The organism is Desulfosporosinus shakirovi, assembly GCF_020595055.1.
Taxonomy (GTDB): Bacteria; Bacillota; Desulfitobacteriia; order Desulfitobacteriales; family Desulfitobacteriaceae; genus Desulfosporosinus; species Desulfosporosinus shakirovi.
Window position 1 is genome coordinate 288,358 of sequence record NZ_JAJDOO010000001.1, and the last position, 56,381, is coordinate 344,738.

A 56,381-nucleotide genomic window follows, 5' to 3' on the forward strand; every position below is an offset into this window, starting at 1 on the left:
CTTCGTATCCAATCCCCATTCGTTCACGCAAAACATCTATCTTTTCAAGTTCTGTCCAAGGTTCATTCATTTTCTTTGCCTTCCTTTCCGTCAAAACTTCTCTCCTATGAATCCTGTGTTAAACTTCCCATCCTCCACGATTTAAGAGGACGCTCAAACTTATGCTCAAGATAAAGTCGCAATGTCTCCAAAATCTCTTGCTGCATCCAAGCCCCCCAGCGCATACGGTCCAGCTTAGTAATATCAGCACGAATCAGTTGACGCATAAATGCAATACTGCCTGCCCGAATCCATCGCCCCGAATAGTTCTCCTGACACTTCCCACATAAAGTACCACCAGCTTCTAAACTAAAAAACATCCGATCCCCCTTCACGCTAACCCCACACTCGGCACATTCCCCCAGAAGCGGACGATAACCCAAAACTTCCATTAACCGCAAAGAGTATGCACTAAGCACAAGAGCCGGATCAAACTGTTCCAGTAGAAAAAAACAGGTCAAGGTAAGTGTAAAGAGTTCCGTATTAGGCTGATCAGGTATTGTCGAGATATCTAACAGCTCAGAAATCCCGGTAGCAGCAAATGACCGATCCAGATCATTCCAAAGATGTGGAAAACTCTCCTTAGGGCTGCACTGACTGACGGTATCCAGACTCTTCCCCCGATGAATCAGAAAATCCCCATATGTAAATAATTGAGCTCCCGCTCTTTGACGACTCTTGGGTTTGCGAACCCCTTTTGCCACAGCTTGAAGCTTCCCCAACTCACGGGAAAAAAGAGTGAGTACACGATCCGACTCACCAAATTGCTTGCTGCGGATCACCAACGCGTCCGCATGATAAACGGCCACGCCCACTCACCCTTTCTATTTTTTCTATTCTATGATCTTAGTATGCATTTATTGTGGATGAAAAGCTAACTTTGTGCTTTAAAGGATGTACACACAAGTCCTCACACAAGTACCGCACTCGTCCCCAACCTATCCGCTCCAGCCTCCACGAGCTCAAGGGCAAACTCCTTCGTCCTGATTCCACCTGATGCCTTAACCTTAACATTTTCTCCAACCCATTTTTTCAGATTACGCACATCCTCGATGGTGGCTCCCCCTCCTGCAAAGCCAGTTGAAGTTTTAATAAAATCTGCCCCCGAACGTTTAACAATCTCGGCCGCCGATTTTTTCTCATCTTCAGTAAGCAAGCTGGTTTCGATAATAACCTTTATGATTAACCCGCACTCATGGGCAGCTTCCACCACTCTGGTAATATCCCGCTCAACCGCTTCCCAATTTCCTGATTTTGCCATGCCGACATTTATGACCATATCCACTTCTTTACCGCCATGTGCTTTGACCATAAAAACTTCCTGAACTTTAACTTCTGTATACGTCGCTCCTAATGGAAAACCCACAACAGCGGCAATACAAATCCCCGTCCCATGCAAAATTTTAGAAGCTGTTTGCACATAACAGGGATTAACACAAACAGCCGCAAACTTATGCTGTTGAGCTTCATGACAAAGTATCACAATATCCTTTTCAGACGCTTGAGGTTTTAATAATGTGTGATCAGTTATTCCTGCAATAGTCATCTTTATTATCCCTTTTCCTTTCCATAGCCATAGTTTCGCAAGCTATCCGGCCTATTCCGCCAATCTTTTTTAACTTTAACCCAAAGCTCCAAAAACACCTTACTGCCCAACAAAGCCTCGATATCCAAACGAGCCAAGCGGCCAATTTCCTTAAGTTGTTTACCCCCTGCCCCGATGATAATCCCTTTTTGAGAATCTCGCTCAACCACAACCAAGGCTCGCACTTTAACCAAAGTCTTCTTTTCTTCAACCTCTTCAATCACGACAGCAATCGAATGCGGAACCTCATCTCGGGTCAGTTGAAGTACCTTTTCGCGCACTAACTCAGCCATAATAAAACGTTCCGGTTGATCAGTCACTTCATCTTCGGGATAATACATCGGACCCGCAGGCATTTTATCAAAAATCACTCTTAACAGTTCATCCGTATTTTCCCCGGTTTTTGCAGAAATAGGTACGATAGCTTTGAAATCTGCCAAACTTGAGAATTGCTGAATTTTATGCATCAACTGATCTTTACTCAATAAGTCAACTTTATTCAAAGCAAGCACACATGGAGTCTTTGTTTGCTTGAGCATTTCAATGATAAACTCTTCCCCAGCACCGAAATCCGCCGAAAGATCCACCATATAAAGGATCACATCAACCTCTCGCATAGATTCCTTAGCCGCACCAACCATGAACTCTCCGAGCTTATGCTTTGGCTTATGTATTCCAGGCGTATCCAAAAAAACAATCTGTCCCCGCTCCTCGGTCAAGATACACTGGATTCGATTACGGGTAGTCTGAGGCTTATCGGACATGATAAGCACTTTCTGTCCTAATAAATGATTAAGCAAGGTTGATTTCCCTGCATTCGGTCTTCCTATAACAGACACAAAACCTGAACGAAATCCATCTGATTTTAATGAACCCAACGGTGAAGTCACTTCCCTATCTTATAGCATTAATTTTTCATGTTATCTATATACTACCATAACCTTAACTGATAACGTCTATTCAGCAGACATTTGAGTAGGTATTCTTAAAGAATTTCACACACCCTCAGAACAGCTCAATAACATAAGCACCCCGTAAGAAGGAAGGTGCACATGAAATGCGCCTTCTCCCAAGCAGTCTTAACCTCATTCCCCGTTCCAAGTCCCGGGACACAGTATCACACGATCGCAACGTCTTTGCCCTTAGCAGCCTAGCAAACTTCCGTTCAAGCGCCCCCACACATACGGGGCAGTGTACAGGGTCCCCTCCCGCCATCCTGCAAGAAGAGTAATCCGTGCGAAAACGGTGTTTTCATGGGCTGAACCCCGCTCCCCAAAACCAAGAGATTGAACGGTTAGTTTGCTCTGCGTCGTAAGACCGAGCGATGTACACACAAGTCCCCTAGAGAAACTCCGGCCCAAACGCCTCCGGCAACAACACTTTCAAACTTGTCCACCGCAAATGTCCTTGACCATTCATAAGAATGACCGGACAATCCACAGCAAATTCACGAATTACCTGTCGGCATGCGCCGCATGGAGATGGAAAAACCTCACTTGGAACAGCAATAACTATTCCTTTCAATTCTCGTTCTCCACGAGCAATCGCTTGAAAAATTGCATTTCGTTCTGCGCAAACCGTTAAACCATAACTGGCATTCTCCACGTTACATCCACTATAAATCTTTCCTGATGAAAACAGCACTGCCGACCCAACTGGGTAATGGGAATAGGGCACATACGCTTGATCATATGCTGCTTTGGCCCGGTCAATAAGTTCTTGTATGAGCTTAGGATCGAGCATACCTACCAGCTCTGATTCCATTCTCTCTATCGTTTGAGATTGATCCTGCTTCACAGAGTTAAATCCCCCTCCTGCCTAAAAGATCCCTCTCGTAAATCGCATCAATGCAGGGGCAAAAACCATTATCCCGATCACAACTGCTTGGATCGCGGTAACTAAAACAGCCCCTGCCGCAACATCTTTCGCAATTCCTGCTAGAGGGTGATAGTTCGGTTGCACCATATCAACCACCGTTTCAATGGCGGAATTCATGACCTCCGCACTAATGACGCTCCCAATCGCCAAAATAAGAATCAACCATTCAAACCGTGTAACCCTGCTCCACCAAGCAAAGAGCAAAACACTAATACCTGCAACTACGTGAAACTGCATGTGCTTCTGAGTCCTCACAGTGTATATCATTCCACGCCAAGCTTGCTTTAGGCTACGCAAAAACCCCGGTTTATGATGAATCCCCATCTGTTATCCCTCCGTTTGAAGTTATAAGCTCTTAGCGTATTGCTATACTCTCTCTAACTTCAACTTAGCCATTACCTCTTCTTCTTTACTGCGCATTTCTTGTTGATCATTCTCTTCTTCATGATCAAAGCCTAATAAATGGAGAGTCCCATGGACAGCCAGGTATACAATCTCCCGCTCGAAGGAATGCCCATATTCCTGCGCTTGATCTCTTGCCCGTTCGACAGAGATCACAATATCCCCAAGCATCTCGTCCTCTTCCTCAATTTCCGGTTCTTCCTTCATCTCTTCTTGTAAGGCAAAAGAAAGAACATCCGTTGGCCGATCTACTCCTCGATACTCAAGATTTAAGGCATGGATGCGTTGATTATCCACTAGCAATAGGCTTACTTCTGCCTCTTCCGAGCCATCTGACAGTCGGACAGCCTCGTTAATAGCTTTATTTAACATAGTCGCCAGCGGTTCACGCTGTTCCTTCAAGATCGATTCTTCTTCCCAAGAGATATCTATGATCACACAATTTCGAGCAAACCCTCCTATGAGCCGGAATGTGGTCTACCCTTCCCCCTTTCAAATTTCAAATTTCAAAATCAGCTTGTTTTTATCATCTTACGATAACCTTTGTTAATCTTCTTCCTAATTTCATTGTGCCTGTTTTTTCCTAACCTTATCTATCCTTCTCGTGAAACTATATTTTCAACTGTTCCCTCAGGACTTTCCGGTTGCTTTTCCTTTTGAGAGCTTGCCTCATCCTCTTGACCCACTTCTTCCACAAGTTTCTTATGCATTGAATGATTATTACTCTCCTTAATACTTGGCATCTCCGGATATTCGACCCGAGAGTGGAAAATCCCGCTCAAAACACGTACAAAGGCCATTGCAATCCGGTCTAAGTCCTGAAACGTCAAATCGCACTGATCCAGTTGTCCGTCGTTCAGTTTGTCTTTGATAATCTTCCGAACAAATCCTTCGACCCGCCCTGGAGTTGGTTGTTTCATAGATCTTACAGCAGCTTCGACATTGTCCGCCAGAGCAACTAAGGCTGCCTCTTTGGTCTGGGGTTTGGGACCTTCATAATGGAAAGTTTCCTCTGGGACATTTTCATATTCCTCAAGAGCCTTATGGTAAAAGAAGCTTACCAGACTGTCTCCATGGTGCTGAGCAATAATATCTTGGATCTGCACCGGAAGTTTATTATCCTTCGCCAGCTCCAGCCCATCTTTGACATGAGAGGTGATAATCAACGAGCTTAGAGTGGGAGCGATCTTATCATGAGGGTTATCTTGGGTAAATTGATTTTCGATAAAAAAGTAAGGACGTTTCAACTTGCCAATGTCATGATACATCGATGCAACTCTAACCAACGTAGCATCCGCTTGAACGGCTTCCGCAGCCGCTTCGGCCAGATTGCCTACTAGAATACTGTGATGGTATGTCCCCGGAGCCTCCAACAATAAGCGTTTCAGTAACGGTCGATTAGGGTCGGATAGTTCCAATAGTCGAACGGATGACGTAATATGAAATCCTGACTCAAACCAATGTAAGGCCCCCACTGTCAAAAACGAAGACGCTAAGCCATTGACAATCCCTAAGATCACACCAACCACCCAAACAGCTAAACGCATGTCTGAGGTTAACGCAATCCCACTGATCACCAAAACGTTAACGGCAGATACAAATATCCCTGCACGCGCCAAATCAGAACGCTGACTTAAACGAGAAACACTGTAAACACCGACAATCCCGCCAAAGAGCGCCACTACGCCTGAATGCAGGCCGAAAGAGGTCGAAAGAGCAGGATCCACTAAAACAGATACAAAAACCGCTAAGACCAAGGAAACCATAATAGCTATATCCACGCCAACTAGAATCGCAACTGTCATGGTCGCCCAAGCTATTGGAATAAGAATACCTGACAAACTATTAAAGTCAGTCCCCAAATTTAAAGCGATCACTGCTCTCCCAATGGCCAAAACCAAACTAAGAGTAAGTCCGATAAGCACAAGCCGGTTAGTCATTCGGAATATATCCCTTTTATACTGAAATAAGTATAGTAAAATCGAGCCCATTCCAATAAGCACAATCATGGCAATACCTGCCACTGATTTCCCTGTATTTTGGTTGTTAATCAAACCATAGGCAACCAGTACTTCGTAAATTGTCTCATCGACAATATCACCAACCCCCACGATTTTTTGGTTAGCCTTGTAATGAAGTTCCTCCTGCTTTATTGCAGTTCGTGCTGCCGCACGCAACACATCCATAGTTGCTTCATCCACGATCAAGGTTGGTTGCGTCAGTTCTCGGTCTACGAAGGCCTTAAAAAAAACTTTAAAATCTTCATTCAATTCGGACTGGTCTAAATCTGCTTTAGTCCGATCACGAAACGCTGGCATATCTTCGCTAGTCCGAGCTCCAATCTCCAAACTGCGTGCTTTGTTTAAGATAATATCTCTGCCGGTTTTTTCGGCCTTATCTAATTCATCGGGCACAGTTTCAATCAGAGACGTTAATAAACTCTCCGGCAAACTCGCGAAAGACTCTAATTTCTTAAGTTCGCTGATGTTGTTATCATCTGAGGCCTCGCGCAGTGAGATAAACGCATTTCCGACTTCTTTGGTCAACAAGGTCAAATACTCCTCATCCGGCTTATACACGGGCGGAACAGCCTTTGCCGCAGCTTCCTTATCTCGAGTATACTTTGCTTGATCTACAATAACCCTGGTCCACGGTGCAGTAATAAGCTGAGGACTAGGCTCTCCTACTTCTAAATGCAATGTAGATACAAAAATATTGGAAGATAACAAAACTGTAAGCAACAGAAAATACATCACCCCAACAATGGCCCGCAACCAAGTGGTGTGATGTTTAAGCCAATCAAAACGGCTAGACAGCTCATCCCAGATCGTTTTGAACATTTTTATCTTCAATACCATCATCCTTACTTCCCAATGCCATACCTAGGGTTCACGCCTTCCCCATTGGCAAAATATATCGCTGCTCCTACGGATTGGCATATACAGCCAAATCTTCGTAGGTTTCTACTTCTACTCTAACTCGTTCTGAATCGGAGTTGTTAGAAAGAACCTTCACTGTTTCTAACACGATTGGAACTCCCAGCGTGATCTTTTTCCGGACTTCGGCCCGAGCTGCTTGTTCAGCTAGTTGGCGAGCTTCATCAACAGAACGTTCAATATGCAAATTACGAAGTTCTATATGATTCACTCTTATACCTTCGACAGGAAAACGCCAATTCCTCCAGAGTTTTAAAGATTGACTGATCTCTTCTTGGCGAGATTGCTCAAACGGAGAATTCTGTATTGTTAGCATTATAACGCGGGAACCAAATTTTATACCTCTTCCCGTGGCAACTCTTCCACTTTCCTCTACTTTATCCTCAATTAATGGAATTTGAGCTTCAGCACTATACCATACTCGTGCTCGGACAAACCCTCTGGCCACTGAGACAGGGGGGGTATCTTTTGAAGTGCTCTGATTATTTTCAGGGCTCTTAATTAAGACTTGCCCAGCCCGAACGGTTTCCCCCTCATGAACCAGCGGCGTCCCCTCAATCACCATAATTTCCTTAACTATCCCTGCACGACTAGCGACAAGGTTCCCTGCCTCATTGGGAATTGACGGACGTATTTTCTCCGATACTTTGATTTCTATATTCGTCCCATGACGTTCTATACCTATCCACGCGGCATCAGGCAGTTGTTCCTGAAGTGTTTTGGCAATCCCGTTTAAATTTAATTCCTTCGAATACACCCATGTTTTAAGCCCAAGATTTTCAGCCCGTTCAAGTACTTCTGGAGTCATAAGATTCTTGTTTCCCGACACGGAAATTGAAAGCACAAGTTGAGACAGAATCGTCAGTACAGAAGCAATAATTAAAATCCCCAGCAATAGTCCTTTTCTTCGCCACCAACGCGCAGCAACAAAAGGCCAGCCATATTTAGCAACAATATGTACCCTTGTACGTGTCTGGCGTGCGGCCTTGCGCAACCGCCGAAAATCTGCAAGCTTAATCTGTGCCCGCATCCCCCGCTCAGATTTTTGGGTATGATAAAGAACGATACCGTCTCTTGAGACTAGATTAACGAAACGCGCTAATTGCTCTCCCCGTGCGAGGAAAAGAATTCGCCCATGCCAGAACGTTCGCAACCATTCAAACATTACTTTATCTCCCCTCCGCCAAACGAAAAGGAAGACAATTCCCCTTCGATCTGCAGTTCTGTAGCTAAGATAACCTTAAGCATTAACCCCTTTCCTCTAAAAAAGATATCACCCTCCGCAGTTTCCAGTCGTATTTCTTCCTCTGAAAAGTTAAGAATACTGCTGTAATTCTCAATCATTATTTGCCTTCGTCCAGTTATCGTAATTTTAGGACCTTCTCCCACTACATCCGGTGGAAAATCCAAAACTTCTCCAACGCTGGTCTGTATTTTCTTGAACAAAAAAAGCCCTCCCTTCTCTGGATATTTATGAAAGGAAAAGCAATAATAGTCCAAGCCTTGATCAAATTGTTTTAAACATTTTAGAAAAATCGTATAAAAGAGGCCCAGTTACTTCCGTAACTGGGCCTCTTTTACTAAGCATAATTAAGCTTATGCCCCAAGGATTTCCCGAACGATCTGATTGACAATTTTGCCATCAGCCCGTCCTTTAGTCTTAGGAGTTAATGCCCCCATGACTTTCCCTAGGTCTTTAATGCTTTGTGCCCCTAGTGTGGTAACGGTCTCTTGAACGAGTTTGCGAATGTCCCCTTCGGAAAGCTGTTGAGGAAGGTAATCCATTAGAACGACTATTTCCTCTTCCAGAGCCTTAACCTTATCGGGGCGATCCGCTTGCCCGAAAACTTCAAGCGCATCCCGACGTAGCTTCATTTCGCGTGCTAAAACTTCGATGACTTGCTCATCGTTAAATTCAATTCTCTTGTCGATCTCAGCATTTTTTATGGCAGCCCTAGCCATTCGGATGACGGAAAGTCTAACCTTCCCCTCCTCTTTGGCCTTCATGGCAGCCTTCATATCCTCAACCAAGCGATCTTTCAGGGTCAATTCGAGACACTCCTTACTTGAACTTGCGTTTACGTGCAGCTTCAGACTTTTTCTTTCTCTTCACACTTGGTTTCTCATATGCCTCGTGCTTACGAGCTTCTGCACTAACACCTGCCTTTTGACAAGAACGCTTGAACCGGCGGAGTGCGGCATCAAGGGATTCATTTTTACCAACTTTGACTTCACTCATTGTCTATCCCTCCCTCCACTGGATCATCACAAATATACTTCATTATTATACTGGATGAAGTTGGTCGCGTCAAGCTCACTTTAGTCGGAAGACTGGTTATCTCAACCGATCTAACTCAAATCATCCCTAAACATCATCCAATTCTAGCGTTCAGGGCCTGACCACCGAGTAAATGAAAATGCAGGTGCCCCACGACCTGTCCCCCGTCTGTCCCAGTATTGGCAACCACTCTGTAGCCAGATTCTGCCACTCCAAACTCCCCTGCAAGCCGTCGGATGATCCCAAAAAGATGGCCGATTAACCGTTCATTTTCGGGGGTTACATCATTGAGACTGCGCAAATGTTTTTTAGGAATAATTACCAAATGCACAGGAGCTAACGGCTGAATATCTTTGAAAGCAATTAACTCATCATCTTCATAAGCGATTTCACTGGGAACCTTACCAAGGGCTATTTGACAAAAGATACAATCTGACATTTGTATTCATTACCTCCCATATCTTATTCACCTTAAACAACTAGATTGACAACTTCACAATCTTTCTTTCAGAGGATTTAAGAAAATTTGATATGATTTTCCTCCAACACAACAGTGACAAATTCTCCTGAGACCCACTGCTTGCCATCCGCACGCGTAGGAATTTCCACCTGAATATAATGAGGAGTATGCCCAACAGCACATCCTTTTAAATCAACTCTTTCGATCAATACATCCACAGGTTTTCCAATAAAACTGCGACTAAACTTTGCCTGACTATCCCGTGCAACCACTAAAAGCTCCTTGACCCTTTGATCCTTTAATTGCTTCAAAACCTGATCCGGATAATCCGCTGCAGGAGTCCCTTTCCGCTTAGAATATGGAAACACATGAATGCCGGAAAAATTACAAGACTTTACAAACTCCATAGTAGAGGCATGGTCTTCATCCGTCTCCCCGGGAAAACCGACAATTATGTCAGTCGTCACAGCAAGATTCGGAATCCGCTGTCGAAGTCTTGCCAATAAGGCACTGTACTCCTTTAAATCATAGGGACGATGCATACGAGCTAACACATTATCGCTTCCACTCTGAAGGGGTATATGCAAATGAGGACAGACTTTATCCGACGAAGCAATGCCTTCAATCAATTCAGACGTATATTCCATTGGCTCAATTGAACTCAGCCGCAAGCGGCAGAGACCAGGAATTTTTTCCAACTCCCCTACTAAACGAGCCAAATTCCAATCTTCATGCAAATCCTCACCATAGAATCCTGTATGAATACCCGTCAAGACAATTTCCGGATACCCCTCCTCAACCAACCGCCGAGCCTCAGCAATGGCATTCTCAGGGCACCGACTGCGTAAAGGCCCTCGGGCATAAGGAATAATACAGTACGTACAAAACTGATTGCACCCTTCCTGAATCTTCAGCATCGCCCTCGTCCGGTGCTCTTCACTAAGTTGCGGAAGCTCTTCAAACTCCTCAGCATCCCAAATCCCCCGCACAGCATTCTGAGGCACCTTCTCCGCCTTAACTTTCTCTATCCATTCCAGGATTTTCGCGCGATCCTGAGTCCCGAGAACCAGATCCACTCCTTCAATTCCTAAAACTTCCTCCGGAGCCGTTTGAGCATAACAACCCATGACTACCACAACACTCTCGAGGTGAGCCTTAATCATCCGGCGAATGACCTGACGGGATTTACTGTCACCAGTATTCGTCACAGTGCAAGTATTAACAACAACAACATCCGCTTCCTCTTGAGCACTAACCACTTGATACTGCGCCTCTCGAAAAAGTTGAGCCAACGCTTCGCTTTCAGTTTGATTCACCTTACAGCCCAGTGTGACGAAACAAACCGCTTTTTGTGGTTCGACCATTGAATTTTGACTATCATAGGGCATTAAATATTCCACCTTTTTCCGTGGTTCATGGTTTACTGTCTCCAAAGCAGACATCCGCGCTGCCTGTGAGCCAAGCCCACTTCTCGCCTCAGTCTCGAACAACTCCCCAAACTTGCATAGAAGGCCGCACATGAAATGTGCCTTTTCCCAAACAAACGTCTCCCCCGTTCCCAGCCCCGGGACGCAGTGTGATACATCAGCGACGTCTTTACGTAAGCAGAATAGCAAACTTCCGTTCAAGCGACCCCACATACGGGGCAGTGTACAGGGATGTACACTGCCGCCAGTGAGCCACGGACGGCTCATCTGGCGGGCAAAGCCAAGAGCTTGAACGATTAGTTTGCTCTGCGTCGTATGACCGAGCTATGTACACACAAGTCCCCTACCCGATATCCCCAAAATGCCCCAACACCAACGTAAGGGTTGCCACAGCTGCAGTCTCCGTCCGAAGAATCCTGGGTCCCAACGAAACACTTTGCGCACCCAGGTTTTCTTGCGCCCAAGCTACCTCAGTCTCTTCAAACCCGCCCTCAGGGCCAATGATTACAGCAGTCGGGTGTTCAGCCTTCATCGTTCCAAGCACAGAGGTCAAGCGCTGCGTCTTCTCTTCCTCATAAGGAATAAGCCACTGAGTATTCTCAGGTAAATGTTTTTTAAGCTCCTTCCAATCACACACCTCAAATATTTCGGGTTCTTGTACCCTATGAGACTGTTTTGAAGCCTCGGAGGCAATTTTTTGCCAACGAAGGACCCTGTCCTGAGCTTTTTTCCCTTCAATATGCACGATAGAACGTTTAGCGCGCAAAGGAATAAGCCCTGCCATTCCCAACTCAGTTCCTTTCTGAATTACCCATTCCATCTTTTCCCCTTTGGAAAGGCCTGCCACCACAAAAACCGAGGTATGAGCTTCTACATCCGGTTGATCGGTACTGAGAATTCGACAGGTGACACTTTTATCCTCAATATTATCAATAACACTGGTATATTCCCGCCCAGTATTATCATAACCCACCACCAAATCTCCCGGGGAAAGTCGGAGGACACGAACGAGATGTTCTCGTTCCGCATCACGCAGCCAAAAAACATCTCTGCCCAGTTCAGTAATTTTAAACCGATTCATTAAGCCCACCTCGCTCGAAATAAAATCCAGCCAGAATCTTCGACACGTTCTATAATTTTAAATCCTGCTTCCTTTAGGGCAACTTCAACTTCATCGGCCCGATTGTCAATAATTCCGGACGCCAAAAACTCACCATCCTGATGTAATAAACGCTTCAAATCCGGCAGTAACATTAAAATTACGTCAGCAATAATATTGGCAATAACAACATCTGCCTGTCCGGCAAGCACAGTCCCCAAATCTCCCCGTAACACTCGTACTCGATCATTCACATTATTCAAAGTAACATTTTCTTGAGCCACCCTGATTGCGACCGAGTCAAGATCCACCGCATCTACCTTCGCCCCGAGTTTTGCCGCTGCAATAGCAAGAATTCCAGAACCTGTTCCCAAGTCGAAAACCATGTGCCCCGGTCTTATAATGTCCTCTAACGTCCTTAAACATAAGGTTGTGGTAGGATGGGTTCCCGTACCAAAGGCCATACCCGGATCAAGCTCAAGAACCACATCCTCAGGCTTAATATTAACTTGCTCCCAAGTTGGTTTAATCAGAAAATGCTTGCCAATATGCAATGGTTTAAAATAGGCTTTCCAGGCAGTTTCCCAATCCTCTTCCTTTAACGAGAGTCCCTTACTTAAAATAAGCCAGTGAGGATAACGCTCAATGAGCTCAAGTATTCTTAAATCGATCTTATTCAGCTTATCCGTCAGTTCATCATCCTCTGGAAAGTAACCCTTAACCACACAGGTTCCGGTGAGTTCCACCTCTTCAAAAGCATGGTAATCCCACTCACCGGATTCCATGTAGCTTAATAAAAGTTCCGGATCTTCCACGCTGACACCAGGACAACCCAACTCATAAAAAAGATCGGCAACAGTTTCCTCTCCTTCAGATGAAACTGTTACCGCCACTTCACGCCAATCCATAGTTTATACTCCTTTTTTACCCCATTGCATCGCGAAGGTTTTCTTTGAACTTCTCGAACAGGGACTTTTTACCCATTTGTTGTTGTTCAGAAGTAACTTCCCCGAATTCACGCAAGAGTTTCTTTTGCTTTTCATTAAGCTTAGTTGGAGTTGTCAAAACTACTCGAACATGCTGATCCCCGCGGCCGCTTGCTCGGCGACGTGGTACACCATGCCCTTTAAGCCGAAAGATCGTAGCCGTTTGTGTCCCTTCTGGGACTTTCATCTTAACAACCCCATCTAGGGTAGGAACATCGATTTCCGCGCCCAGAGCCGCTTGAACAAAGGTAATCGGAATCTCGCAATAAACGTCATTTCCGTCACGTTCAAAGAACTTGTGTGGTTTAACCTGTAAAACGATATAAAGATCTCCAGGCGGCCCGCCTTTTGCCCCGGCTTCACCATCACCGCTCAACCTCAAGTTTAAGCCGTCTTCAGACCCTTCAGGAACACTAATCTTAATGGTTTTAACCTTGCGGACCTTCCCTTGTCCTTGACAGGTAGAACATGGGCTGCTGACAGTGCGACCTTCACCTTGACAGGTTGGACAAGTTCTTGCTGTTTGAATTTGACCAAAGGGTGTTCGTTGAGTGACCTTAACTTGCCCGCTCCCATGACATTGAGAACAAGTCGTAGGATGGGTTCCAGGTGCAGCCCCCGAACCCTGACAATCCATACAAGTTTCATCCCGCGGAATCTGGATTTCTTTTTCTACGCCAAACACCGCTTCTTCAAAACTCAAAGTCATCGCATAGCGCAAATCGGAACCCCGTTGCGGACCGCCGCGCCGTTGTCCTCCGCCGCCTCCGCCGAAAAACATATCAAAAATATCGCCGAAGCCCCCAGCGTCTCCAAATCCACCCTGACTGGGATCTGCATGACCAAATTGATCATAACGCGCTCTCTTCTCCGGATCACTTAAAACATCATACGCATCAGTAACTTCCTTAAACTTCTCTTCCGCTTCCTTATTACCCGGATTGACATCCGGATGATATTGACGGGCTAATTTTCTATAAGCCTTTTTAATCTCCTGTTCACCGGCATTCCGCTCGACCCCGAGCACTTCATAATTATCGCGTTTCATTATTTCCCTCCACACTCCTGCTTAACCCATACTTAGACAGTAAAGTTCTATAGTATTATATGATCCTTCGGCCTGAAGCACAAGGAAATATCCAATTTAATGGGAATCTATTTCAACTTTTCTACAAACAAATGCGGGCACAAAGGCCTTCCAAGCCTTTGCACCCCCAAAAATATCCTAAATAAAATATCACCAAGTCACCCTTACGAAGCGAAAACACCCAATTATCCATCATATTGACTTCAATCAATCAAGTTGAGAGCGCAGCAATTCAACTTCACCCCAGGCGTTCCCATCCCCTGTCGGTCTTAGCCCTCGTCGACCAAACTCTCGTCGATTCCTGCCCCCGTCGACCCCAGACAGGCTGGAGTGAACTTGCGGAGCGAATCCATCAGGCAGAGTCGCAATCAATCGCGCTTACATTACGAGGCGCCAGCGTGGCACAGGTTCACATGCAGTAAGCCCAGAGGTTTGCCTAAGCTCGCCTCGTAATCAAGCGTGATAGCGGCGGCGCCTTGGGTGAGCGGAGCAATTTCACTCCAGCCCTCCCTCGTCGGCCCTTACCCCCGTCGACCCCAGCCAGGACGGAGTGAACTTGCAGAGCGAATCCATTAGGCAGAGTCGCGATCAATCGCGCTTACATTACGAGGTGCCAGCGTGGCACAGGTTCACATGCAGTAAGCCCAGAGGTTTGTTTGCCTAAGCTCGCCTCGTAATCAAGCGTGATAGCGACGGCGCCTTGGATGAGCGGAGCAATTTCACTCCGTCCCCCCGGACGACCCCAAACCCCTTTATTGATCCTTCTTCACTTCAGTGAACTCAGCATCCACAACATCATCATCTTTTTTAGAAGGCTCAGCTTCAGGTTGTGCCCCAGCATTTGGATCTTGAGCCGCTTGTTGTTGATACATCTTTTCAATATAAGGGTGAAGAACTTTATTCAAAGCTTCAGTTTTAGCATTAATCTCTTCAACACTTTCACCGGCACCCGCTGTTTTCAGCTCTTCCAGCGCCTTCTTGATGCTTTCAACTTCGGCAGCATCACCCTTACCTTCAAATTCCTTCAGAGTTTTCTCTGTTTGATAGCCTAGGGAATCCGCTTGGTTCTTAGCATCGATTAACTCTCTGTGTTTCTTATCTTCTTCTGCGTGAGCTTCAGCATCTTGCTTCATTTTCTCGACATCTTCTTTGGAAAGACCAGTAGAAGAAGTAATTGTCACTTTTTGTTCATTTCCGGTAGCCACATCTTTAGCCGAAACGTGAACAATACCGTTGGCATCGATATCAAATTTGACTTCGATTTGTGGAATACCGCGTGGTGCAGGAGGAATTCCTGTCAATTGGAAACGTCCCAGAGTCTTATTGTAGCTTGCCATTTCACGTTCTCCTTGGAGCACATGAATGTCGACAGAGGTTTGATTGTCGGCAGCGGTTGAGAATGTCTGAGATTTCGTGGTCGGGATGGTCGAGTTACGATCAATGATCCGGGTAAATACTCCACCAAGGGTTTCAATCCCTAAGGAAAGCGGAGTAACATCCAACAAGATCATATCCTTAACTTCCCCACTGAGCACGCCCCCTTGAATAGCCGCACCCATGGCGACCACTTCATCCGGATTAACGCCTTTATGAGGATCTTTACCGCTTAATTTCTTAATAGCTTCCACAACTGCAGGGATACGAGTAGATCCACCCACTAAAATAATTTGATCAATTTGGTTCCAAGACAGTTTAGCATCTTCAATCGCTTGGCGTGTAGGTCCAATGGTGGATTCTACAAGGTCCGAAATGATTTCTTCAAATTTAGCTCGTGAAATATTCATATCCAAATGTTGAGGTCCTTCTTCCGTCATTGTAATAAACGGAAGGTTCACGTTAGAATTTGTAACACCGGAAAGCTCAATCTTAGCTTTTTCCGCAGCTTCTTTCAAACGTTGAAGAGCAACTCGGTCTTTGGAGAGATCTGCGCCATGACTTTTCTTGTATTCTGCTACCATATAATCAATTAAGCGTTGGTCAAAATCGTCTCCACCTAGGTTATTATTCCCGCTTGTAGCTTTCACTTCAACCATACCTTGGCTTAATTCGAGAATTGATACATCAAAGGTACCGCCTCCCAAGTCATACACCAAAACCGTTGAATCATCCTTTTTGTCAAGACCGTAGGCAAGCGCCGCTGCCGTAGGCTCGTTGATAATCCGAAGGACTTCAAGTCCCGCAATGGAACCGGCATCTTTAGTAGCTTGGCGTTGGGCATCTGTAAAATAAGCAGGTACTGTAATGACCGCTTGAGTAACCGGTTGCCCGATATAAGCTTCAGCATCTGTTTTGAGTTTTTGGAGAACCATTGCAGAAATTTCTTGAGGGCTATATGTTTTATCATCAATTTTCACTTTGAAATCTGTGCCCATATGACGTTTAATGGAACTGACAGTTTTATCAGGATTAGAAACGGATTGGCGTTTAGCTACCTGTCCGACCAGTCGCTCACCAGATTTAGAAAAACCAACGACAGATGGAGTTGTACGATTTCCTTCCGCATTAGGAATGACAACAGCTTCTCCACCTTCCATAACTGACACGCAAGAGTTAGTTGTACCTAAGTCAATACCAATAATTTTACCCATTATAATCTTCCTCCTTTAACTAGTTCGAAACTTTTACCATGCTGGGACGCAAAACTTTTTCTTTAAGGTAATACCCTTTTTGTAGTTCTTCTACGACAGTATTTTCAGGATGTTCATCAGACTCAACTCGGAGCACTGCATCATGAAGATTCGGGTCAAAAGGTTGCCCCGTAGCCTCGATTACCTTGAGTCCTTCCTTATTAAGCGCAGTTTGCAATTGACGAAAAATCATTTCCACCCCTTGAGAAAAAGCATTAAAATCGGGGTTTAATTCAGCTGAACTTGCTGCCCGTTCAAAATTGTCCAGAACAGGGAGCAACTCAACCACAAGACGTTCAGACGCATATTTAACGATATCTGTCTTTTCCTTCTGCGTCCGCTTTCGATAATTATCGAATTCGGCCTGTAATCTTAACAAATGATCGTAATGCTCATCTACTTTAGCTTTGGCTTGGGCAAGCTCCGCCTCCAGCGTCATGATTTTTTCTAAAGGACTCATATCATCGCTGCCCAGACTATCTTCTCCCGGAGGATTCTCAAGGTCACGCTCTTGCGCATCCCCCACTTGGTCCTCATCCGCACTAAGCTTTCGGCCTCTGAGAGTTTCTTCTCTCATTCGCGCCATGCATAATCACCTCTCGCAACTTAATCATCATAAGTTTTTTTATTTATATAGAATGAACCCAAAGGCTCAGTCACCGCATATCAAACAATAACCCATTTCCTGTCGTTCCCAACTCCCGCTCAGCCTTCGTGACCCTCGTCACCGCCTGTGTTTCGTTAAAACTTCCGTCAAACTTCGTGTCATAAAATCAACAATAGCAATGACTTTGGCGTAATCCATACGGGTTGGCCCCAGTACGCCCACCGCCCCGATCATTAATCCATTTACTTTGTAGGTTGCAGAGATTATGCTGCAATCACGAAATTCCTTCAATGTATTTTCTCCACCAATAGTCACATTTAGTCCTTCCTGGCGGGGGGTTAATACTTTTTTCAAGGACTCGTTCTCTTCAAAAACTTTGAACAAGGTTTTAACTTTGCTCAAATCCTTGAATTCCGGTTGATTGAGCATATTGAGGGTTCCCCCGAGATGGATACGCTCCTCGTCCTCGTTATCATCCAATATAGCTCTTAACATATCTAAAGCGTTATCTATAAGGAGTCTTTGCCTCGACAACTCACTGTAAATTTCATGAAGAATACTGCGTTTAACCTGACCTATGGAATACCCGCGCATTTTCTGGTTAAAGACTCCAGCCACTTGCTGCAGTTCTTCCGCCGTCAGATTCTCGCCGACATCAATAATATGATTTTCCACCACGCCATTTTCTTTGACAATCACCATAATAACCTGACCCGGTTGATACGGCAGAAAATGCATTTTTCCGAAAGTACTCTTCCCTTTATGCGGTCCCAGGACAAGACTCGTTAAGTTTGTCAGCTCAGATAATAATTTGCTGGTATGAGCTATAACTTCCTGGAGCTCATTGATTCTTTTCGTACTCTCACGCTCGATTATCTCCATATCCTCAGGATTAAGTACTTGAGGATCCATCAGACAATCCACAAAGTATCGGTACCCTGCATCCGAAGGTATTCGCCCTGCAGAAGTATAGGGTTGTTCAATAAACCCTAAATCTTCTAAGTCAGCCATTTCATTTCGGATAGTAGCTGAGGATACACCCATATCAAACTTACGTGCAATCGTTCGAGAACCAATCGGTTCAGCGGTAGCAATATAATCCTGAACTATCGCTCGCAATATTTTTCGTTTGCGCTCATCCATTTGCATACATGCTTCCCCGCTTTCTTAACTGATCCCCATCTAAAGTACCTAGATACTTAACAACAATCAAGCTATGTTTTTCGTTGTTAGCACTCTCCATCGATGAGTGCTAACAGTTGATGTCTTCACATTACCACGTCATTTTCGCTTTGTCAAGAATCATTTTAAAGATATTAAACTCACATAAAAGGACCTAAACAAATTCTTGTAAGATAGAGTTTGCCACAAAAGCATATTTGGGATTTAAGCATAAATAATTACCCTTGACCATGATGAAAATATCATCATTTTTATAGCGTTCCAAAACAGATCTGTAAATATCCCTAAGATCCGCTCCAAAATCATTTTCAAATGTTTGGAAATTGACTCCCTCCTCAAGACGCAAGCCCAAAATCATGCGCTCTGCCATACAGTCGCGCAAAGATAAAACCTCTTTCCCTGACTCATCCAAAGGGCTCTGCCCCTTGCGCAACAGGTTTTCATAAGCATATACTTCTTCGATGTTTTTCCAGCGCACCCTGTTCAAACAAGATACCCCTCCCGGGCCAAGGCCTATATAATCCGCCCCCCGCCAGTACCCTAAGTTATGTTGACATTCATAGCCAGGACGCACAAAATTCGAGGTTTCATATTGCCTGTATCCGGCTTGTCTTAATCGCATCACAGCCCATTCATACATCTCGGCCTGCAGATCCCCATCCGGAAGTAAATCAACCTGCATTGCGCCAGTGGAGTCGAGCACAGTCCCTCGCACCTCTCGTGAATCACCTTGTTCCCCGCTGGTTTCTCCTGCGTATCGTTCATAAAGCGGCGTTCCCTCTTCCAGCATTAACCCATAGAGGGACAGGTGTTCAGGGGAATAGGAGAGAGCTTCTTCCAAAGAAGTCTGCCATAACTCCATAGTTTGGCCGGGAAGCCCAAACATCAAATCCAGATTAAGATTCTTAAACCCTGCCTCTCTCAATCGTCTGATGGCTTCACGAGCTTGCTTAGCAGTATGAATTCGCCCCACAGCGCTTAACAATTGGTCGTTAAAAGACTGTATCCCCAGAGAAAATCGGTTAATCCCGTGATTCCTTATCAGTTTGGCCTTCTCATCCGTAATAGTCCCCGGATTCCCTTCCATCGTTTGCTCCACTCCCATGCCCATAGGAAAATACCGTTGAATCATCTTAAGCAAGCGTTCCAGATCGGTCTCCTTCAATGCAGTCGGAGTCCCGCCACCAATAAAAAGAGAAGACACCCCTTGAGGGGCATCTTTTTGCATCTTTGCCATCTCTATTTCTAAACCCTCTAAATACACGGAGATAAGATCCTTGGGAGAATCCATCAGGGAATGAGAATAAAAAGCACAGTAATCGCATTTTCGGATACAAAATGGAACGTGAACGTATAAAGACGGCATACGAACATACACTCTTTCCCTTGTTTTTTATGCTGCCCTAGCATCATGCCTTATCATAGATTCTTCGACTAACAGACCTCTTGGCTAATCAATTCCTCGACCATCAATCCTCGATCTGCAATACTGCCATAAAAGCGTCCTGGGGAATTTCCACACTGCCTACTTGCTTCATACGCTTTTTCCCTGCTTTTTGCTTCTCGAGCAGCTTTCGTTTCCGGGAAATATCTCCCCCGTAACATTTAGACAAGACATCTTTTCTCATGGCATTAACTGTCTCACGGGCAATGACTTTATTCCCGATCACAGACTGGATCGGAATTTCAAACATCTGTCTGGGGATGATGCCGCGCAGTTTCTCAACAAGCTTCCTTCCCCGATTATAAGACTTTGCTCTGTGGACGATAAATGAAAGCGCATCCACCATTTCCCCATTCAAAAGGACGTCTATCTTGACGAGATCCGTTTCTTTATAACCAGACAGTTCATAGTCTAATGAAGCATACCCTTTGGTTCGTGACTTTAATTGATCGAAGTAATCGAAAACGATCTCACTCAATGGAAGTTCATAAATCAGTTTCACACGACTCTTAGACACATAGTCCATAGCGGAATAGGTTCCGCGCTTTTCTTGATTAAGCTCCATGATCGCCCCCACATACTCAGAGGGAACCAAAATCGTGGCATTAACGATGGGCTCTTCTATACTGACAATTTGGTCCACCGTGGGGAGATTTGAGGGATTATCGATGTTTAAAACTTCCCCTTTTAATGTGGTCACCTTATAAATTACGCTGGGTGCCGTAGTGATCAAATTGAGGTCATATTCCCTCTCCAACCGTTCCTGAATAATCTCCATATGGAGTAAGCCGAGAAATCCGCACCGAAAACCAAAGCCCAAAGCAATTGAGGTTTCCGGCTCAAAAATCAGACTTGCATCGTTGAGATGAAGCTTTTCCAAGGAATCGCGAAGCCGATTATAATCGCTGGCCTCTACTGGATAGAGTCCACAAAACACCATGGGAGTGGCCTTCCTGTAACCGGGCAGGGCTTTATCAGCGGGGTTATCTGCATCCGTAATTGTATCTCCAACCTGAGTATCCTTGACATTTTTGATACTTGCACAGATAAATCCGACTTGCCCGGCTCTAAGCTCTTCGACAATACGCATCGAAGGAGCAAACACTCCTACCTCAGTTACTTCAAAGGTCTTTCCACTGGACATCATTTTCATCGTCGTACCCTTAGTAACTCGTCCCTCTACAATCCTGACATAGGAAATAGCACCTTTATAGGCATCAAATTTCGAGTCGAAGATTAAGGCCTTCAGAGGCGCCTCATCATCTCCCTTGGGGGGCGGAACCATAGCCACGATCCTCTCGAGGATCTCTTCAATTCCAACTCCTGTCTTTGCCGAAGCCAGAATAGCCTCACTGGCATCTAAACCAATGACATCTTCAATTTCCTGTTTAACCCGCTCAGGCTCCGCACTGGGGAGATCGATCTTATTAATAACCGAAATCAGCTCCAGATTATTATCTAAAGCTAAATAAACATTAGCCAAGGTCTGGGCCTCAATTCCTTGAACCGAATCAACAACCAACAGGGCACCTTCACAGGCTGCTAAACTGCGGGATACCTCGTAGGTAAAATCGACGTGACCCGGCGTATCAATCAGATTAAGCTCATAAATTTTCCCATCATGAGCCTGATAATTTAACCGCACGGCCTGCAGTTTAATCGTAATCCCACGTTCACGTTCTAAATCCATGGAATCAAGAACTTGCGCTTCCATTTCTCGTTTACTCAAGGCCCCGGTATATTCAATCAGCCGGTCAGCTAAAGTAGATTTGCCATGATCGATATGTGCAATAATTGAAAAATTGCGGATAAGTTGTGACGCCTGTGCCAAGGTCCTGTCCTCATTTCTATAATCAAGTTTTAAGCTAGCAAACTTAGATATTCTAAATACTAAGTATAACAGCTTAAGGGGGAATTTCGCAAGAATTCTTTGCTTAACATAATTCAATGCTGAATATATAGCCATAATCAATATTCAAATTAAGTCCCATCCCTTTCGCCGTGCTCAGGCACAGAAATTAATACTACGCAATTATATTATCCCCCTCCCAACGAAGTGTTCCTTTAAGATAGACAGCTCAGGCAAAACACCTCTTAGCGACAGTATCGTTGAGGGCCTAAGCTTCGACGATACTGTCTCCAAATGCTTTCATATCTGAAGTCTTGATATTCAGACACAGGGTAATCGAGTTCACTTTCGTCAACTGCTAAATCGTTTAAGCATGAAAAAAGAGCTGTCGAAACAACTCATAGTTTGGTTAGCCTAACAGCATTATTATTATTATTATTTGTAAGCGTCTAATAAAAATTTAAGGTTCAAATTTATAAGGTCAACCTCTTTTTAAAACAGGAATCCATATTTCACTTTTGAACGTTGGAGAGGTTACATCTTTATGCTCGTTCCATAAGATTTCTGGTCCTTCTATTTGTTCATAGTTTGAGGATGGGAACCATTCGGAATAAATGCGTCCCCAGATATTTTGCAACGTCTCAGGAAATGGCCCGACTGCTTCAAAAACAGCCCATGTTAAGGGAGGCACATCAAGCTGGGTTAAGTTATCCGGACACTCCTTAGTTGTCGCTGCACCAATATAGTGATCAAGCTCCCCTTTTTCCTCCATCCTGCTTTCTGGAAAGTTTGTCGATGCACTAATCAGTCCCATGGGCTCGACATTAGACAGTTCTTTAAGTTTATTGATCATTTCACCATCTAAACTTTTCCACATAGATGCAATCTCTGGATTAACCCCGTTGAACATTATAGGAACCCTTTTCGTAATACCAACTATGCTAAATGCCTCTTTTTCTTCAATCCGATAGTTCATTTCAATTCCTCCTTTAATTGATAACTGGAAGGTCATTGGTGGATAAGCTTTTAAAGATTGACCATTATTTCTGGCTTTTGACGGTGTTACACCATGCAAACTTTGAAAAGCTCTTGTGAAAGAGTCTGCTGAGCTATATCCATATTTAACGGCAACATCAATAATCCTTAAGTTACTGTTATTAAATTCAAATGCCGCAAGAGTAAGGCGTCTACGGCGGATGTATTCCGACAAAGTAACACCGGCAAGAAAAGAAAACATCCTTTTAAAATGATATTCCGAGCAATAAGCCCGTCTCGCCACTTCTTTGAAGTCAATATCATCCGTAAGGTTTTCTTCAATATAGCTTAATGCGCCATTCATTCTTTCCAGCAAATCCATTTATCTGACCCCCTCTCACCAATAGAATAGCAGAAATTAAATTATCTATCCGACACTTCGTGCACAGATATGTAGGCTCAAGCAACTTCAACGGACAACCTATTTTTAAATTATTATTACGAAAGCTTAAGACCCGCAACAAATACTATTGCGCAATAAGGAACACCCACAAGAAGTGGGCGTCTCGGAATTGATTAACAATAGCCTTCATCACTGAAAGGCTCTTCTCACAGGATCGCTTAACCAACCACTTCTTTAGCTTTAACCAAAATTAGTTGATTCAACTTATCCGCATCTTCCTGTAAGGAGACAATCTTACCTTTAATACTTTTAAGAAATGTCTCATCATTTATGGAACTTAAATTAATCTTAACGTTGAATATCGCCCCTTGAAAACCTGCATAAGCCGTGACCCCGGAAACCGCTGCGTCACAGGCCGTGTTTGGGTTGCCGATTGTTAAGACTCTGAGCGAAAGTTTCAGCACTTCAACACAAGACTCAGCTACTTTAAGGGGTAAAAGGGTTGCCTGTATTGTAGCCCCTTGTATTCGTTCTGACCTTAGAGTTTTCTCAGCATCCGTTTCCTTCGGTAATTTATAAGCCTTCATGACCTCAACAAAGGAATCCGTGTCCCCATCAATATAATCCATTAAATCATTTTTTAAGGCCAGCCCTTTTTGCTTTATTTCGGAAATTTCCTCTTGAACACTGCTAAACTTAGGCTTACCTTCTGTAAAATTGCAAACCATAATACTCAAGGCTGCCCCTAATGATCCGGCAAGCGCCGCCGCACTCCCTCCGCCGGGAGCCGGGGAATTACTCGCTAACTCTTCCACAAATCCACTCACTGTCTTGTTAATTAACATAAACTTACCCCCCTAATCGTTGTTCGATATTAGTCTTCAGCTAAATTCTCTTCGAAAACCTGTTTGCGGTCAAAGTTCTCTAATCGCAAATAGAACTCAGCCACATCCAGGAGCGCCTGCAAGGGAGTCACCCCCACTAATTCACTTCCAATAATACTCACACCATACCGAGCTGCCTCGGATTTCACTGCCTCAAAAACCCGGAACAGGGGAGTGCCTGTATAATTAACCATATTAATAGACACTTGGGCAACATCTCGATCCTCCAGCATCACTCCCATGGCTCGGACATACTTGAATCCTCCCTTAACTTCACGGATGGAATCAGCAATTCTTTTCGCAATACTGAGATCATTGGTACCCAGATTAATATTGTAAGCCACCAAGAATTGACGTGCACCAACCACGGTAGCACCAGCTGTAGGATGCAATTTAGGTTGACCGTAATCAGGATGTCGTTCAGGTTTACTTATTTCAGCCTTTAAACCCTCATACTCGCCTTTCCTAACATCAGGCAGCCTTTTTCTGTTCGGTACTTTAGCTGCTTCCTCATACAAATAAACAGGGATACCCAGCTTGCCTGCAATCTCAGAACCCAGTTCATTGGCCAGCTGAACACATTCTTCCATGCTAACCTCTTTAACAGGAATAAAGGGAATGACATCCATTGCTCCAACCCGCGGATGCCCTCCTTGTTGTTGCTCCATGTCAATCAATTCACTCGCCTTGGCACAGGCATTAAAGGCGGCAAGTTTAACACTTTGGGGTTCCCCCACAAAGGTTACGACTGTTCGATTATGGCTGGCGTCAGGCTTAACATCCAGAAGTTTTACCCCCTTGACCTTTTTAACCTCCTCTACGATGGCCTCTATTACTTCCGGACGGTGCCCCTCACTAAAATTCGGTACACATTCTACGAGTTTTCCCATTTTATTCTTGACCCCTCTCAAATTTAAAATACAAAGTTTATTGCTGTGTGCAAATTAAGATTCCATTTGTCCTAAGTATTGATACATTATGTGTCCTCTCTCGGTTAAGTAATCCAATCCGACCAATTCTACACTAAATGACAAAAACCTCCTTTTCAAGCAATTTGCTTAAAAGAAGGTTTTTGTCGTTTGTTTTTGTCACTAGCCAAGTTTTCTATATCTGTCATGAGCTTAACACAATTCCTAAGAATTCCTCTTCCTCCAGGGGCCTATTGAGTTGCTTAATTCTATCCAGGGCTTTACCTAACAGTTCATTAACCGTGTCTTGATCACAGTCCATTCCTCTTGATTTGAGCAGCCGTACAACGTTCTTAGACTTGATGTGCTTGCCAAAGGTAGTTGAGTGCTTCCTGCCTACGCTCTCCGGCGGGAAAGTCTGATAGTTAGCATAGTCCTTCTGTATCCCATCAATGTGAATAGCAGAGGTATGAGTAAATACGTCAGATCCAATAATCGGTTTTGCCCGAGGAATCTTACGGTCAGATGCTGCGCTTACTATTGAGGCAATTGAATTTAAGCGTTTAAGGTCAAGTCTCACCTCTTGCTTAAGACAGTATTTCAGAGCAACCGCAACTTCTTCGAGGGCAGCATTGCCGGTTCTCTCTCCTAAGCCTCCTACCGTAACACTTACCGCTTTAAAACCCGCCTGAACCGCTGCCAGAGAATTAGCCGTCGCCATTCCTAAGTCGTTATGAGCATGAAGTTCTAAGGGTATTCTCGATAGCTTTGCTAATTCTTGTAAGGTAAAGAAAACCTGCAGTGGCTCAAGGATACCCATGGTGTCAGAAAATCGAATTCTATCAACCCCTAATTTTTGAGCCTCCAAAATAATCTCTTTAATAAAGTTCAAATCTGCCCGACTGGCATCTTCCAGCCCGAGAACGATATAGCCTACTTCTTGCTTGGCATTGCGCACACATTGGCCCATCTGATCGAGAAGCCAGCCCCGATCCTTATTTAACTTATACTTAATTTGCTGTTCAGAAGTGGGAATGCAAATGGCAACTCCCTCGACACCAGTTCGATAACTTGCCAAGAGATCCGATAAAACCACGCGATTCCAGGTGATTAGCCGAACCGGCAACTTGAGAGCGACCAACTGAGAAATTTTCTTCTCTTCGGCACCACCCATAGCTGGTACTCCTACTTCCAACTCATCAATTCCAGCGTCCACCAAGGCCCGGGCAATCATTTCTTTCTCCGGCCAACCGAATGAAACTCCGGGAGCCTGCTCTCCATCCCTTAGGGTTGTATCGCATAATAAAACCCGTTGCGCCATCTTAACTTTAACCCCTTTCTTATAATCAGACCAAACCAATTGCATCCGCTCGGCATTGTTGACAATGCATCATTTGGGGAAGAATTGAGCTCAGAACGCTTCGGTAGTTTTTAATCAGCTCTTTGGGGGGAGCCATTGTGTGAGCGAGTTTCCCTTGAGGAATTAAAGGCAACAAATTGTGAATATGCGCTCCTCTTTTTTTAACTTCCAAGGCTAAACTATATAACAGGTGTTCATTGACCCCAGGAATAACCACAGTATTGACTTTCACCGTCATTCCGGCCTTTGACGCTTGCTCAAGCCCCAGCAATTGATTATTTATCAGAATCCTTGTCCCCTCAGGACCAATCATAGTTTTTCCTTCCCAGCGAACATGACTATATATCTTAGCACCTACTTGCGAGTCGAGTGTATTGATCGTTACTGTAACGTGGGAAACTCCTATATCCACTAATTCTGCGAGCTTTTCAGGTAAGAGAAGTCCATTGGTACTCAGGCAAAGAATCATTTCCGGAAAGTGCTCTTTAACCTTTCTCAGAGATTTAAAGGTCTCCTCATTAGCTAATGGTTCTCCGGGGCCCGCAATTCCTACAACAGTCAGTTGAGACCCTATAGCAGAGGATTTTGCCTTTAGGACTGTTTTAATCGCTTCTTCAGAGTTAATCACCTTACTGGTCACTCCCGGACGAGATTCATTGGCACAATCAAATTTGCGCACACAATAATTGCAAGATATATTACACTCGGGCGCTACCGCTAAATGGATTCGTCCGGTTTTTCCGTGCCCGGAAGTTGAGAAGCAGGGATGTCCTTGATTTAAATTTGTGCCCGTCATATTCGCATGATTACATTCTCTATGCATATTTAATCTCTCCCATCGTTCATTCTTATTTGTTGCCAATCCACTTCCAAAGCCCTACTGCAATAAATAGACCTCCAGCATCTAGCGATTTAAGACACCTCGCCATCACGACAACCTTGTTACCACGGCGGTATACTAATTCCAACCGTCCTTGGTTAAATCTTGGCGGTGCATTAAATTTAATTCCAACAGTCCTTGGTAGAGCCATGGCGGTGTTCTAATCTCTATCCCTGTTGGAGGAATGACCGTCGGGAGTTTATACTCTGTACATTAAGGCCGCAATAACGACTTACAGGGAATAACATCACTCCTTTCCAAGTCCAAAAGTACACACCTACATGTCAGTGTCCCTTTCACAAAATCAAGCTGATTTTGCCTTAAACGTATACGCCCGGCGAACGCAGATCTTACCACAAGATTGACAACCAATGCATTGATCCTTATTGGCAATCTTGGCAACATGTCGTTCTGTCCCCTCATCATCTTCGAAACTTTCCAAGCTTAAGCATTCCTGGACGCATAATTTCACACATCGTCCACATCCCAGGCACACAGCTTTATTGATTTCATCTACAAATTTGGGAGTCCAGGGTAATCCTCCATAGGTTTTATATACTAAAACGTCACTCAATTTTATCCATCCTCCTTCTAACTGATCCCTAGGTTAATTCGGTTTCTCCCTACTTCTCAAACTTCGATTCTTTAGGAGCTTAATCTCAGAATACTTTTCTAAAAAAACTTAATACTTGAAGCAGCCTCAGCCCTGGCATTTTTTCCAAGTTTCTTCATTAACCAAGGCGGCAGCTTTTTGGATTGCAGCAATTTATTCAATCTTTCAAGTTCATCAGCAATATTCGTACCTTCCGGTACTTTCAAAGGATGAATACCACTTTGTACTAACCGAGCTGCCGCGGGACCGCCGATCTGAGTGCAGTACACAATGGCACACTTTTTAAGCATCTTAATTCGCACATCAACTTTATCTTCGGATTCCTCCATATCTTCAGCTGCAAGGGATGTATGGATAATCTCTTGCGGTTCGTCCGTGAATTTATACATCTCAAATGAAGGGGATGAAGCAAAATGCGAGTCGATCGTTTTTCCGTCGCTACTAGCAAAGGCTACCAGCATACTAAAACCTCCTTTTAATCTCTAAATATCTCTTTTTCCCCCAATCATTAGCATCAGGCCAGTGATATTAACGCCCTTTGGTAATAAGCCATTATCAGATCTACTCTTCATAGAAGCAAAAGAATTTTGAAGGGTGGCTCTCTAACTCAGTGAATTTAACATGTCAAACAAAAACTGCTGAGTGCCTTCATACCCAATCCAACGTTTTTGTGGATAACCCGCACGATCAAAGACAGGCAATCCGGCTCGGAGATGAGGAACTTTGAGCATCCCTGCCGCTTGCCGTCCGTTGGAATTGGCAATGATCAAATCACAATCTGCGGCCCTTTCCTCCAGCGTCTCCAGGTCACCTACTTCTACAGGAAAAGGTAACGATAAGGTATTACCGCTTCCTTGGGATGCCGACAAGGCCACAGGAATTTCCGATCCAACCTCGACCAAGCAGGAACCCAGACTGTACAAAAGATCCATCTCCAGGGCTATGGCAATCTTTTGACCGCCAAGTTGGTCATGATAATCAGCCAGCGTATCCAATAAACGGCTTCTTTGGCGCAAAAGCCTTTCCGGTATCGTCTTACCCGATATCTTAGCCAAGGTTAAGATGAACCTATCTGTTGCCGTCAAACCGGTTAATGATGGACTATTAAAATGAGGGATCTCGTAAGTTTTCTTTAGGAATTCTCCCGCTTTTTCCATACTTAGCCCGAAGGAAAAGCAAGCCTTACATTCCGGTAAGCGCTGAAACTCTTCGATCAGCGTTCCTCCTTGTACCACCGGTGCAGCCTCCAGTTCAGCATGCCCATCTAATGAAATCGAAAGATCGGGAACCGTAATCACTCTATATCCGAAGCTCTTGACAATCTCTTTTAGTTCATCCACATCCCCAGGCGTTAAATGACAGCCAGGCAAAAGGGCTACAGAAGGAGCATCGTTAGAATTCGCAAGTCCCGGGGACTTAGTCTTGCTGGTCTTTCCGGCTAAGGTCATGAGCAGAGCCTCCACCGTTCGCTGATAACCCTCTTGCATAGAACCGATATAGTCTGGTGTACCGGCCAGCACCACTGGCAGATCCTCTAAATCCGGGCGTTCTAAACGCAAACTGGCCAGAGCACTTACCATGTCATCTCCATAGGTTTCCGTGAGACCCGAACTCATAACCCCAATAATTTGAGGCTTGTATTTATCCGCCGCCACGGCAATTCCTTTCTTAAGATGATCCCACCCCCCAAAAATAACTGACTCCTCCAATAAAGCGGTTGAATTAAGAGGAATGGGTTCCTTGTAATGCCTGGAAAGCTGTAAGCGGATAAATGACGAACATCCTTGAGAGCCATGAAGTAATGCCAGAAGTCCATTGACACCCAGAAAGGCCAGAGTAGCGCCTAAAGCAGGGCTGTTTTTCTGAGGGTTCCCATTATAATGTCTTAGCTTAGTCATCCAGTTCACCCTCTCTTGGCGGGAATTCCCGTTTTAAATGTCCCCAAACAGGACTAAGCACTGTGCGAGCTAAGGTCTCTGCGAAAGTAATCATCCCCTGATATCCTGCATAAGGAAGTTTTCTTCCATGGTTAATATCCAAAAAGGGAGTTCTTGTCTTATGGGCCAGATACTTTGTTTTCCCTCCGGCCACGATCAGGTCCGGTTTCTTCTCCGCAATAATCTTGAGAAAGCCTGCTGAACTTGTGTCTTCGATAATCTGGGCCGAAGGATCCATCAATTGTTTCATACGCTGAAAATCTTCAGGCGTCGAGTTTTGGGTTCCTCCAGCTAAAATATTGATCCCTAATTCAGCCAAAGTCGACACCATGGACCAAGTTTTAACCCCGCCCGTGAACAAGATGGCCTGTTTATTCTCAAGTAACTTTTTATACCCTGCAATGGTTTTACGTGTTTCGTCTTCTTTCTTTTGAACATAGACTAAGGTTCGTTCCACTAAATCGGGATCGCCCAGTGCTTTGGCAATCTTAATCAGAGTTTCAGAAGTGTCATGAATCCCGTAAAACGACCCCTCCATAAAAGGTATGCCATAGCGAATTTCCATTTTCCGAACTAAATTGGTCAAGCTTTTAGAGCAGATAAGCACATTAAGACTGGCTCTGTGTGCTGAACGCAAGTCATCAAATTTGGCATCCCCGGTAATAGCCGTTTGTAGGGTAATTCCTAAGTTCTTTAAATCGGGTAAAACCCCCCAAAGATCTCCTGCAATGTTATATTCTCCGATCAGGTTAATGGAAAGGGGTATTTTCTCATCCGAACCGGCAGCACTCCCTATAACCCGATCATATAAAACCTCCCCCGCAATACGATTTCCGATATTCTTATCTCCCAAAAAGCCGGGACAATTAACGGCAATCACCGGGATCGTCAGTTCAGCTTCCGCTTCCCGGCAAACCTTCTCCACGTCATCCCCTATTAATGAAGAAACACAGGTTGCATAGACAAAGATTGCTTTCGGATCATGTTTCGCCGCGATTTCCAAGACCGACTCTTTAAGCTTAATCTCTCCGCCGTAGACTACATCATTTTCCATGATGTCTGTGGTGAGTCCCCGGCGGTACAGTTGGGAACCGGAGGAGCGAGCTCCTCGGTTATCCCAAGAGTTTCCGGCACAGGCAATCGGTCCATGAACAAGGTGGGCCACGTCCGTAATTGGCATGAGCACAACTCGCGCCCCGTCATAAGCGCAACTTCTCTCTGCACCTTCGCCAGGCAGGGCCTTCATGCATAATTTAGGCGAACCGGCATCCGACATGCATTCTTTATCTTTGAGATCCAATTTTGTAAGATTGGTAAACACAAAGACCCCTCCCCTCTTTAACGCATCATTTCAAAGTATGCCTCTGGGGAATTCCTGTCGACTTCCTCCAAAAACGTATTTACGATCATGGTTATCATATTGATAACTCCGGAATACCCGATGATGGGATAACGATGGAGATTCACCCGATCCGTGATAGGGAAACCTATTCTGACCAGCGGAATATTGGCGTCGCGGGCAGCCCATTTTCCATGGGAGTCCCCAATCAACATATCGACCGGTTCCGTAACCAAAAGGGATCTGAGATGCCAAAGGTCTTTGCCTGCATAAAGAGTGGCTCCTTGACCATAAGGGCTGGCCTCCAGCATACTTTCCATGGCTTTCTTAAATAAGGGGGTGGAATTTGTGCAAACGATGTGGACCGGCTCTCCTCCCATTTCCAGCAAGAATGAAACGACGCCTATCAGAACATCCGGATCACCAAACAACGCAAATTTCTTGCCATGAATGTATTGATGGGAATCCGTCATGGCATCGATGGAACGTCCCCGTTCAATGGTAATTTCCTCCGGTACGTCTTTCCCCGTGAATTTGGCGACGGCTTCTATAAATTTGTCCGTGCCCCCAATCCCGATGGGCATAGAAATTACTTCGACCGGGACTTCCTTACCGGCCAGATATTTACGAGTTGTGGGAGTAGAGTAAGTCTGTGCGAATAGGAAACTTCCAGCGTTTAGAGCTTCGTTCATTTCTGTAATAGGTGTTCCCCCTGGGTACAATTCGTAGGTTCCCAAATTAGGAGTATCTAAAACATCACTCTGGTCAGGCAACAGGGTAAAAGGTGCCTCCATTACTTTAAGAAGTCGTTTGTATTCACGAAGATTGGCGGTATAAGTGTCAAAACCCGGGACGACATACAGTCGGTCGTTGATTTTATCCTCCTGTCTGGGCACAGCCAAACACTCAATGAGACCTTTGAGCATGGTGTCATACCCAGTTATATGCGACCCCTTAAAGCTTGGGGTGTTGGCTAATGCTACGGGAAGATCTTTGGGAATCGCTTCTTGTTCTTTGGCATTGCCTAAATAAGCATTGATATCGTCCCCGATGACTTCAGCCATACAGCTGGTGAACATAGCGACCACCTTTGGGCTGTAAAGTGCATTAGCATTCTTCAAACCTTCAATAAGATTAGACTGTCCGCCAAATACCGCAGAATCCTCAGTCATAGAATCAGATACCGCTGCGACCGGTTCCCTGTAATGGCGAGAGAGGGTACTGCGAAAATAAGCGGCGCATCCTTGTGAACCATGAACAAAGGGGAGGCTTGCTTCGATTCCTAAGGCACAAAGCAAGGCTCCCAGGGGTTGGCAAGCTTTGGCCGGATTGATGACCAGTTTTTCACGGGCAAAATTCTTTTCTCGGTATTCTTGAGTATTCAGCCATTCTTTTGTTACCTTAGTACTAGTTTCCATTGTGTGACATCCTTTCTGCCCGATTTATTTTGACCAAGGAGCTTTGATAGATTTCCAGGTTGGGCTGTTAATGGCCATATCCATATCCCGAGCAAAGATAGGAAATCCTTGGTATCCGTGATACGGACCTGAATAATCCCAAGAGTGCATTTGACGGAAGGGAAGCCCCATTTTTTCAAAGACATACTTTTCTTTGATTCCTGATCCAACTAAGTCAGGTTTGAGCTTCTTTACGAACTCTTCCAGCTCTAAAGCTGTCACATCATCATAAATCAACGTTCCTTCTTTTAAGGCAGGAATTGTTTTCTCGTAATCCTCATTATGAGCAAATTCATAGCCTGTTCCGATAACCTCCATGCCCAAATCTTCATAAGCTCCCACAATGTGTCTCGGTCGAAGCCCTCCTACATAAAGCATGACGCTTTTTCCTTCCAGGCGCGGGCGGTAGATATCGATCACTTTCTGCATCGGTACTGTATATTTCTCGATCACTTTTAAGGCTTTTTCCATAATATAGTCATCAAATTGGGCAGCAATTTTAAGAATTGATTCCTTAATTTTAGTGGGTCCGAAGAAGTTAAATTCTATCCAAGGAGTTCCGTAGGTTTCTTCCATGTGTTTTGCAATATAATTCATACTTCTGAAGCAGTGGATTAGATTAAGCTTGACAAGATGTCCATTCTGAAGCATTTCCAGGGTAGAGTCGCCGGTCCAAATATTGACAACCTTTAAACCCATTTCCTCCAAGATTTTTTTACTGGCCCAGGCATCTCCGCCGATATTGTAATCCCCGATAATTCCGATATCGTATTTTCCGATTTCTCTGGCCGGACCTTTACCTAACAGATGATCCCGAATTGCATCATTCGCAATATGATGACCCAAAGACTGGCTTATTCCCCTAAACCCTTCACAACGAACCGGGATGACCGGAAGTTCTATTTTCTCACTCATGCGGCGAGCGACACTTTCAATGTCGTCTCCAATCAGTCCGACAGGACATTCTGAGAGAACAGAAACACCTTTGGCGTTCGGGAAAAGCCCCACAACCTCGTCAATGATTTTCTCCAGTTTTTTGTCCCCACCGTAGATGATATCGCTTTCTTGGAAGTCCGAGGTGAAGAGAAAAGGCACAAAGTTGTCAACGCCGATTTCTCCTTCTGCTAAGTTCCGGCGGTTACCCCAAGAATAATAGCCGCACCCAACAGGTCCATGGGAAATATGCACCACATCCTTGACCGGACCCCAAACAACCCCTTTAGCTCCGGCGTACGCACACCCCCGTGCGGTCATGATTCCGGGAACTGTTTTCGCATTGGATTTGACTGCGCAGCCGGCACACTCACTGTCTTTGACCGCAATATGCTGCCTCCGATTTTTTTTGGCCTTTTCCGGATAAACCTCCAGTACTTCTTCCACAACTTGTTTTCTGAATTCAATTGTTTCCTTTGTGCTCACAACGCTGCCCCCCCTCAATAATCCTATAACCAGCTGATCCTACATTTCCATGATTCCGTATTCCATCAATAACTCTTCCAGCTCCTCCATTGAGATCGGAGTCGGAATGGTCATCATTTTATTGTTCTCGATTTTTTGGGCTAATTTTCGATATTCATCCGCTTGTTTATGGGTCCGGTTATATTCGATAACGGTCATTTTACGCAATTCAGCCCGTTGGACCTCGTTATCCCGGGGGATGAAGTGAATTAGCTGAGTATTAATTTTTTTGGCCAAGGCTTCCATTAATTCTAGTTCTTTGTCTGTTTGACGACTGTTACAAATCAAGCCACCAAGACGAACGGTCCCGGTTGTCGCGTATTTTAAGATTCCTCTCGAAATGTTATTGGCTGCATACATAGCCATCATTTCTCCCGAGGCAACAATGTATATTTCCTTGGCTTTATTCTCGCGGATCGGCATAGCAAATCCGCCGCAAACTACGTCCCCTAAAACATCGTAGAACACATAATCCGTATCCTCTGTATACGCCCCGTTTTCCTCCAGGAAGTTAATGGCTGTGATTACCCCCCGGCCTGCACAACCGACACCCGGTTCCGGACCGCCGGATTCTGCACATTTAACGCCTAAAAACCCTTGCATCAAAACCTCATCCAGTTCCAGATCTTCGACAGTCCCCCTTTCACGGGCTAAGTCCATAACTGTTGCTTGGGCTTTAGTGTGCATAATCAAACGTGTGGAATCTGCTTTAGGGTCACAGCCGACAATCGTAATCTTCCTGCCCATTTCAGCCAGTGCGACAACCGTGTTTTGGGTTGTGGTTGATTTTCCGATACCGCCTTTGCCGTATATCGCGATTTGTCTCATATCAATACATCTCCTTAACTTACCTAATCAAATTTCCGGGTAATTTATATATCAATCTAAACAACTGCTTCTTTTCCCACTTCCCCCGTGCGAACCCGAACAACCTCTTTCAATGGACAGACGAAGATCTTACCATCCCCCATGTGCCCCGTCTGATTAGCCTTAATAATCACGCCGACGGCATCTTCTACTTGGTCGTCCTGAACCACAAGGGTTAACAACCGTTTGGGAATCCAATGGAATCTGGGCTCATCAGTGTTTTCACCGCCCATCACCGAATTCAATTCAGGATCAATCTCAGCCGCCCATCCCCCGATGCCCCCCTGCTTCCCTCGACCCTCAACGCTTTGTATGGTCAAAGCAGGGAAGCCTGCATCCTCAAAAGCCTTTTTTGTCGCCGGTACCTGATGACGTCGAATCACCATCATTATTTCCTTCATCGTTACAACCCCTTTGTCCCTTTACTTACGGTATAAGCCTCTTCCACTTCCGTCACAAAGATTTTTCCATCTCCCATGGTTCCTGTTTTGGCACTCTCCAGAATGACACTTATAGCCTCATCCAACTTTTCATCCTCTACAACCATGAGCAGCAAAGTTTTGGGAAACTCATCATAAACCACATCCCCAATTCGAATCCCTTTAGTTCTGCCGCGACCAAAGACGTGCATCTTTGTCAACGAGGGCATTCCGACCTGCGCTAAAGCTTCAGACACAACCTCAGATTTATCGGGTCTTACAATTGCTCTAATCATTTTCATATAGTTCATCCTCCTCAAAATTAAGTCTCTTTTCATAGCCCGCAGTCATCCATGAGTCAAAATAAATGTCCACCGCATCACCTCCCTTAAGCAGCACTGAGTTCAAATCGTCAAAGTAACTCTTGTTTTAATCTCGCAACTAAGCCCTTCCTCTCTGTCTGATCTGAGAGTCAACGATGAAAAGACAAAGAGAGCCCTTAATTAATTAAACTAATTAAGGGCTCTCTAAAACACTTTTCCGCTCCAAATCCACGATTGATTTGGTGCCCGGTTATGAAGTTATACTATGGAAATAAATATTCGCTTTAGTCTTCTCAGACTTACTCTAACTCTAACTCTGTCACTAATTCGTTATTCTAGTATCTAACAATCCCGATATCTCGGTATCTTAGTATTCTTATATTTAGCTATATCGGCATCTCGGTATCTAGCTATCTTAGTATCTCTCGATCTGAAAACTTTTTGACTCTGTCCCAGCTCCTATATTCTCAAGATCCCTATTCTTTGATCTAACTCTCTGACTCTTTCATTCCTAACTCTTAACCTTTTTCTCTCTAATCAAAGATGCATTACACCTAATCCTACACGTGCGTGTTCTAAGAGAGGGTGAAGGGAAGAACGGCCATAAATCGCTACCGCAATCCATTCGGTGTCCGTCGTTAACCCGATTTTAAGAGCGAAACTAGCATTACTGTTAGTATGAATAAAAATACTGTTGCTCGCTTCTAAGGTAGCATGGATAAGGGCATGAATCTTTCGGTCTTCCTTGGGAATGACCCCAGTATTAAATGCTGTTGCCATCACCGAATTTGTAAGCTTACCCGTATGTTGGAGATTCGCAACAGTTCCCCCAAGTTCGGTCACACCACAACGCAGATTATATGACTCAAACAGAGACTTCTTAAGTTTCTCCTCTTCCTCTCTGGTCTGTGTCATAGCTAACAACAAGGCTGAGCGTTCTAAGGAAGGTTTCACTTTTTCCATGGGTACCGATGCTTTCAAGTTTCGCTCCCCCTTTGTTACAAGTTATCGCCTTCGTTGCACTTAAACTTCCTAACTAGAATTAGAAAAAGCCGCCAGATATCTTTTAAGATATCATGACGGCTCCATTGCCGAATCCTTTTCACTGAGTATATTCCATATAGTACTTGATATTGCGCTCTTTGTCATCAAGCAAAAAAAACCAAATCTGTTGAAATACTATCAAATATATCATGTTTAAGTACCATATTAAGCCGTAACGCTATTTTACTTGAATTTACATCATCCTGGCAATCAGCTATTCTCAGCATTATTTAAGTATTTATTCCGAATAATTGACTCAATTACTGCGTGAGATTAAATCGTTGACTTAACGTGTTCCCATCTTTCGGCGCACTAAACCCATGACCTGCCTAAACTCATCCATCCTGAACAACTTTGCCATAAAGGCAAATACAATCACTCCAACTGCAGTTCCAGTTATCAATATGAACAACGAACCAAAGGTACGGACACCAGTCAGCGGAGTGAGCCATTCATTCCACCCCCAGATCACACCTGCCATAATAATCGAAGCTGCCAAAGATTTTATACTTGTCCAAAACATCGCCCACCCGTCCATTTTTCCTAACCTCTTGCGCAACAGGTAAAACAGTAACAACATATTCACAAAAGCTGCAATTGTAGTGGCAAAAGCTAAACCTCCATGAGCCAAGGGCCCAATCAATAGATACATGGCTAATATGTTAACCGCCATTGCAATAATTCCTAATATAACAGGAGTCCAAGTATCCTGAAGGGCATAAAATGCCCTTGGCAGAATCTGAATGACCGCTTGTGAAGATATGCCTATCGAAAAATAAAACAGAGGAATCGCCATGGTAAATGTGTCGTCTGCCGAAAACTGACCATGCTGAAATAGAACACGGATCAGGGGAAAACGCAAAACAATCATACCTGCAGAAATGGGCAGGGTTATGAAAATGACCATGCGAATGGCATTGGACAGTGTTTGCCGGAAATCATCCCACCGCTTCAGAGCCGCTTGCTCAGTCATCGTCGGAAAGGTCGCCACAGCAATAGCTAAAGCAAAAATCCCCACAGGCAACTGAAAGAGGCGATAAGAATACCACACTGAAGTAATACTTCCCGGAAAGAGCAACGACCCAAAGTTATTATTAACAACAACCTGGATTTGGTTGAGAGAATAACTAAGAATAATAGGTACTGCTAAAGCCCCAATCAGACGAACACCCGGATGGTTCAAATCAATCATCGGATAATACCGTATCCCTACCTTGCGCAAAGCCGGAATTTGAACTGCAAAACTTACTAAAGCCCCAACAACCACCCCAAAGGCAAAACCCGAAACGCTCTCAGGTTTTTCCGGATTGGCTAAAATCGTTCCAAAAAAGATAATACATGCATTATAGAGCACAGTCCCCAAAGCTGAAGGCCAGAAAATCTTATACGAATTCAAAACCCCCATGGTCAACCCGCTTAGAGCCATGAACAAGGGCTGAATCAAGAGAATTCGAGTTAAATGAGTCGCTAAAACCATATTCTCAGGTGCAAACCCCGGCACCACCAGACGAATAAACTGGGGAGTAAAAAAGAGCCCCAAAAGCACAAACACTCCCAAAGTAAGTAAGATCAAATTAATAACGGAACTGACTACACGCCAGCCCTCATCCTCATTACCCTTAGCAATAAATTCTGAAAAGACAGGAATAAAGGCGGCACTCAAAACTCCGCCCACTAAAAGCCAATATAATAAATCCGGAAGAACAAAAGCAGTATTGTAAGCATCCGTGACACCACTTTGTCCAAAGAAACCCGCCATCAATGATTCTCGCAAAAAACCTAAAATACGCGATACCATTTGAGCGGCCATAAGAAACCCTGCTGCTTTCATAAGTGTTCGGTTGGTTGATGACATAATGAATTAACCTCTTCTCCCCATCGCTAACTCTGCCATCCGAATTATAGCATTTTTCACCATGCGAAAAAAGAGAAACCTTTCCAATCCAGAAGGCAAGCAGAAAGCAGGGGGATAGTTCTAATTATCCCAAATAACTTTTACGCAAATTTCTTCTTAATACACGCCTTAGCATCAAAGATGCAAACAGCCCCCTTAGACCTCGTTCCCTACCCGTCGACCCCAAAGCCAGAGGAAGTTTCTTAGCTTAGAGAGTACGATTAGTGGAATTTGCGTCAATGAGCGCAGTTGATCAGGCGTGAAGAACCGCAACTGTTCACATGCAGAAAGCCCAGAAGTTTTGCGGTTTAGCCTGAGCAACAAGTGAATAGCAAATGCAACGTTGTGCGAACGTGCTAAGACACTTCCTCTAACCACTCAGCCAAAACCTCCGCAAAAGCCTCCGCCGCCCTATTAGATTCATCTAGCGTATTATACTGACTCCCAAATTCAAGCAATAATCCACCATCAGAAAGGTGTTGGTTGTACCTCGCCTCGCCTGCATAAATAATATTCGAAACAAAAAGCCCCGGATATTTTTTTTCCCCTATAGCCATCAATTCCTTAGCTAAAGCCTCATTCTTCTGCCAATGAGGATTTTTCTTCCCAATCACAAATAAAATTTCACTGCTTTCCAGTCCCTTCACTTTGACCGTTGACTTAGGAAATCCCGGCGGGAGTCCATCCCGATGAACATCCAATAATACCTTAATAGAAGGATATTCCTCAATCAGTTGAGTTGCTGTCTTCACAGACTCACTGTATGCTTTCATAAAATCGACTGCGTCATGGATTTTCGAATCATGCACTGCACCGATTCCATTTTTTTCGAGGGCTTTTTTTAGTGTCTCTCCCACAGTAACAATATCTCCATTTTCCCCCTGTACCCGATCAGGCCCCCCATTTCCCGCATAGCTTTCACTATTGTGAGTGTTATAAACTCCTACGACCACTTCCCTATCACCTTGTACCGCAGGCGGAGAAGGATTAGGAGACTCGTTCCCTTTAGGGGTCTGGCCATTAATCGGTTCTAAGATTGGACCCTCAAACTCAGGATCGTCCGGGTTATATGCCCACCCTAACCATACCGGGCCTTGGGCAGTATGAGAATAATAGCCCAAAAAGAATGTGCGAGGGTCTGAAATATTTACACCTGTCAATAAAAACATGCTTACAGCCGCGCCTTGATGTCTGGTTAAGTCCATACGAGCCCGTTCCGGTTGAGAAAAGCCCGGAGCCCCTTCTAACAAAATGGCTTCAAAGGGAAAAGATTGTTGAGTCAGAAAGTGAACAAACTGGTGGGAACTTCCGCTGCGAAGGGCATAACCTAATCCTAAGATCACCAGAAGACTTACAGCTCCCAGCATAAACCCACGCATCCATTCTTTAAATGTCCAAATTCTAAAGTGCTTTTTTTGTCGATGATAAAAATCTTCCCGCAACAAAGGACTTGTCCCCCTTCCTCTTATTGAAGAAATATGAAGGACAAGTCCAAGGTAGAACCCTGTAACTATTATTTTCTAAAGAAAACTAAACTTATCATTATTATGTTCATCGAAGCGTTGTCGGAACAAAGCTGTCGACAATTCCAATGACTAGAGAAGCCAACAGGGCACCTATAATAGAAACTGAAATGGATCCAGGAACAAGATACTGACTGAAGTAAATTACAACAGCCGCGGTGAGAAACCCGATTGAACCGCGTCCCATACGGGTAATCTTATCTCCAAATACTCTTTCAATAACATAACCCAGTATAGCAATCACAGCAGCTGCGATAAGCGCTCCTGTAAATCCAGCTACACGAAGTCCCGGAACGATCCAACTCACCAAAAGCAGAACCAGAGCAGATACAATAAACCGTACGATCATTCCTATCATTTACAAATCCCTCCAATTATTTTCTTACTAACACTCATTGTGTTTTATTTGATACAAGGTATAGTTTAAACAAAATGATCAATTTTTATTTACATTGTATTAATTTCCTGAATTTCCTTGATAATTTCGGACCCTGATGTTAGAATATAGTTTGTGCAACAATGCGAATAATATCAATAACCAAAGGGGGTGACTATTAGTGCCAAACATTAAATCCGCAATCAAAAGAGTTGAGTTGGGAAAAGCTCGCACGATTAAAAATGCTGCTGCGAAATCTGCTTTACGGACAACCATTCGCCGTTTTGACGAAGCAATCAGCACGGATTCCGAAACCGCAGCACTCGCTTTGAAAAAAGCTGCTCGTGCTTTGGATAAAGCCTCCTCCAAGGGTTTGATTCATAAAAACTTAGCTGCTCGCAAGAAGTCCCGTCTTACGAGAAGATTCAGCAAACATTTCGCCCAAGTAGGCTAAACATCCTTGCAAAAAAAGAAGCGACAATTTGTCGCTTCTTTTTTTATGCCCTTCTTCTACTACGCGCATACGCATGCCACTATGACACTGTTTGCATCATTGATGCAAACATTCCCTTTACATCCTCCCAATCCTGTCGCCTTCTTCCTCCCCACAAAACCGAACAATCATCATTTCCAATAGCAATCCCGAATCCCCGCCCCCTGATTTCAAAGCCACATCTGTGTTCAAACACTCAAACAGCCCTTTGGACAGTTGTTTCGTCGATAATCTTAGTGATTGTTGCCAAACCTTTTGAGCTTCATATGGTTTAATCCCTAAAGCAGAAGGAACCTCAGATAAACCTCCCCCTCGTTTCCGAAGAGCATCACAGCCAAGGAGAAGTCGAACTTGCCTAACCATTAACGTTAGGACCTTCAAAGGATGTTCGTCACGTAACACTTCACGCAAAGTCTGAATAGCCTTTGCAGAGGAGCGAACAGCCACCGCATCCAGAAGATTAAAAATGCTGGCCTCAATCGTACGGGTAGTAATCTTCTTAACCTCTTCCATCGTTATCTTGGGGCGATCCCCTGCATAAATGACTAGTTTATCTAATTCTTGACTTAGAACACCTGTTTGATGCCCTGCCCAGTCAATAAACTGAGAGGCCACCTGAGAATCCATCGATTTTCCCCGTATTTTCAATTCAGACTGGATCCAAGCGAGCCACTCCTGCGGACGTTTCGGAGCACAAAATTCCAATATCCCCCCAGTCCGATCTAAAGTTTTATACAGTTTTCTTCCTCTATGCACACTTTCAGCGATAAATAAAAGGCAGGTAGAGGGATTCGGATTCGAAAAATATTCCAGAAACGGCTCTAAATCTGCCGTCTGCCCATCTTGAAAGTATGTTGCATCATCAACCACCACAAGTCGGTTGGCAAAGAAAGACATGGTATTCGCTCTCTCAACGATCTCTGCAGGAGATAACTCTTTAGGGTCAACCATTTCAATCCCGCTGCCCGAAGGATCCGTCGTGAAATAGAAGGACTTAAGGACTTTCAACCCTTCCTTAATTAAAAAGCGATCCTCACCATACCAAAGATAAACAAGCGGAATCTTTCCCTTCTCTATGATTTCCTTAATTCGTTCAATTTCACGCATTTAAACCACCTCTATCGCTTATTATAATTGGTATGAATTCAATAGTCCAAGGCGGTTTTCCTCTTATACAAAAAAAAGCCCTCCACGGTAGTGGAGGAGCAAAAGAAAGAGGAGGAGAAAAGAGATGTTCCCTGTTATTGTTACCCAGTATTTCCTTTTTATACATCTCAATCCCAATCAAGAATAAATAAATATTTTAATGATTAGCGACCGGGAATAATTTCAACCCCATCGTCTCCTAACAAAAGTCGTATTGTCCCGTGATTATCCGTCCGAAAAACCGGAATATGACGTTCCTCCCAATACTTCAACACTTCCTGAGAGGGATGTCCAAAGGAATTTTTTCCTACTGAAATCACTACCGCCTGGGGATACATATTATCTAACCAAGGTGTGTATAAGGAAAACCTACTTCCATGATGCGGCACCTTAAAAATATCCGTTTCCAAATCTGCGCCGGTCTCATATATGTCCTGCATTTCTTCTTGCTCCATATCAGCGGTTAGCATAACGCTTTGCCTTAGATAATTAAGCTTGAGCACCAAAGAATTATTGTTCGGATCTGAATGTGTCCCTTCGAGAATTTGATGGGGACCTAAAACCGCCAACCAGACCCCCGAGCCCAAATCAATTTGATCACCCGCTTCAAGCATACGCAGTTTCTCTGACTGTCTGGTTAACCCCGGGGGGAGCCCCTCTTGCCATTCCTCATTTTCCAGACCCTCACCAACAGCAGGAACCCCTACCCAATCTGCAGGAATATTATCAAGCACTGCCCGTACTCCACCAATATGATCCGCATGTTCATGAGTAATCAATAAAGCATCCAAGTGCCCAATTCCTCTATTTAATAAGTAAGGCAAAACAATACGTTCCCCTGCATCGAAGGTATCACTTCGTGGTCCGGCATCGATCAAAACTGCCTGTTTCTCCGGGCCTCGAATTAATATGGCATCTCCTTGCCCTACATCGATCATGACCACTTCCAGATCAGTTTGTGAATTCCAAGGACTCCAGAGCAAGAATACAATAAGTAAGATACCACCCCAACGAACCAACAATCGATTGACAGTAAAGGGGCTAAACGACAAATTAACCAGCCTTCGTTGCATACCTTGACAAAGTTCCCAGGGACATCGCTCAATCAGCTTAGAGGCAATAACGCTTAACCCTCTGCGGTGGTAAACCCATCTGACTTTCAGGGTAAAAAGAGCACGCTCTTTTCCCCACAGAACAATTCCTATTCCACCATACCAAACAATCCAAAAAATAGGTCCCGGGTTTAAAACCCAGACATCAGCATATGGTAATTCTGCCAACATCTTTAGAATAATATTCGTTCCTTTTAATAACCATAAACTCGCCTGAAACAAAGGAGCAGATAATACTCCGGAAAAAGAGAGAATTACCCCTATAAGCCCTAATTCCAATACACTGCCTAAGATAAAAAGAATAAAGACATTCACCAATAAACCGATCAATGATACACGATGAAACGCTGCAATTAGGAGTGGAAAGGTAGCGACTTGCGCTGCTATGGAACAGGCAAAAGCAAACCGAAGCAACCCAGGAATAATTGCGAAAAACTTCACCTTAAGAATTCTTGGAGTCAACACAACGATTCCCCAAGCGGCTGCAAATGACAGTTGAAACCCCAGATCTTGAATAATTAAAGGGTTATAGATAAAAAGCCCCACCGCAGCAAAAAACAACCATCTTAGGGTAGCCACTTTTCCCCGGCCCAAACGCCCAAGTAAAAGTGCGCTCCCCAAAATAGTTGCCCTGACAATCGGAGCATTTCCCCCACAAAGCGCTGCATAAAGTACCAACCCCAAAAGCGTGCCAAAAATCCTAATCCGCATGGGTAAAAAGCCTAAAAGGAACCAAGAAAACCCCAGTACAAAAGCAACATTGGAGCCTGAAGCAGCAAAAACGTGAAGCACACCAGTCACCTTATATCGTTCTTGAACCACTTCAGGTATACGACTTGAATCCCCAAAAAGAATCCCTTCTAATACCCCCGTCTCCTCCGAATCCCAAGCCAAAAGCCTGTTTCGCACCTGTTGACGAATCTTCCAAGTCAGACTCGGCTCTCCCGCAGAGAGAAGCACCACATCCCCTTGGGCATACATACTTCCGCTTAACCCTCTAACTCCATAATAAAGGCGCACATCAAACCCGCCTGGTGTACCAAGGGACTTTGGCCTCTCCAAGTGAGCCTTGAAACTGACCTGATCTCCAGGCAGAACCCGTTTCCACTCCCCAGAAAACTCCCCCAAGCTATCCGGATAAACAGTTAACCGATAGGACTGCCCCTTAACCTCCCCTTCCACAACTCTTATCAACCCGACAACCTTATCCTTAGAAACATTCCAATCTTTTATGAGACCAACAATTTCCACACGATCTAAGATAAGAGGTTCCGGCAAAGAACGCTCCCCAAGTGCCCCATAGACAAAGCCGAGCAGGAGACTCGCTGCCAGCAATGGAATCTCCGGACGAAACAATCTCCCAAAAAAATCACGAGGACGCCAAAATAATAAGCGTACCCCTAACAGAATAAGAATCCCAAAAATCCAAAAACGTCCTTGAACCGGAAGGTAAGCCCCAGATAGCCCCCCCACCAAGAGAGCCACCCCTCGAATAATCCAAGGATCCCTCATGGTCCAACCGTCACTTGAGACGCCATCTTCTCGAAAGTTTTGGGACCAATACCAGAAACATTCTGTATATCTTCAGCCTTAGCAAAAAGGCCATGTTCAGTCCGATATTGAATAATTCGCTCCGCTAACGCCGGACCAACACCAGACAGTTTGTCCAGCTCAGCCGCTCCGGCAGTATTAATATTTATTTTTCCGCCCTCCGACACCGGAATCCCAACCGGTGCAGAAGAAACAACCGGCACCGAATCGACCCCTCCAGGATCACTTGAATTCCCAGCCGGATCCGGAGAAATAACCACAGCCTTACGCGGAACAGTAATCTTTTGGCCATCCTTAAGCTTTTCAGCCGGATTCATACTCTCTAAATTCGCCTCCGGCAACAGTTGAACCTGCTTAAGAGCATCATCCAAACGAGCATCAGGCGCTAAATGAACAAGTCCCGATTTTTCAACCGCCCCCGCAACATACACAACAATCTCACGACTAGAATCCGCTTTTTGAACATAGGCATAGGTGCCATGAGGAAGAAAAAGCTTCCAAATCGCCAGAATAACCACCCCAACCAGCACAAACCACCAAGCATAGCGAAGCTTCCCTTCCATCATCCCATTCCCCCCGCCTCTATCAAATCATTATCCCACTAGTCTGCTTCAATTCCTCTTTATTCCTTCTTTTTCCTGCCGCGAAGACTCACTTATCCTGTCGCATTAGGTATATTCAGAATTATGTTAGTGGGATTTGCTTGCAGTTTACAAAGAAAATAATGCTCACCCGCCCCATAAATACCTTGATAAACAAAAAAATCCGCTATTTATTTCTAAATACGGATTTTAGTAATAATATCACCTCATTTTTTAATTCAATCCACCGACACATATGGGCAAACTCCGTGAAAGCGACCCCAAAATACGGGGCAGTGCACACGGACGTGCACTGCCGCCAATGCGCCAAGGATGGCACCTTTAGCGAGGACCCAGTTCCCCCTTTAAGAACTTGAAGGGTTAGTTTGCACTGCGTCGTAAGACTGAGCGATGTACATACAAGTCTTACAATAACTCCGCCGTCCGCGTTGCCAAATCACTCCGCTCTCCACGAACCAACCGAACCTGACCATAAAAAGATTGCCCAGCCAACCGGTAAGCCAGATGGGCCAATCCATTACTCTCTTTATCCAAATAAGGATGATCGATTTGATCCGGATCCCCACAAAGCACAATCTTCGTTCCCTCACCCGCACGAGTAATAATCGTCTTCACCTCATGTGCTGAAAGATTTTGAGCTTCATCAATAATAATAAACTGATTAGGAATACTTCGACCCCGAATATAAGTCAGTACTTCAATTTCGAGTTGCCTTTTTTTAATTAGAAGATCAATAGCACTCTCAACCACCGATTCACTGCCTCTCTCGCGCTCTTTCTCACGCCGAGCCCGCAGTAAAAACTCAAGATTATCATAAATAGGCTGCATATAGGGACGCACTTTCTGATCCTTTTCTCCGGGAAGAAACCCAATATCCTTACCGAAGGGAACAATCGGTCGTGCACAAAGCATTCTAACATAGATTTCAGCGTGAACAGTTTGCTCTAAGCCGCTCGCTAAAGCAAGTAACGTCTTCCCGGTGCCTGCCGGTCCCATCAAATTAACTAATTTAATCTCTGAATTGTTGAGCATTTCCAGGGCCCAGGATTGCTCTAAATTTTTAGGTCTGATATCCCAAGGAGCGAGACCCTTCCCCATTTGATAGACGAGCCTTTCCCCATCCACTGAAGCTACAAGCGGCAGGACATTGCCATCACTTAAAACTGCTTTTACGCAACGGTTTGGAGATAGCGGAGACTTTAATGGAATGTATTTGTTTTGGTAAAGTACCCCAACATCGTGATCATCTAACGGCAGAGTTAATATCTCCTCCGTAATAGAAGGCAAGGCCACTTTGTCATTATGATAATCATCCGTTAAAATTCCTAAAGCATCGGCTTTAACACGCATTGCGATATCTTTAGTGACTAGGATAACAGGGCGTTCCTCCTCCCGCGTTAAACTTAGGGAGACTGCTAAAATCCGATTGTCTGCCAACCCTAAATCTGAGTTTATGGGCAAAATCTCATTAGAGTAATGATTTAACTCGATCCGAATCCTACCACCGTTTGGTAAGAGCACACCTTTGGAAAGTTGCCCCTTTTCCCGTAACCGATCCAGATAACGAATGGCCTCCCGAGCGGCTAGACCAATATTTTCCAAGAGGCGCTTCTTACTTTCTATTTCCTCTAAAACCACGTAAGGGATAATGACTTCATTGTCTTGGAATTGAACTATAGCGTTTGGGTCGTGCAGTAATACACTTGAATCGAGTACATATACTTTTTGCAACTATAATACACCTCTTCTTCAACTATCTCTTTATACCATATTCCAAATTTTTCTATAATTTCCTTATTGCCACTGCGATATGAATCCGAATGTCTCTAATACTATATTCCCTGCCTGCCTCACTAACCATTCGCAAAACAAATTTCATGACGCTCAAGCTGAATTGGCATAAACCTGAAGACGACCTCAATATATCCCTCAGAGAAATATCAAATGAGCATAGTCATATAACACAAGCCGTGCCTAGTATCAAACAATCAAGATTAAAACAAGGAGGCGAGTGTATTTAAACCATGAACCGTCATCAGCTTGGCTAGTGAAATTGTAGCACATGGGTGTAAAGTATAGCCTATCAAATAGGTTAAAGAAATGTTAAGGTTGAAAGGAGGGGGATTCTAAACCTTCAATAAAAAAGGGTCCGTTCTTTGCATTTTAATACAAAGAACGGACCCACCTGTCCAATCTTTATGCCTACTCCCCGTAAAGAAGGCTTTCAGCCTGTATTATAAGGCTGTCCGGAACAACAACCGATCCACCTAACGCCCGAACCATAGGACGGGCACCTGCATCTCTGAGTTTTGTGAGGTAAGCCTCCGTTGCTGGGGGCAGAGTGCTAAGAGCAGGGTCAATCAGAAGGACTGGATCACCAGTCTTTGCCGCTAATGCACTTCCGGCAATCGCATCTCGAAAATCAAACCCATTTGCTAAATAAACAATTTTGGGATTGGTTGAAAACTCGTTAAGGACAACGCCCGCCGTATCAAAGCGATCATTTCCTGCCAGGCGTTTAATAGCAGCATTAGGGGCTAACTCTTTAATTTGTGCTTCTACGGACTGGGAAATCACAGCCGCTCCGCCAATAATATATACGGCAGAAGGCTGATTACCGGAAATATAAGCCTTCGTTCTATCCGCAAGAGAGTTCTGAGAAACCAAGAGTGTAGGGTACTGTTTTGAACCTACAAGACTGGCGGAACCAAGTGCATCCGGGAAACTTTCCCCTGAAACTATGACTACAGGCGTTCCCGGCCCTACATTAGCCTTATCCACTACAGCCATACCTGTTTCGTAAAGATCGAACCCGCTTATGCGTTCAATGTTTGCATGTCCACCCTTAATAAGTTCTGTTTCGAACGCCGTACCAATCGCTACAGTTCCGCCAATAATAAGTATTTTTGTATCAGGTTTCGAATGTTTAGCAATATAATCAAATGCTTCTGAGGATTCCTCAACCGTAGCTCCTGCCAGTAAAATTGGCGCATTGAATTTTTTGGACAAGATATTAGAAGATAACGCATCAGTATAGTTGAGACCGGATACTAAGATAATGTTATCACATTGACCGCTCTCATACTCTTCAGCAATAGTTCTGGCTGTTTTGTAGCTGTCTTGCCCTGCTAAACGCATCGAGCCTTCCGCAGTTCCTTCAGGCACCATGGATTCCATCAAATCCATATAATCAAAGGAGTTGTTTTCATTTAATACCGGAATTTCAATCTCAACCGGTCGGTTGATTCCCGAAGTTACAGTACTAAAGCTCACCTTCAGATTTAAATTGCCTTTTACCTCTTCAGACGTACTCTCTTGTGACGTCAGATTATTCATCAATTGATTAATCTCGTTTAAATTCACTTCAAGATCAATGATCCCGCTCTGTTTAACAACATACCCATTAACAATAGCATATTCTAACTTGACGCCCTCATCACCTAAAAAAGTTACATCATCAAATTGATCCATAACCTTATTAAATTCAGTTAGAAACTCTTGCTTATCAGCATCAAATTCCTCGAAGGCTTTATCAAATTCGCCTAAGGTGTTTGCATCTTCCGGAAGTTGACTAAGTTCTAGGATTGAATGCATAAACTCCTTAACAAACATCATAGCCTCTTCGTCCTGGGTGAAATTATTGACCGTATATCGGATAAGCTTCTTTAATTGTGCATCATTGAGCTTCACTTCATAGAGTTTTGCCGACTTGCGGCCATCGTTGGTTTCTACATACTGACTTCCCTTGGAAACCACATTGACATCCGGATTAAAGCGTTTAGCATAACTGGTTAAAAAGTCAACTTGTTTTGATTGCATTTTACTAATTAATTCCGTAAGCTGACTAAAGTTCATAGGTTCAGATGCACCCATATCAGAGGGATTCATCACCATATATTCCTTTCCCGCAAATTGTGGCGGAAAAGATGCTGATGCTACTTGTGGAATTTTAATAACCTCTATGATTTTTGGAGTATCACCGGTCAAATCCGAGTCTACCCAAACAGGCATATTAAAGCTCATACCCTGTAAGTCCAAGTCCATGTCAACTTGTGATTTAACAACAGTCTTTTCTTTATTAGTGCTTGTTTTAGCATTCAAACTTAGTTTAGCATTATTCATAAATGCCTTAGCCATATCTACTTGTTGTTGAACTTCAGGATCAAAACCCGAGCCACTTAATTGTAAGGTGATCGTTGTCTGCTGCTGCAGAGACGTCACATCTTGCATTTTCATAGAAGCATCAAAAAGAACCTGCTGATTCTGACTGCACCCCGTAACTGCCAGCATTAAAGTTAATAATCCCACAAGCCAAGTCATTTTCATCTTCGATCTCATTTTTTTCCTCCTTAAAACCACTATTATATATTTATAACTAGTTCTACGATAAAGCTCTAATCCCTCCTTATTTAGGAAATTTATTATAAAACAAAAATTCCACCATTAGTATATATATGCCATAACCCTTCATCACTAGTATTTAAAAAGGGCAAGCTTGCCTCTGGCAAACTCACCCTTTTAGACTATTTTTACTTAACGACAATGTTAACCAGCTTCCCCGGTACCGTAATGACTTTCACGATGGTTTTTCCGGCGGTCCATTCAGCAACTTTAGGCTGAGCAAGCACTAGTTTTTCCAATTCAGCAGCCGAAATTTTGGCAGCCACTTGAATCCGTTCCCGAACTTTCCCGTTCACCTGAAGAATTACCGTCACTTCATCTTGTACAAGAGCCGCTTCATCCACTACAGGCCATGGCTGTGAATGAATGCTCTCTGTGTGTCCAAGCTCTTGCCAAAGTTCCTCCGTAATATGCGGAGCTATCGGGGCAAGAAGTATAAGAATCCCTTCCAAAGCCTCTCGACCCACTGCAGCATCCGCTGTTGGCTGCTCCTTATAAATATATAGAGCATTAACCCATTCCATAATAGTACTAATGGCTGTATTAAAATTGTAGCGCTTTCCGATGTCGACGGTTACCCTCTGGATAGCCATATGGGTGTGGCGACGCATTTCTTTACCGACTGGGTCTAATTTCCTCCATCTGTCCGTTGGGTCAGAAGTCGATGCCTTGTCTTGATTCTCTTTTAAAAGTGGCTCATATTGAGCAACCAAGCGCCAAATTCGATTCAGAAAACGATAACACCCTTCAACCCCTTGATCACTCCATTCCAGATCTCTCTCCGGTGGAGCAGCAAACAGAATGAACAAACGGGCCGTATCTGCCCCATATTTCCCAATAATTGCTCCGGGACTAACCACATTCCCCTTCGATTTAGACATTTTTGAGCCATTCATACAAACCATACCTTGGGTTAGCAGGTTTTGGAAGGGTTCATCAGCCTCCAAGTACCCAAAATCCCTTAAGCCCTTCGTAAAAAAGCGCGCATAGAGCAGATGCAGAATCGCATGCTCTACCCCACCAACATATTGATCGACATTCATCCACTGATTAACCGCTTTTTTAGAAAAAGCTTCTTCATCATTACGAGGGTCAGTATAACGAAGGAAATACCAAGAAGAACAGGCGAAGGTATCCATCGTATCCGTTTCACGCCGAGCAGCGCCCCCGCACTTAGGGCATGTTGTTTCAATAAACGAGGGGGATGTGGCAAGGGGATTTTCCCCTGCTTTAAAGACCACATCCGGCGGCAGCATCACCGGCAACTGATCTTCCGGAACCGGTAAAGTTCCGCAGGAATCACAATAAATCATGGGAATAGGCGCTCCCCAATAACGTTGACGAGAAATCAGCCAATCACGCAAACGGAAATTAACCTTCCGCTGACCAATACTCAGGCGCTCTACTTCATCGGCAATCCGCTCCAAAGCCTCATCACTGCCTAGTCCATCGAAGGCATGGGAATTAACCATAATCCCTTCCCCTGTGAAAACCGCTTTGAGCGATTGATCCTTCGCTTCAGGTAAGCTCCCGGGAGCCACTATAACTGTTTTAATTTCCAGGTTATACTTCGTGGCAAATTCAAAGTCCCTTTCATCATGAGCCGGCACGCCCATGACCGCTCCGGTTCCGTATTCCAGCAGAACATAGTTAGCAATCCAAATAGGCACTTTTTTACCACTCAGCGGATTGAGACAATGTGCCCCGATAAACAGCCCTTCCTTTTCTGCATCCGTAGAAGTTCGGGCAATTTCATTAAGCCCTTTCATCTTTTCAATAAAAGCCAACACATCCGCCTCGTACTCTGTCCCAGTCACCAGTTCAAGGACGAGTGGGTGTTCCGGAGCCAAGACCAAATAGCTCACCCCAAAGAGAGTATCAACTCGGGTGGTATACACCGGGATCTTCTCCGAATGCTCTTCCAGCGCAAAGTTCAGTTCCACTCCTTCAGAACGGCCGATCCAGTTGCGCTGCATAGTTTTAACCTTTTCAGGCCATCCCGGCAACTTATCTAAATCCTGAAGCAAGACATCCGCATAATCCGTGATTTTGAAAAACCACTGTTCCAGACTTTTCTTCGTTACCAGCGTATCACAGCGCTCACACCCGCCGTCCACGACTTGTTCATTCGCAAGCACTGTGGCACAGGAAGGACACCAGTTAACGGCAGCCTTCTTCTTATACACCAAACCATGTTTATGAAACTCTAAAAACAACCACTGTGTCCATTTATAATAACCCGGATGACATGTCGCCACCTCTCGGTCCCAGTCATAGGAAATCCCCATCTCTTGAAGCTGGCGCCGCATATTCTCGATATTCTTCCAAGTCCAGTCTGCCGGAGGAGTCTGGTGCTTAATAGCAGCATTTTCCGCCGGCAGGCCAAATGCGTCCCATCCGATGGGGTGAAGCACATTATGGCCGGTCATTCGCTTATAGCGAGCAATAACATCCGCTATAGAATAATTGCGCACATGCCCCATATGCAAATCTCCCGAAGGATAAGGAAACATAGCTAAAGCATAATACTTCGGCTTCGAGGAATTTTCCTCCGTTTGATAAGCTTTGCTATCCACCCACTCTTTCTGCCACTTCGATTCGATCTCAGGAAACGAGTACCTCTCTTGCATAAAAACCTTCCCCCTTAGAATAAGTCACTCACTGTTTATATTCTCTAATTTGAAATAAGTATTAGTTTTATTTTATCCACTCATTAGTGTGCCCGAAACATAGGGGTCTGAATATAAAAATCTCTCGTCCCTAAAGGGACGAGAGATCTACTCCCGTGGTACCACCCATTTTCATTAGTGCTTAAGCGATCTTAACGGTTCGCACCGGTGTTCATTGCAACCTGAACACAGCTCCAGGGCGAGTTCCCGAAGTTCCCAATAACGGCTTGCACCTCCCGCCGCCTCTCTTAAAAGGGTTCCACAGTACTGCTCCCTATCATAGCATTTACGTGTTTAAATTATATGCCTATTAGAATTAATGCTCGATCGGACTCACTGACATGACTTCCGCATCTTTCCACAAACGTTCAAGCTGATAAAACTCCCGTTGATCCGGAGTCATAACATGAATCACTAAATCACCGCCACAATCCATCAAGACCCAGTTGGCCGTTGGCAATCCTTCAAGATGAACAACCGGTATTCCTATCTCCGGCAACTTCTCTTCCAAATGGTCAGTAATGGCTTTAACTTGAGTGGTGGTATTTCCAGTCACAATTAAGCAATAATCCGTAACCATGGAAATCCCCTTTAAACTCAGAAGGGTAATGTCCCCACCTTTTTTGTCTTCAACAAAATCGACAACCTTATCAAGTATTCTTTGATCCAGTTCCAATATTTAACCTCCTTTGTAAATCATCAAACGTCAATTGAGTTAATGGATGAATGGGACGTTTGCTTTCTTTTAAATATATTAAAGTGTGTTCAACACAGGCCAACGTTCCCTTTTCTAAATTATCATACAAGGATTGACGCAAAATGTCCACTTTTGGAAAATCACGATCACGTTCGGTTAGATCAGCACTGTAAATGAGCATCTCCAATGGTCCCATTCCCGGTCTTCCTAAAGTATGATTCTCGACAGCCGCTAAAACTTCTGCATCATCTAACCCATAATAATGCTCCAACCAATAAGCAGCCACCGGCCCGTGCAAAACATAGGGGCTCTGCGCATCCTCAGGATAATGCAGCAAATTCCACCGTCGCGCGTACCTAAGTTGATTATTCAAAGAAACTTCTTTTGCTAAATCATGCACTAACCCTGCACAACGAGCCCTGACAGGATCCAATCCATGATGATCAGCCAGTTGCTCTGCCCAATCTGCCACACCTAACGTATGCCTGAATCGTTCCTCTGAAAGAACTCGGGCCGCCAGATCCCTTAGCACTTCAACCTGCAATATCACGTATCCCCGCTCCTCTTTATCTCCACATTCTCTTTAACTATTTATTTTATCAAGTAAACGCTTACGATGCAAAATATAAATGGGAGCCCCCCACAAGCGGAGGTCTCCCATACAGTCGCAGGTTACATTTGTTTTGGTTTAGCTTCGTTGACCGTTAATGGTCTTCCGCCAAAATCTTTGCCATTTAGCTCTTCCGCCATACGTGCTGCATCCGTTTCCTCAACCTCGATGAACCCAAACCCCCGGGAACGGCCAGTTTCACGATCGGTAATAATCCGACTGCTTTCAACTTGACCATATTCACTAAAGAATTGACCAAGTTCTTCAGCTGTCGTATTCCACGGAAGATTTCCGACATAAAGTGTTGTTGGCATGATAACTGTCACCTCTATCTTGTATTAATCATTGATCGTTTTTAGTATGATCAAATCCAGACAGAGTATGCGAAATAAAAACAATGATTAATTACAAAATTGAACAGTTTGAAGTATTTTTGTTGCAAATCTGTATATTTCATGAATCTGCATAAAGTCTATGTTGCTCAAGATAAAGACGCACACTCTCAGGCAAAAGGTAACGAATGGGTTCTCCACGCCGGACCCTAGCTCTAATATCGGTTGAAGAAATCGCTAAGGCGGGAACTTCCAGATAATGAATTTTCCCCTGAGTCTCAGGATGTTCATGTTGAACCTTCAGAAAGAAATCACTCGCATCAAACCCAGGGCGCGCTGCGCCAATATATTGAATCAACCTAAATATTTCTTCCGCCTCGCGCCAAGAAAAGATCTCTAACAGAGCATCTGATCCTGTAATAAAATAAAGCTCATATTCCGGCCAGTCACGACGTAAAACGCGCAAGGTTTCAACCGTATAGGACGGACCTTCCTTCTCAATTTCCACCCGAGAAATATCAAAGGCCGGGTTATCTTGAATAGCTAGTTTCACCATCTCATAGCGCATTTCTGCTGCTGAGATGTCTTTTCTATCTTTATGTGGAGGCGTCCCCGTCGGTATAAATAACACTTTGCTCAACTTAAACTCAGCACGTGCCATTTCCGCAGCAACCAGATGCCCATAGTGAATCGGGTCAAAAGTCCCGCCCATGATTCCTAACCTATTCATATAATAAATTCCTCTTCCGTTTTTGGTTTTATGTCCAGTAGTTTAAAGATCAGTGAATAAAAAGCTACAAAACGATTCTTCGGAGTTCGTTCGCCTTAGCATTTTCAGTATACCACGCTCAGTCCACTATCAACCTCCAAAACTCCGTATTTTTCACCTTACTAGGTAAAACGCAGGTTAAGGCATCTTCAACCCATACCTGCGTTTTACCTTAGAGAAGATTCTTATGGTTTGCAGATAGATGCTTCCCAGTAGATGAATATATCATTTTTGATCCTTTTGAATAGACCGCTGCCTAAATGACTCGAACAGTTTTTCTTAACTAACTTATTTTTTGAATCAAGACAGATGCATCGGCATTGCTCACAGTCCCGCCTGCTAGAGTCTGCAGGGTGGCCGCCGCCGCACTGGTATGGTTTCGCAAGGTTAGAACATCACCGGCACCAGCTGTAATAATTACCATGCCTGGATTTGGTTGAGTGCCCGCCCCTGAGCCATAGGTGGCACCAGCGACAGGAACGTTATTTTGGAAGAGTGTAAACTGGTTTGGTTCAACAGCTGCAGCATTGAACCATATAGAGTAGGTGCCGGCTGTACCAATGATAATCGGAGCTGTTCCCGGGGCATGGGTTATACTGCCCACAATTACTCCGTTATCACTGAACAATATATCTGCTTCCAAAGGAACGACTTGAAGGCCTAAATTATAGATATAAGCAAACTCTTCCAGACCTGCTCCTGTTGTTCCCGTTGCACCTGTTATTCCTGCTGCTCCCGTTGCTCCAGTGGCTCCTGTGGCTCCTGCTTCTCCCGCTGCCCCTGTGGCCCCTGTGGCTCCTGCTTCTCCTGCTACTCCTGTGGCTCCCGTTGCTCCCGTTGCTCCTGTTGCTCCTGCGGCTCCTGCTTCTCCTGCTGCCCCTGTTGCTCCTGTTGCCCCTGTTGCCCCTGTTGCTCCTGTTGCTCCTGTTTCTCCTGCTGCCCCTGTTGCTCCTGTGGCTCCTGCTGCTCCTGTGGCTCCCGTTGCTCCTGCTGCCCCTGTTGCTCCTGTTGCTCCTGTTGCTCCTGTTGCTCCTGTTGCTCCTGTGGCTCCCGTTGCTCCTGCTTCTCCTGCGGCTCCTGTGGCTCCCGTTGCTCCCGTTGCTCCTGCTTCTCCTGTCGCTCCTGTTACTCCTGTTGCTCCTGTCGCCCCTGCTTCTCCCGCTGCCCCTGTGGCTCCTGTTACTCCTGTTACTCCTGTTACTCCTGTTGCCCCTGTTACCCCTGCTTCTCCTGTGGCTCCTGTCGCTCCTGTCGCTCCTGTTGCCCCTGTTGCCCCTGTTGACCCTGTTACCCCTGTTGCCCCTGTTACCCCTGCTTCTCCTGTGGCTCCTGTCGCACCTGTTGCCCCTGTTGCCCCTGTTGCCCCTGTTGCCCCTGTTGCCCCTGTTGTCCCTGTTGCCCCTGTTACCCCTGCTTCTCCTGTGGCTCCTGTCGCTCCTGTCGCTCCTGTTAC

Annotated in this window: 51 protein-coding genes, 1 pseudogene and 1 other annotated feature (1 of these 53 running past the window's edge); of the genes and pseudogenes, 1 reads left to right on the top strand and 51 read right to left on the bottom strand. The window is 44.6% G+C overall.

Annotation, left to right across the window (positions count from 1 at the left end):
• The 40 genes from LJE72_RS01460 to LJE72_RS01655 form a co-directional block, all read right to left on the bottom strand.
• A protein-coding gene (locus LJE72_RS01460; RefSeq protein WP_229245512.1) for a DUF4342 domain-containing protein crosses the window boundary here: on the bottom strand, positions 1–94 show its start. The gene continues 365 nt to the left of window position 1, outside the view; the window shows 94 of its 459 coding nt (coding positions 1–94); it begins with the start codon at positions 92–94; the stop codon falls past the left edge of the window.
• Positions 95–104: 10 nt separating this feature from the next.
• On the bottom strand, positions 105–848 hold the full coding sequence (gene recO, locus LJE72_RS01465) for a DNA repair protein RecO (RefSeq protein ID WP_229245514.1): 744 nt from the start codon (positions 846–848) through the stop codon (positions 105–107).
• A 101-nt stretch (positions 849–949) separates the two neighbouring features.
• Positions 950–1,585 (bottom strand): deoxyribose-phosphate aldolase, encoded by a 636-nt coding sequence (gene deoC / locus LJE72_RS01470; RefSeq protein ID WP_248286139.1) that lies wholly within the window; start codon positions 1,583–1,585, stop codon positions 950–952.
• A 5-nt stretch (positions 1,586–1,590) separates the two neighbouring features.
• Positions 1,591–2,502, bottom strand: coding sequence for a GTPase Era (era, locus tag LJE72_RS01475; RefSeq protein WP_229245515.1), 912 nt, complete (start codon positions 2,500–2,502; stop codon positions 1,591–1,593).
• Between the two features lie 463 nt (positions 2,503–2,965).
• Positions 2,966–3,367: a cytidine deaminase gene (cdd, locus tag LJE72_RS01480; protein WP_396390167.1), complete on the bottom strand. Its 402-nt coding sequence runs from the start codon at positions 3,365–3,367 to the stop codon at positions 2,966–2,968.
• Positions 3,368–3,442: 75 nt separating this feature from the next.
• The gene (locus LJE72_RS01485) at positions 3,443–3,826 is read right to left on the bottom strand and encodes a diacylglycerol kinase family protein (RefSeq protein WP_229245517.1); all 384 of its coding nucleotides are present in this window, start codon (positions 3,824–3,826) and stop codon (positions 3,443–3,445) included.
• Positions 3,827–3,868: 42 nt separating this feature from the next.
• A complete protein-coding gene (ybeY, locus tag LJE72_RS01490; RefSeq protein WP_229245528.1) occupies positions 3,869–4,342 on the bottom strand; it encodes an rRNA maturation RNase YbeY in 474 nt (157 codons plus the stop codon).
• 155 nt (positions 4,343–4,497) lie between these two features.
• Positions 4,498–6,765: an HD family phosphohydrolase gene (locus LJE72_RS01495; protein WP_229245530.1), complete on the bottom strand. Its 2,268-nt coding sequence runs from the start codon at positions 6,763–6,765 to the stop codon at positions 4,498–4,500.
• Positions 6,766–6,829: 64 nt separating this feature from the next.
• Positions 6,830–8,005 carry a sporulation protein YqfD gene (gene yqfD, locus LJE72_RS01500; protein ID WP_229245532.1) on the bottom strand — a complete coding sequence of 392 codons (1,176 nt, stop codon included), beginning with the start codon at positions 8,003–8,005 and terminating at the stop codon, positions 6,830–6,832.
• Positions 8,005–8,286, bottom strand: a complete 282-nt coding sequence (locus LJE72_RS01505) for a YabP/YqfC family sporulation protein (protein WP_229245534.1) — start codon at positions 8,284–8,286, stop codon at positions 8,005–8,007. The genes yqfD and LJE72_RS01505 overlap by 1 nt, the downstream gene beginning before the upstream one ends.
• A gap of 150 nt (positions 8,287–8,436) precedes the next feature.
• Entirely contained in the window at positions 8,437–8,889 is a 453-nt protein-coding gene (locus LJE72_RS01510) for a GatB/YqeY domain-containing protein (RefSeq protein ID WP_073028649.1), read from the bottom strand.
• A gap of 13 nt (positions 8,890–8,902) precedes the next feature.
• Positions 8,903–9,079, bottom strand: a complete 177-nt coding sequence (gene rpsU / locus LJE72_RS01515) for a 30S ribosomal protein S21 (RefSeq protein WP_014904736.1) — start codon at positions 9,077–9,079, stop codon at positions 8,903–8,905.
• Between the two features lie 133 nt (positions 9,080–9,212).
• On the bottom strand, positions 9,213–9,557 hold the full coding sequence (locus LJE72_RS01520; RefSeq protein WP_229245536.1) for a histidine triad nucleotide-binding protein: 345 nt from the start codon (positions 9,555–9,557) through the stop codon (positions 9,213–9,215).
• 77 nt (positions 9,558–9,634) lie between these two features.
• Entirely contained in the window at positions 9,635–10,966 is a 1,332-nt protein-coding gene (mtaB, locus tag LJE72_RS01525) for a tRNA (N(6)-L-threonylcarbamoyladenosine(37)-C(2))-methylthiotransferase MtaB (RefSeq protein ID WP_229245937.1), read from the bottom strand.
• Positions 10,967–11,348: 382 nt separating this feature from the next.
• Positions 11,349–12,086, bottom strand: coding sequence for a 16S rRNA (uracil(1498)-N(3))-methyltransferase (locus tag LJE72_RS01530; RefSeq protein ID WP_229245538.1), 738 nt, complete (start codon positions 12,084–12,086; stop codon positions 11,349–11,351).
• Positions 12,086–13,012: a 50S ribosomal protein L11 methyltransferase gene (gene prmA / locus LJE72_RS01535; protein WP_229245547.1), complete on the bottom strand. Its 927-nt coding sequence runs from the start codon at positions 13,010–13,012 to the stop codon at positions 12,086–12,088. The genes LJE72_RS01530 and prmA overlap by 1 nt, the downstream gene beginning before the upstream one ends.
• A 16-nt stretch (positions 13,013–13,028) precedes the next feature.
• Positions 13,029–14,138, bottom strand: coding sequence for a molecular chaperone DnaJ (dnaJ, locus tag LJE72_RS01540; RefSeq protein WP_229245549.1), 1,110 nt, complete (start codon positions 14,136–14,138; stop codon positions 13,029–13,031).
• Between the two features lie 791 nt (positions 14,139–14,929).
• A complete protein-coding gene (gene dnaK / locus LJE72_RS01545) occupies positions 14,930–16,765 on the bottom strand; it encodes a molecular chaperone DnaK (RefSeq protein WP_229245564.1) in 1,836 nt (611 codons plus the stop codon).
• A 19-nt stretch (positions 16,766–16,784) separates the two neighbouring features.
• Positions 16,785–17,390, bottom strand: a complete 606-nt coding sequence (gene grpE / locus LJE72_RS01550) for a nucleotide exchange factor GrpE (RefSeq protein WP_229245565.1) — start codon at positions 17,388–17,390, stop codon at positions 16,785–16,787.
• Between the two features lie 138 nt (positions 17,391–17,528).
• The gene (hrcA, locus tag LJE72_RS01555) at positions 17,529–18,560 is read right to left on the bottom strand and encodes a heat-inducible transcriptional repressor HrcA (RefSeq protein ID WP_229245566.1); all 1,032 of its coding nucleotides are present in this window, start codon (positions 18,558–18,560) and stop codon (positions 17,529–17,531) included.
• Positions 18,561–18,747: 187 nt separating this feature from the next.
• Positions 18,748–19,959 (bottom strand): radical SAM family heme chaperone HemW, encoded by a 1,212-nt coding sequence (gene hemW / locus LJE72_RS01560; protein ID WP_229245576.1) that lies wholly within the window; start codon positions 19,957–19,959, stop codon positions 18,748–18,750.
• Positions 19,960–20,062: 103 nt separating this feature from the next.
• Positions 20,063–21,868, bottom strand: coding sequence for a translation elongation factor 4 (gene lepA / locus LJE72_RS01565; protein WP_229245584.1), 1,806 nt, complete (start codon positions 21,866–21,868; stop codon positions 20,063–20,065).
• Positions 21,869–22,367: 499 nt separating this feature from the next.
• Positions 22,368–23,243 (bottom strand): AraC family transcriptional regulator, encoded by an 876-nt coding sequence (locus LJE72_RS01570; protein WP_229245586.1) that lies wholly within the window; start codon positions 23,241–23,243, stop codon positions 22,368–22,370.
• A 239-nt stretch (positions 23,244–23,482) separates the two neighbouring features.
• Entirely contained in the window at positions 23,483–24,109 is a 627-nt protein-coding gene (locus LJE72_RS01575) for a cyclodeaminase/cyclohydrolase family protein (protein ID WP_229245587.1), read from the bottom strand.
• Positions 24,110–24,138: 29 nt separating this feature from the next.
• The gene (gene ftcD, locus LJE72_RS01580) at positions 24,139–25,038 is read right to left on the bottom strand and encodes a glutamate formimidoyltransferase (protein ID WP_229245589.1); all 900 of its coding nucleotides are present in this window, start codon (positions 25,036–25,038) and stop codon (positions 24,139–24,141) included.
• A gap of 223 nt (positions 25,039–25,261) precedes the next feature.
• A complete protein-coding gene (locus tag LJE72_RS01585) occupies positions 25,262–26,377 on the bottom strand; it encodes a homocitrate synthase/isopropylmalate synthase family protein (protein ID WP_229245591.1) in 1,116 nt (371 codons plus the stop codon).
• A 25-nt stretch (positions 26,378–26,402) separates the two neighbouring features.
• On the bottom strand, positions 26,403–27,239 hold the full coding sequence (locus tag LJE72_RS01590; protein ID WP_229245593.1) for a radical SAM protein: 837 nt from the start codon (positions 27,237–27,239) through the stop codon (positions 26,403–26,405).
• A gap of 361 nt (positions 27,240–27,600) precedes the next feature.
• Positions 27,601–27,870: a 4Fe-4S dicluster domain-containing protein gene (locus LJE72_RS01595; RefSeq protein WP_229245594.1), complete on the bottom strand. Its 270-nt coding sequence runs from the start codon at positions 27,868–27,870 to the stop codon at positions 27,601–27,603.
• Between the two features lie 98 nt (positions 27,871–27,968).
• Positions 27,969–28,370, bottom strand: a complete 402-nt coding sequence (locus tag LJE72_RS01600; RefSeq protein WP_229245596.1) for a NifB/NifX family molybdenum-iron cluster-binding protein — start codon at positions 28,368–28,370, stop codon at positions 27,969–27,971.
• Positions 28,371–28,511: 141 nt separating this feature from the next.
• Positions 28,512–29,807, bottom strand: a complete 1,296-nt coding sequence (gene nifN, locus LJE72_RS01605; protein ID WP_229245598.1) for a nitrogenase iron-molybdenum cofactor biosynthesis protein NifN — start codon at positions 29,805–29,807, stop codon at positions 28,512–28,514.
• Positions 29,800–31,167 (bottom strand): nitrogenase iron-molybdenum cofactor biosynthesis protein NifE, encoded by a 1,368-nt coding sequence (nifE, locus tag LJE72_RS01610; protein ID WP_229245600.1) that lies wholly within the window; start codon positions 31,165–31,167, stop codon positions 29,800–29,802. The genes nifN and nifE overlap by 8 nt, the downstream gene beginning before the upstream one ends.
• Before the next feature lie 17 nt (positions 31,168–31,184).
• Positions 31,185–32,603, bottom strand: a complete 1,419-nt coding sequence (gene nifK / locus LJE72_RS01615; RefSeq protein ID WP_229245610.1) for a nitrogenase molybdenum-iron protein subunit beta — start codon at positions 32,601–32,603, stop codon at positions 31,185–31,187.
• 24 nt (positions 32,604–32,627) lie between these two features.
• Complete coding sequence (gene nifD, locus LJE72_RS01620) at positions 32,628–34,061, bottom strand: nitrogenase molybdenum-iron protein alpha chain (protein ID WP_229245612.1); 1,434 nt, start codon at positions 34,059–34,061, stop codon at positions 32,628–32,630.
• 39 nt (positions 34,062–34,100) lie between these two features.
• On the bottom strand, positions 34,101–34,928 hold the full coding sequence (nifH, locus tag LJE72_RS01625; RefSeq protein WP_229245617.1) for a nitrogenase iron protein: 828 nt from the start codon (positions 34,926–34,928) through the stop codon (positions 34,101–34,103).
• A gap of 56 nt (positions 34,929–34,984) precedes the next feature.
• Entirely contained in the window at positions 34,985–35,368 is a 384-nt protein-coding gene (locus LJE72_RS01630) for a P-II family nitrogen regulator (protein WP_073028689.1), read from the bottom strand.
• Between the two features lie 2 nt (positions 35,369–35,370).
• Positions 35,371–35,688, bottom strand: coding sequence for a P-II family nitrogen regulator (locus LJE72_RS01635; RefSeq protein WP_229245619.1), 318 nt, complete (start codon positions 35,686–35,688; stop codon positions 35,371–35,373).
• A 558-nt stretch (positions 35,689–36,246) separates the two neighbouring features.
• The gene (locus LJE72_RS01640) at positions 36,247–36,690 is read right to left on the bottom strand and encodes a HutP family protein (protein WP_229245621.1); all 444 of its coding nucleotides are present in this window, start codon (positions 36,688–36,690) and stop codon (positions 36,247–36,249) included.
• Between the two features lie 349 nt (positions 36,691–37,039).
• Positions 37,040–38,608: a murein biosynthesis integral membrane protein MurJ gene (gene murJ, locus LJE72_RS01645; RefSeq protein WP_229245623.1), complete on the bottom strand. Its 1,569-nt coding sequence runs from the start codon at positions 38,606–38,608 to the stop codon at positions 37,040–37,042.
• A gap of 395 nt (positions 38,609–39,003) precedes the next feature.
• Positions 39,004–40,092 (bottom strand): stage II sporulation protein P, encoded by a 1,089-nt coding sequence (gene spoIIP, locus LJE72_RS01650; protein WP_229245625.1) that lies wholly within the window; start codon positions 40,090–40,092, stop codon positions 39,004–39,006.
• 106 nt (positions 40,093–40,198) lie between these two features.
• Entirely contained in the window at positions 40,199–40,528 is a 330-nt protein-coding gene (locus LJE72_RS01655; protein ID WP_229245627.1) for a phage holin family protein, read from the bottom strand.
• A gap of 199 nt (positions 40,529–40,727) precedes the next feature.
• On the opposite strand from LJE72_RS01655, the gene rpsT reads away from it, so the two are divergent.
• On the top strand, positions 40,728–41,000 hold the full coding sequence (gene rpsT / locus LJE72_RS01660; RefSeq protein WP_229245634.1) for a 30S ribosomal protein S20: 273 nt from the start codon (positions 40,728–40,730) through the stop codon (positions 40,998–41,000).
• A 117-nt stretch (positions 41,001–41,117) separates the two neighbouring features.
• Here rpsT and holA read toward each other — a convergent pair whose 3' ends face one another.
• The 11 genes and pseudogenes from holA to LJE72_RS01715 all read right to left on the bottom strand — a co-directional run.
• Complete coding sequence (holA, locus tag LJE72_RS01665; RefSeq protein ID WP_229245637.1) at positions 41,118–42,146, bottom strand: DNA polymerase III subunit delta; 1,029 nt, start codon at positions 42,144–42,146, stop codon at positions 41,118–41,120.
• 203 nt (positions 42,147–42,349) lie between these two features.
• Complete coding sequence (locus LJE72_RS01670) at positions 42,350–44,809, bottom strand: DNA internalization-related competence protein ComEC/Rec2 (RefSeq protein WP_229245639.1); 2,460 nt, start codon at positions 44,807–44,809, stop codon at positions 42,350–42,352.
• Positions 44,806–45,411, bottom strand: a complete 606-nt coding sequence (locus LJE72_RS01675; protein WP_229245940.1) for a ComEA family DNA-binding protein — start codon at positions 45,409–45,411, stop codon at positions 44,806–44,808. The genes LJE72_RS01670 and LJE72_RS01675 overlap by 4 nt, the downstream gene beginning before the upstream one ends.
• Before the next feature lie 444 nt (positions 45,412–45,855).
• A complete protein-coding gene (locus LJE72_RS01680; protein WP_229245641.1) occupies positions 45,856–47,181 on the bottom strand; it encodes a PhoH family protein in 1,326 nt (441 codons plus the stop codon).
• Between the two features lie 471 nt (positions 47,182–47,652).
• Positions 47,653–49,788: a cell wall-binding repeat-containing protein gene (locus tag LJE72_RS01685; protein WP_229245644.1), complete on the bottom strand. Its 2,136-nt coding sequence runs from the start codon at positions 49,786–49,788 to the stop codon at positions 47,653–47,655.
• Positions 49,789–49,979: 191 nt separating this feature from the next.
• On the bottom strand, positions 49,980–52,481 hold the full coding sequence (gene leuS / locus LJE72_RS01690; RefSeq protein ID WP_229245652.1) for a leucine--tRNA ligase: 2,502 nt from the start codon (positions 52,479–52,481) through the stop codon (positions 49,980–49,982).
• A gap of 131 nt (positions 52,482–52,612) precedes the next feature.
• Positions 52,613–52,810, bottom strand: a binding site (T-box leader).
• A 26-nt stretch (positions 52,811–52,836) separates the two neighbouring features.
• Entirely contained in the window at positions 52,837–53,196 is a 360-nt protein-coding gene (gene rsfS / locus LJE72_RS01695; RefSeq protein WP_229245660.1) for a ribosome silencing factor, read from the bottom strand.
• Positions 53,171–53,767: a bis(5'-nucleosyl)-tetraphosphatase (symmetrical) YqeK gene (yqeK, locus tag LJE72_RS01700; protein WP_229245662.1), complete on the bottom strand. Its 597-nt coding sequence runs from the start codon at positions 53,765–53,767 to the stop codon at positions 53,171–53,173. The genes rsfS and yqeK overlap by 26 nt, the downstream gene beginning before the upstream one ends.
• A 122-nt stretch (positions 53,768–53,889) precedes the next feature.
• Positions 53,890–54,141 carry an RNA recognition motif domain-containing protein gene (locus LJE72_RS01705; protein WP_229245670.1) on the bottom strand — a complete coding sequence of 84 codons (252 nt, stop codon included), beginning with the start codon at positions 54,139–54,141 and terminating at the stop codon, positions 53,890–53,892.
• A gap of 139 nt (positions 54,142–54,280) precedes the next feature.
• A complete protein-coding gene (gene nadD / locus LJE72_RS01710) occupies positions 54,281–54,889 on the bottom strand; it encodes a nicotinate-nucleotide adenylyltransferase (protein ID WP_229245672.1) in 609 nt (202 codons plus the stop codon).
• Positions 54,890–55,211: 322 nt separating this feature from the next.
• A pseudogene (locus tag LJE72_RS01715) lies at positions 55,212–56,381 on the bottom strand (hypothetical protein); the annotation flags it as partial.

What these genes read in the sequence shown, in the direction of transcription:
- LJE72_RS01705 (WP_229245670.1), bottom strand. Translation starts at nt 54,141, where the DNA reads ATGCCAACAACACTTTATGTCGGAAATCTTCCGTGGAATACGACAGCT.
- LJE72_RS01630 (WP_073028689.1), bottom strand. Translation starts at nt 35,368, where the DNA reads ATGAAGGAAATAATGATGGTGATTCGACGTCATCAGGTACCGGCGACA.
- LJE72_RS01570 (WP_229245586.1), bottom strand. Translation starts at nt 23,243, where the DNA reads ATGGATTTGCTGGAAAGAATGAATGGCGCATTAAGCTATATTGAAGAA.
- ftcD (WP_229245589.1), bottom strand. Translation starts at nt 25,038, where the DNA reads ATGGGAAAACTCGTAGAATGTGTACCGAATTTTAGTGAGGGGCACCGT.
- LJE72_RS01585 (WP_229245591.1), bottom strand. Translation starts at nt 26,377, where the DNA reads ATGGCGCAACGGGTTTTATTATGCGATACAACCCTAAGGGATGGAGAG.
- nifN (WP_229245598.1), bottom strand. Translation starts at nt 29,807, where the DNA reads ATGACTAAGCTAAGACATTATAATGGGAACCCTCAGAAAAACAGCCCT.
- dnaJ (WP_229245549.1), bottom strand. Translation starts at nt 14,138, where the DNA reads ATGAAACGCGATAATTATGAAGTGCTCGGGGTCGAGCGGAATGCCGGT.
- rpsU (WP_014904736.1), bottom strand. Translation starts at nt 9,079, where the DNA reads ATGAGTGAAGTCAAAGTTGGTAAAAATGAATCCCTTGATGCCGCACTC.
- yqfD (WP_229245532.1), bottom strand. Translation starts at nt 8,005, where the DNA reads ATGTTTGAATGGTTGCGAACGTTCTGGCATGGGCGAATTCTTTTCCTC.
- LJE72_RS01485 (WP_229245517.1), bottom strand. Translation starts at nt 3,826, where the DNA reads ATGGGGATTCATCATAAACCGGGGTTTTTGCGTAGCCTAAAGCAAGCT.
- leuS (WP_229245652.1), bottom strand. Translation starts at nt 52,481, where the DNA reads ATGCAAGAGAGGTACTCGTTTCCTGAGATCGAATCGAAGTGGCAGAAA.
- mtaB (WP_229245937.1), bottom strand. Translation starts at nt 10,966, where the DNA reads ATGCCCTATGATAGTCAAAATTCAATGGTCGAACCACAAAAAGCGGTT.
- LJE72_RS01590 (WP_229245593.1), bottom strand. Translation starts at nt 27,239, where the DNA reads ATGCATAGAGAATGTAATCATGCGAATATGACGGGCACAAATTTAAAT.
- nifK (WP_229245610.1), bottom strand. Translation starts at nt 32,603, where the DNA reads ATGGAAACTAGTACTAAGGTAACAAAAGAATGGCTGAATACTCAAGAA.
- LJE72_RS01530 (WP_229245538.1), bottom strand. Translation starts at nt 12,086, where the DNA reads ATGAATCGGTTTAAAATTACTGAACTGGGCAGAGATGTTTTTTGGCTG.
- grpE (WP_229245565.1), bottom strand. Translation starts at nt 17,390, where the DNA reads ATGGCGCGAATGAGAGAAGAAACTCTCAGAGGCCGAAAGCTTAGTGCG.
- LJE72_RS01520 (WP_229245536.1), bottom strand. Translation starts at nt 9,557, where the DNA reads ATGTCAGATTGTATCTTTTGTCAAATAGCCCTTGGTAAGGTTCCCAGT.
- nadD (WP_229245672.1), bottom strand. Translation starts at nt 54,889, where the DNA reads ATGAATAGGTTAGGAATCATGGGCGGGACTTTTGACCCGATTCACTAT.
- dnaK (WP_229245564.1), bottom strand. Translation starts at nt 16,765, where the DNA reads ATGGGTAAAATTATTGGTATTGACTTAGGTACAACTAACTCTTGCGTG.
- LJE72_RS01670 (WP_229245639.1), bottom strand. Translation starts at nt 44,809, where the DNA reads ATGAGGGATCCTTGGATTATTCGAGGGGTGGCTCTCTTGGTGGGGGGG.
- cdd (WP_396390167.1), bottom strand. Translation starts at nt 3,367, where the DNA reads ATGCTCGATCCTAAGCTCATACAAGAACTTATTGACCGGGCCAAAGCA.
- LJE72_RS01495 (WP_229245530.1), bottom strand. Translation starts at nt 6,765, where the DNA reads ATGATGGTATTGAAGATAAAAATGTTCAAAACGATCTGGGATGAGCTG.
- prmA (WP_229245547.1), bottom strand. Translation starts at nt 13,012, where the DNA reads ATGGATTGGCGTGAAGTGGCGGTAACAGTTTCATCTGAAGGAGAGGAA.
- LJE72_RS01600 (WP_229245596.1), bottom strand. Translation starts at nt 28,370, where the DNA reads ATGCTGGTAGCCTTTGCTAGTAGCGACGGAAAAACGATCGACTCGCAT.
- murJ (WP_229245623.1), bottom strand. Translation starts at nt 38,608, where the DNA reads ATGTCATCAACCAACCGAACACTTATGAAAGCAGCAGGGTTTCTTATG.
- deoC (WP_248286139.1), bottom strand. Translation starts at nt 1,585, where the DNA reads ATGACTATTGCAGGAATAACTGATCACACATTATTAAAACCTCAAGCG.
- LJE72_RS01655 (WP_229245627.1), bottom strand. Translation starts at nt 40,528, where the DNA reads ATGATAGGAATGATCGTACGGTTTATTGTATCTGCTCTGGTTCTGCTT.
- holA (WP_229245637.1), bottom strand. Translation starts at nt 42,146, where the DNA reads ATGCGTGAAATTGAACGAATTAAGGAAATCATAGAGAAGGGAAAGATT.
- hemW (WP_229245576.1), bottom strand. Translation starts at nt 19,959, where the DNA reads ATGCCGTCTTTATACGTTCACGTTCCATTTTGTATCCGAAAATGCGAT.
- LJE72_RS01575 (WP_229245587.1), bottom strand. Translation starts at nt 24,109, where the DNA reads ATGTTAATTAACAAGACAGTGAGTGGATTTGTGGAAGAGTTAGCGAGT.
- nifH (WP_229245617.1), bottom strand. Translation starts at nt 34,928, where the DNA reads ATGAGACAAATCGCGATATACGGCAAAGGCGGTATCGGAAAATCAACC.
- LJE72_RS01685 (WP_229245644.1), bottom strand. Translation starts at nt 49,788, where the DNA reads ATGAGATCGAAGATGAAAATGACTTGGCTTGTGGGATTATTAACTTTA.
- LJE72_RS01635 (WP_229245619.1), bottom strand. Translation starts at nt 35,688, where the DNA reads ATGAAAATGATTAGAGCAATTGTAAGACCCGATAAATCTGAGGTTGTG.
- LJE72_RS01675 (WP_229245940.1), bottom strand. Translation starts at nt 45,411, where the DNA reads ATGGAAGGGAAGCTTCGCTATGCTTGGTGGTTTGTGCTGGTTGGGGTG.
- hrcA (WP_229245566.1), bottom strand. Translation starts at nt 18,560, where the DNA reads ATGCAAATGGATGAGCGCAAACGAAAAATATTGCGAGCGATAGTTCAG.